Source organism: Rhodococcus sp. NCIMB 12038, from assembly GCF_002165735.1.
Taxonomy (GTDB): domain Bacteria; phylum Actinomycetota; class Actinomycetes; order Mycobacteriales; family Mycobacteriaceae; genus Rhodococcus_F.
In genome coordinates this window covers 1-57,671 of record NZ_NHML01000023.1, presented here as the reverse complement: position 1 = coordinate 57,671, position 57,671 = coordinate 1, and the positions used below count along the sequence as shown (strand labels likewise).

The window sequence follows — 57,671 nt, the reverse complement described above, 5'->3', positions numbered from 1 at the left end:
AGCATCGCCTCCAGTCGACTGTCGAACAGTTCGTCGTTGTAGAACGACGCGTCGGCGACGTCGCCTTCGAAGAAGAACGACTTGACGCCGCGCTCCGCCTCGGCAGAGCGGGCGAGCATCGTCTGCGGATTGGTCATCGCCCGGCACGTCCGCGTCGAGTGGAACGCGATCCCGTCGATCGCGTATTCGTCCAGCCGGCGGAGCAGGAGTTCCTGCAGGTTCTTCAATCCGTGGTTCAGTGGGCAGAGCAGGTAGTGCTGCGCCATGCCCAGGAGCGGGTTGTCGACGTCGATGAGCTGCGGCTCCTGCCAGAAGGATTCGTGGGTGTAGCGGCCGGCGACGACGGCGACGTCGTATTCCGCGAACTTCCGGGTGAGGAAGCCGAGCTTGTTCCAATTCATGATCCCGTCGAAGTACACGCGGTAGCGTTCGTCCGCGACCGCGCTGACCCCGTCGGTGACCCGCTGCTGAATTTCGGCCTTCACGCCGGCGAAATAGTCGACGAGCGCCTGATTGCCGGGCAGGAAGTTGATCGGCGCGATGCTCGCGACCCAGTCCCAGTAGGTCGCAGGCGTGGGTGCCTGCCTGCACAGCGCCATTCCCTCGAGGCGCAGCTCGGAGGCCTGTTTGATGTAGGACATGCTCTCGCTGAGCCCATCCCAGTCGAACGGTCTCCCGGTCTGGTGTTCGAGGAAGGTGATGAGTTCGCGCAGTTGCCCTTCGACGTACTTGCTCACCTCGGTCCACTCCTCGCCCCGCATGTACCCGGCGTCGGGTTTGTTGCCCCACAGCATGGGGATCGAGACGTTGAACAGCGGGAGTTTGCGATCGAACACCCGGTACGTCATCGCGTCCCATTGCTGACCGGTGCTGCATCCGGCGTAGCCGTTGACGAAGAAGTCCGGGGCAGGCAGTTTGCTCGCCAATTCCTGCTGGTCGACCATGCCGACCACGCCAGTCTCGCGGTCGGCCGCGGTTTGGTGCGTCAGCACGGCGCAGCCCAGATGTGTTCGCGCATAAGAGCAGAGCTCACCGATGTAGCCGTACTCGGCGCCGGCGGCCTGGGCGGGCCCTTCGAGGTGCTGGGCGGCCAGTCGAGCGGCGAACGCCTCGCCGTGGCACCACTCCAGGCCCGCGGCCTGGAACAGCGGGTTCAGTGCGGCGCCGTTGTACCAGACGACATGCTTCCCGCGTTCCTTGGCGGTGAAGATGTTCTCCCAATAGTCGGCCACCAACTTGCCGCCGACTCGCGTACTCGACAAGCGGCGGGTCTTTTCCTTGCTGATCTCTTCGATCGCCATGGCGAACTCCTCTGAGTGAAAGTCGAATTCAGGACGGGACGGGTGCGAGCTGACGGCGAATGCGCTCCACGAAGGTCTCGATCTTGGTGCGGAGTGTCTCGATGGGGTTGCCTTCGTGCTCGGTCTCGAGGAGTAGCAGAGGTATCCCGTGCGCGTCGAGTGCCTTGCGCAACTCCGGGTAGTAGAGCATGTGGGGTTCGCAGAACTTCGCCATCAGGACGACGACACCGTTCGCGCGGCTCTTCTCGAGTGAGTCGATCAAATAGGTGTCCCAGTCGACCCCGACGGTGACCCGTGTCGGGCAGGGGGCGTTGTCGTTACGGTCCAGGTACCACTCCGACAGCGCTTCCAGCGGATCGCCGTGCTCGGGGACGTCGGTCGAGATGTATCGAAAACCGGTGTACAGGTCGTCGTCGACGACGATCACTCCGGACTCCTCGATCACATCGAGGACCTCGGGGCGCGGGGCGTGGCAGAAGTGACCGGAGAGATGCAACCGCACCAGGTCGTCGGGTGCGTCGGCATTCGGGTCGAGCCGGACGAGAAGACCGTTCAGGGCGGCATTGTGTTCGTCGATGTCCATCACCATGCTCGACTTCACCAGTACCTGCATGTCGCTCGCGGTGATGCGCGCACGGCCGTTGCGCCGCAGGTCGTAAAGCTCCCGGAGTAGGCGTCGATTCGTGTTGAACAGCCGAATGCTCTCGGCGAGCGACTCGTCCGTGATCGTCGCCCCGACGACCCCCTCGATCTCGAGCTTGAGTTCGTGCACGCGCCCCGCGACCCGCGGCTTGGTCCACGGGTCGTCCATCGCGCTGGTGAACTGCGCGAAGTGCACCGGTTTCTCGGGCCGCGCCCAGCGGATCACGTCGACGGCGCCGAGGAGTTGCACGCAGTGATCGGCGGCGACGAAGCCGTCGAAGACGTCGAGTTCACCGACCGCGGCCTGATCGGCGACGCTACGCGTGTAGCCGCAGTAGAACTCGGCAAGCAGGTTACGACCCTCCGTGATCGGGGTGCGGCTTTCCTGGACGATCACCGGCAACGCACCGGCGGCGTGCACGATCTCGGAGGGAAAGTTCATCGGAAAAGAACCGATCACGCGGTTCCCGTTCTTCGTTTTCCATGCCTGCGCATATGCGACCGGGTCATCGGCCGCCGCTCGCAGCGACGACATGACGGTCGGATCCAGTTCGTTCACATCCAGCCCTTCGACTTGGTGGACGGATACACCCCAACGACTGACGAACTGCGTCGCGGCGACCTGACTTGAGATATTACGTTATTGGATAGATAGTATCCATAGTTGTCAAACATTGGTTGTGGGGAGAACCCACGTCGTCCGTTGTTCGGAGGCTCCTGATGAAACAAGTGCTCGATGGATTGCGGGTCGTCGAACTCGCCGGGATCGGCCCGTCACCCCACGCCGCGATGCAGCTCGCGGACCTCGGCGCCGAGGTCGTGCGAATCGAGCGTCCAGGGGGCGTGACGCAGCTGTTGCCCGTGGACAAGGATGCGGGACTGCGTAATCGGCGCTCGGTGAGTGCCGACCTGAAGGACCCCGCCGACCTGGCGAGGATCCTGAAGCTCGTCGACAAGGCCGACGTCCTCATCGAGGGCTACCGGCCGGGTGCGGCGGAGCGACTGGGCATCGGTCCCGACGTGTGCCGTCAACGGAACCCCCGGCTCGTGTACGCCAGGATCACCGGGTGGGGCCAGGACGGCCCGCTCGCGCCCTATGCCGGGCACGACATCAACTACCTTGCGCTGACCGGTGCGCTGAACGCCATCGGACGGGACGGCGAGAGGCCACTCGCACCGCTCAACCTGGTCGCCGACCTGGGGGGCGGATCGATGCCGGCGGTCACCGGCATTCTCGGTGCCCTGTACGCGAGGGAGCGGACCGGTCGCGGAGACGTTGTCGATATCGCGATGGTGGACGGGGTGAGTGCGCTCATGACGATGTTCTGGACGCTCACCGAGAACGGGGTCTGGTCCGATCGGCGGGGGACCAACGTCATCGACGGCGGGGCGCCCTTCTACGACACGTACGAGTGCGCCGACGGTCGGTACATCGCGGTCGGCGCCGTGGAGCCCGTCTTCTATGCGCAGCTGCTGACGGGACTCGAACTCGACCCCGCGGGTCTGCCGGACCAATACGACGAGTCGGCATGGTCGACGCTCCGGAAGACCTTCGCCGACGTCTTCGTCACGCGGAGCCGGGAGGAGTGGGTGCAGGCATTCGCCCATCTCGACGCGTGCGTGACGCCGGTGCTGGCCCTCGCCGAGGTGCCGGACCACCCGCACATCGCCGCGCGCAACACGGTCGTGACCGCGTTCGGACAGCGTCAGCCGGCGGCGGCGCCCCGCTTCGCCGAGACACCACCCGCAACCTATGCGCCGCCCCGCACACCCGGCGCCGACACCGAGGCCGTCTTCAAGGACTGGGGTGTCGATGACGATCGGTGACCGGGTCTCCAGGGGTGTTGTGGCAACGGGTCGACCTGATGCGCGACGATGACACTCATGTCTGACTCGAAGCCGTCCGACTCGAAACCGGAGTCCACCCCCGACAAGGAAGTGGCGTCGACCGGAAGCGCGCGGTCGGTCCTCGTCACCGTGCTTGGCGAACTCGTCGAACCGTACGGACAGCCGGTGCGGACGGCTGCCCTTCTCTATGTCCTCAAAGGACTCGGGTACGGGGAGCATGCCGCTCGGCAGGCGATCGCGCGCACAGGTTCCGCCGGTCTGATCGCCGCAGACCGGAACGGACGCGAAACGCAGTGGACGTTGACGGACAAGGCGCATCGGCTCTTCACCGAAGGTGAACTTCGTGTCTTCTCCACCGACGTGGACACCACGCAGTGGGACGGCAGGTGGCTCGTCGTGAACGTGCCGATTCCGGAGTCGCACCGCTCGACCCGCAAGAAGCTCTATGCCGCGCTGCGGTGGGCAGGATTCGGGAACCCGACACCCGGCGTCTGGGTCACTCCCCACGTCGATCGTGCCGCGGAAGCGGAACGAACCATCGAGTCTCTCGGATTGACCGCGAATACGGTCTCGTTCGTCGGGACGCTCGCCGTCCCCGGGATTCCCGAGAACGAACTCGTCCGCCGCTCATGGGATCTGGAGGCCGCCGAGAAGGAGTACGACGAACTGCTCGACCGATTCGATGCCCGCACCTTCGAACCGGGCGACGAGTTGCTGTTCGCGCACCTCCAGCTCGCGGACGCGCTGCGGCGCATGCCGTACATGGATCCCCGGCTCCCCGAGGTGCTGCTGCCGGACTGGCGCGGGCTGAAAGCCGCCCGGCGGCTGCGGGACCTCCGCGCCGAATGGACCCCCACCGCCCACGCGCACTGGCGTCGGATCGCCGGTCTCGACTGATCGGTCTGCCGGGGGAGTGTTGAGCGCGCACGGGGATGCGGCTATGGACTCTGCCGACCTGCAGCGATACGCTCGAGTATCGAAACGCATTCGTAGCGGAGTGTGGTATCGCAACGAGGAGGGTCTCCATGACCCGAGACAACGGAGCCGGCGGCGGGGATGAATTACGCCACCGGGGCGGTCGTAGCCGGGACAGCTCGCGCGACCTGGCCTTGCGAGAGGCAGCGCTAGACCTTCTCGCCGAGGTGGGTTACGACCGCCTGACCATGGACGCCGTGGCCGCACGTGCCCGTGCCGGCAAGACCACCATCTACCGGCGATGGCAGGACAAGGCAGAGCTGGTCGTCGATTCCCTGAACAGCCTGAAGGGCGCCCCCGACATCCCGGACACGGGATCGTTGCGACAGGATCTGCACGCCTTGGCGGAGGAAATCACCAGCGCGGAGGGCAAATTCGGTGCGCGCGTGACGGTCGGGATGGTCAGCGCCCTCGCCCGGGACGCCGAGTTGCGGCAGGTGATCCGGGAGAAATTCATGGCGCCGCGCATGACGGGGTTTCGGGAGGTCTTCGAGCGTGCCGTGGCCCGAGGGGAAATGTCCGACGGTCACGACCTGGACCTACTGGCCGGGCTGTTCCCCGCGCTCGCCCTCCAACAGCTCGTGATGTCCGGGGAGCTCCCCGATACCGAGTTCGCCCGCCAGATCATGGACGAGGCCGTCTATCCCCTGGCCACAGCACCAGCCGCCCGCATAGCCACGGGCGCCACCGCTGGAGGGAAGACATATGGGTAACGGCACGGAAACCAGGCCGATGATCGAGGCCGAGGGTCTGGTCAAGCATTACGGGCAGACCCGAGCCCTGGCCGGTATCGACTTCGCGGTGCCCGCCGGGACGATTCTCGGTCTGCTCGGCCCGAATGGCGCCGGCAAGTCGACAGCGGTGCGGATCCTGACCACGCTGGCTCTCCCCGACACAGGACGCGCCGCCGTCGCGGGAATCGACGTGGTCAAGCATCCCGGCGAGGTGCGGCGCTACTTCGGTCTCGCCGCCCAGGACGCGACGCTCGACCCTCTGCTCACCGGGCGCCAGAACCTGATGATCGTGGGGGAGCTGTCCGGCATGAGACGGGCCGTGTCGCGAACCCGTGCTGCGGAACTGCTCACCCAATTCGACTTGCTCGACGCCGCCGACCGGGTGTCGAAGGGATACTCCGGTGGAATGCGTCGCCGACTCGATCTCGCGGCATCGCTGATGACGCGGCCGCCGGTCCTGTTCCTCGACGAGCCGACGACCGGGCTGGATCCAACCGGACGCCAGATGGTGTGGGACGCGATTCGGGAACTTCTCCGTGACGGGGTGACGATTCTGCTGACCACGCAGTACCTCGAAGAAGCAGACGCCCTGGCCAACCGCATCGTCGTCGTCGACCACGGCACGGTGATCGCCGAAGGAACACCGCACGAGCTCAAGGAAGCGAGCCGCAGCGCGCACGTCGAGGTGACACTGGCGGCACCACACGCCGACGCGGAAGGTGCCATTGCTCCGCTGGTGGTCGGACGTGTCCACGCGAGCGACGACGGGCGGCGTCTCAGCGCGGGCGTGGATGCGACATCCGGGTTGGCCACCGCCCTCGTGAGGCAACTCGACGCAGCGGGAGTTCTGGTGGACAACATCGAAGTCCGCCGTCCCTCCCTCGATGACGTGTTCCTCGCCCTGACCGGCGGGCGCATTGCCGACGACGGTGTGGAACGTGACGACGGTGATTCCGGCGCGCCTCGCCGTGCCGACGACGGCCACGAGGTCCGGGAGGTGCGGTCATGACGAGCACAGACATCGCGGAATCCGGGGTCGGCTCCGAGCGGCTGCGCGGGTCCGGCGGCGTGCGCGGCCCGTTGTCCCAGACCTGGTCCATGACCCGGCGCAACTTGATCCACATCTCGCGTGCGCCAATGCAACTGTCGGATGTGACCATTCAGCCGTTGGTCTTCACGCTGCTCTTCGTGTACATCTTCGGCGGCGGCATCCCGATCCCCGGCGGCGGAAGTTACGTCGACTACGCCCTGGCCGGCGTCCTGGCTCTCAACCTTGTCAGTTCCACCATGGGCACCGCGGTCGGCCTGAGCACCGATCTGCACGAGGGCATGATGGAGCGCTTCCGCACCCTGCCCATGTGGCGTTCCGCCATTTTGGTGGGGCGGTCGTTGGCGGACCTGCTCACAGCACTGCTCTGCGCGCTCATCGTCGCGCTGACCGGCCTCGCGGTGGGGTGGCGTCCGGAGGCGAACCTGGCATCGGTGCTCGGGGGCTTTGCGCTGATGCTGTTCTTCGCCTACGCCGTCTCGTGGGTGTCCGCCTGCATGGGCCTGAACGCGCAGAGCCCCGAAACGGCCGCCTCCTTCGGCCTCATCCTGCTCCTACCCCTCACATTCGTGTCCAACGCCATAGTCCCCACCGAACACATGCCGGACTGGCTCCAGACGATCACCACCTGGAACCCGGTGAGCTCGGTCGTCGCCGGGACCCGGGTGCTCTGGGAAAACCCGAACCCGTCGGCGACAATTCAGGCGTGGCCGATGCAGCACCCGATCGAAGCCGCGCTGATCTGGTCGGTTCTGATCCTCGCCGTGGCAGCACCGGCGGCAACCTACTTCGTCAAGCGGAGGACGACGGAATAGGGACGCGGCAGCGTGCTCCAGCCCTACTCGGAGAAGTCCTGCCACACCCCGGCCGCCGTCATGAGCGAAGATCACGATGAGTGCCGCACGACTGCAGTGCTTTTCGGAGGGAGTCTGTCGTTCGGTCCTGCTGGGAGGTGGGGAAGGAGTTCGAACTCGCCGCCCTACCCGGAGGCGACGGATCCGCTCGTCATGGAACGCGCGATCGAGCCCAATTGACCCTGGAAGAAGGTGAGGGGCTTTTCGCCGTTGACTTCGGAGGCTTCCACTCGGGCTGTGACGATCCAATGGTCGCCGCCTTCGTGTACTTCTTCGATGCGGCATTCCAGGTGTCCGAGCACATCGTCGAGGATGGGTGCGCCGCAGTGCAATCCAGCTTGCCAGCCGACTCCGGCGAACTTGTCGGTACCTGATCGGGAGAAAGAGCGGCACAGTTGCTCTTGGGAGGCGCTCAGAACATTGACGGCGAAGTGGCCCTGTGTCGAGATCAGTGGCCACGTCGTGGACGTCTTCGCTGGGCAGATCAGGATAAGGGGCGGATCAAGTGACAGTGCGCTGAACGACTGGCACGTGAACCCGACGGGACCGGTGTCGGTGATCGAGGTGACGATCGTAACTCCGGTGATGAAATGTCCGAGAGTGTGTCGGAAGCTGTCCGGCGAGATCGCGCCGGAGGGGCGTGTTCCGTTTGTGTGCGCGGCCTCCGCCGAGGGGTTCGACCACTCGATGTGTGCACGCACGTGGGATGCCTCTTCGTCGACCCACCCCTTCGAAGCGGCGTACGAAATCATGGCGTCGAACGAGGTGAGGTCGGAAACGGATTTCCGCAACCACGCGATAGCGAGCCAGGCATAGTCGTCTCGGACGGTGCCGGCTCCGACGTTCCGAATCAGCGATCTCAGGCGCCCCGTGTCGCGTCCGGCTGTCGCAACCTTCACGGACAAGCTCTTGAAGTCGGTTGTTTCAGCAAGCGAAACGCGGGACCGGATCGGATCAACATGTACCTTCATCGATTCTCCTCAACTCTTCTCGACCGACCAGTCGGGTGATACATTGATTACCGTATCCACGCCGGGATCCAGGCGTCAATACTTGCCAAGGATCAACATCGCAGACAAGGCGTCGCGGCAGCCGGATGGCCGACGAAAGAGGTAATATGATCAACGATTTCACAGACGGTCAGGTGACTTTCGAAGTTCAGGGAAATGTCGCATTGATAACGCTGTGTAGGCCCCGCAAACGAAATGCCCTGAATTTCACCATGCGGCAGCAGCTCAGAGATGCCTTCGACGCTTATTCCGCCGATGGGGACCTGCGGTGCGCAGTTCTCGCGTCACAAGGTCCTGTGTTCTGCGCAGGGGGCGATCTGAAGGAAATGGCAGCGGGTGATCTGGGTGAGGTTCCGCCTGAATGGATGCAGCTCATGGGTAGTGGTCCGGAGCTCGACAAGCCAACTATTGCCGCTGTACGCGGACCGGCCCTCGCCGGAGGCTTCTATCTCGCGCAGAGCTGCGACCTGTGCGTCGCAGGTGAGAGCGCGGAGTTCGCTATCACGGAAGCCCGTCGCGGGCGCGGGGCACCCTGGGCGACGCCGCTCGTGTCGATGGTGCCTCGCCGGATCATGCTGGAGTTGCTGCTGACCGCGGAGCCGATCGATGCGCGTCGCGCGTACGAAGTGGGGATGGTCAACAATTTGGTTCCCGACGAAGATGTCCTGAAAACTGCAATGAACTTGGCGAATACCATTGCCGCAAACGCGCCATTGAGTGTCGCGGCCGGTAAGCGCATGGTGCGCCTCGCCGAGGACGTGGGGCCTCACGCATCCCGCGAGCCTGCGGAATGGTTGTTTCTCAAGGCGTACCAGAGTGAGGATGCGCTCGAAGGGCCCAGGGCGTTCGCTGAGAAGAGGATGCCGATCTGGAAGGGACGTTGAACAATCCTGTTCCGGCTCCGCTGATCATCCGATCCAGGCCATAGCATCCGGTCCGGAGAGTTCGATACTTCGAACTCCCCGGACCGGATGCTATGGCGCACTTGCTGGTCATCTGATCCTGCGTATGAATGCTCTTCGAGCCAGGCGTTGCGTCAGCTCGACGATGTCGAGCCGCGCAGGTTCGCGGGGGTGGGTGACTTCGCTTGGAGTCCACCGTGCAGGAGGTTCCAGAATTCCTCTGCGACTTCGCGCGGAGATTTCGAGCCCTCCGGCGAATGCCACTGGTAGGACCAGTTGCACATGCCGATCAGGCCGAGAGCGGCGAGATTCGGATCGGTATCACGAAACGTCCCGACGGCCTGGCACGATTCGATCAGAGCGACGATCCGGTGGCGAAATTTCGCACGCTTCTCTGCGATCAACGCCCGTTTCGGGCCCGAAAGCTCTCGGTAGTGCTCGAAAAACACTCGGGAGTGACCTCGATGGGTAGAGATCGCTGTGACCAGATCGACCATCGTTTCCTGTAGTTGTTCTTCGGCCGTCATACCGCTGACGGTATGTTCAGCCTGCAATTTCAACAGGTGGTCCACGAATTCCTCGTGGATGGAGAAGAGTATTTCTTCTTTGCTTCGGAAATAGTGATATATCGTTGGCTTGGCCATTTTGACTGACCGAGCTATTTCGTCCATGGAAGTACGCGAATAACCGATCTCATCAATCAGCAGGGCGGAACGCGCGACGATTTTTTGGCGCCGCAGGTCGGCTGCACTCACTTCCTGGTCGGCGTTCGCACCAACGCCGTGTTGGTGTGCTGCCATGACTATCTCCTTCCCAGCGTTCGGACCCACGTCAGCAGATTCTTTTACTTTTCGATTACTTCCAACGATTCCAGCTCGTCGAGCTGCCGGGCGGTGAGTCCGAGTTCGCGGCCCAGTATTGCACGGGTGTGTGCCCCCAGAAGCGGTCCGGGCTCGGTCGCCGGGAACTTGTGGCCGTTCATTTGCCACGGCAAGCCAAGGATGGGCTGTCGCCCGAGGTATGGATGGTCAACGGGTGCGAAAATCCCGTTCAACTCCGAGATCGGGTCGTCCAATATGTCCTCGAAGCTCCTCACTCGGCTCGCAGGTATCCCGTGCTTCACCAGAGTTTGTTCGGCTTCGTCCGCCTGCCGCGTAGAAGCCCACCGCTGGACCTCCATCTCGAATTCGGCACGGTCGGGGACTGTCTTCAAGCCGATCAATCGAGCGAGAATACTTCGTTCTTCATCCGTCCGAGCGGCAACGGCTATCCACTCCTCGGCGTTGGCTGTCTGCCACGTCCCGTGAGGCCAGTAGGTGCGGTGGCCGTCGGCGGGAACATGGCTGCGACCGGTCTTCTGGAAGTCGGCCATCTGGATTCGTTCGATTGATACGAGTGCTTCGGTCTGAGAGAGGTCGATCAGCGTTCCCCTGCCGGTTCGCCGCCGATCGAGTAGTGCTGCCATGAGCGCCGCCAGGGCGTGTCCGGCACCGTTCGGGTCGCCGAGCGCCGGGTTGAACAGCCCGACAAGATCTCCGGGTCCGTAGCCCACGACGGAGTCGAGACCCGACAATCCCGACATGACGGGTGCATAGCCACCGACGCCCTTCATCGGCCCATGCTGCCCCATCAGGGACATGGAGACCATGATGAGCCCGGGGTTGCGTGCGGAGAGTCGTTCATAGGTCAGGCCCCGCCTCGACAGCACGCCCGGGCGCATGTTCTCGACGACGATGTCTGCCTTGGCCGCCAATTCGACGATCAGTTCGGCGCCCTGGGGCGTCGTGAAGTCGATCGCGATGCTCTTCTTACCGTGGTTGACCTGGTTGAAGTATGGCGTGACCTCGAGGGGTGGTCCGGGGACCGGCTCGCCATCGCGGATGGCTGCGCCACGAACTCGCGTCGGATCTGCGCGGCGGCGGTTCTCCACCTTGAGGATTTCCGCCCCGAGATCTCGGAGGCCCGAAGTGACCATGGGCCCCGACCATGCCCAGGACAGGTCCAATACCTTCAGCCCGGCGAGGGGCGCTTGAGGCCCTGGCTCCAGGTCGAGGATTGGACCGTCGGCGATGTCGGTTGCCGGGGTGAAGCGCCAAGGCTTGCCTGCGATGGCATTTCCAGCACTGTCGTGCTCGAAGAACCCCCGAGAAGCGAACTGGTCGAGCACCATCGCATCGCCCGTATCGAGCACCGGTGCCATCGGGAACTTGTGCACGTTGCTCAGTGCGAACGCCTCGTCGCGAGTCATCCCCGACAGCCAGGCCTCGAGATGGACGTCCGCTTCGTCAGCGTGGAATCGCGCAACGATGCGCGGGTCGCGGAAGCGCTCGTGCTTACACCATTCCGGCCGGCCCATGGCATCGAGCAGACCTGCCCAATCCTGGTCCGTTCGGCACATAATCGATACCCAGCCGTCCGAACATTCGAACATGGCGGCGGGATACGAGCCGCCGGACATACTGGCTCGGGCCCCGTCTCGTTTCCAGGGGCGTTCGTAGGGCCAGAAATTGGAAGCGATCTGGCCCACGTAGTAAGTCAGGACGTCGGTCGGGTTGATCTGCCAGTGTTGTGGACCGAGGTCAGCGCATTCGGCGAGGAGTACTGCGAGCGCCGCAGCTGCGGCGGCCTCGGTTCCGGCGTGGAACGAGGGCAGGTCATAGGGAAGAGGCAACGGAGCTTTGTCCGCATGGCCGATTGCCCAGCTCATTGCTGCTCGTGCCGAGACGATCAACGACTCCCGCTCCCCGAGTCCGGCGGTGATTTCGATGACGGGGCAGCGTGAGGGGCGGCGGGAGATCGCGGTGTTCGCGAGCCGCTGTGCCGTTCGGTTTTGGACGTCGCTGCCGGCTGAATCCGTCAGGATGACATCGGCAGTCGCTACTGCTGCTTCGAACCGTGCTGGATCACCGGTCGGGATCTGCTGTTTTCCCGCGTGCAGTGAGCGGGCCAGCTCCGCTGCCGACCCACTGAGACAGTCGGCGGTGAGTTCGCACGCAGGACGAACGACCGTGGCACCGAGTTGACGGAGAACCAGACCCGCGTACGCAGCCGCCGGCGAGGACGAGATCTCGAGGACTTCCGTGCCGGACAACGGCAATGTGTCGAGGGCTGAGGGGGAGTTAATGGCCTGCTCCTTGAGAAAGGTCTTCTGTCGCGCTGTGCACCGACGATGCCGAGGCGTCGAGTGGAAGATCGTAGACGTGTGCGGTGTAGGTGCGTGCCTGTAGAAACGCGCGTAGGGCCAGATGACACTCGTGGCGCTGGTAGCGCTCGAACGCTTCGCGATCTCCGAACTCCAGGTACAGGAGATACCCGTCGCCGGGTTCAGCAGGTTTGACGTAGCTCGGACGGCCGAACCTGATCGTGCCCAACCACGCCATCTCCTCCGGCCAGCGGCCGAGGATACCTTCGAGTTCGGCGGCATCCTCGACGCTGAATGAGCCGGGAAAGTGAAAATAGGCCGTGCGCTGCAAATACATCAGGACGCCCTCCGGTGGTTACGCACCGCCACGGGATCGAGCGGAGGCCAACGAAGGATCCGGCGGAGTGTTCGGCCGTAAACCTGTTCGAGTGCCGCTGTATCGAGACCGGGGACCTCGGCGAGGTAGTGCGTCGCCTCCCAATAACTGTGGAGACCGTTGGTGCGCGTGAAGTCACTGCCCCACATCACCCTTTCCGGACCGTATGCATCGAGGATTCGCGCTATCGGATCCCATAGGTCCCGGAAGGGAAACTCGTCGAAGGAGAGTGACGGCGCCCCGGTCAGCTTCAGGCTTACGTTGGAGAACTTGGCCAGGTCGAGAACCGCGGGCAGTGTCTGCCAGGGTTCCTCGGGTGTGGCTCTGAGTAACGGTGGCGCCTGGCCGACGCCCAGGTGATCGATGACGAAGTTGATACCTGAGTACTTCTGGAACACGTCGACCAGCTGTGGGTCGACAGGATGTGCGAGCGAGAATGACACGGCTGCTCCGAGTTCCTCGCACAGTCGCAGTACCCAGTCGAACTCTCTCCGAGCGTGACGTTCCGGTTCACGCAGGCCGAGGAGCCGGACGCCGAGCATGCCCCGAGCAACATCATCGCGAAGTTGTTGTTCCATCGTCGTGGACAGGTGGTCGATCCACCCCATGACGCCGAACTTACGGGGAAATCGCTGTGCAGCGTCAAGCTCGAAGCCGTTGATATCGCCGTACACGCCGACCGGTGTGAGCACGCCTGCATCCACTCCCGCTTCTGCCATGGCGATCAACACGGTTTCGGGCCCCGCCGACTGACCTGCGTGAATCAAGAACTGTGCCTGGTTCCGGTGGTTCTTCCGGTACCCAGGGATCCACGGTCTGGACGGATGGTCCGTGAGCCAGCAGTGTATTTGCGCGTCGAGAATCTCCATAGTCCACTCCTCTCGTATTGACGCTACGTGGTCGGGTCGGTGGTGGTTCAGTGCAGCAGGGCTCGGGGGATTGCGACCTTCTGCGAGCCGAGGTATTCACCGAGCCCCTTGGCCTGAGCATCCACACGTGTGCACGAAGCGACGCCCTCCTCCAGCCAGCCGTGCACCATGAAGTTGAGGGCATTCAGGTTGGGAAGTGCATGCCGGACTACACGAAGCTCTCGCGCATCGGGGACGAGATCCTTGAATCGCTCCACGGTCAGGAACGAGGCGAGCCAGTCGAACGATTCTTCGGAACGCGCCCAAACGCCGACGTTCGCCAGCCCGGCCTTGTCGCCGGACCGGGTGCCGAGGAGTTCGTCGAGACGCGCAAATTCGGATGCTTCGGAGGACCAATCGCGAACCGAAAAGCTGCGCGCGCCCTCCGTTGCGAACGCAGGTCCGGAAGCGAAACTGTGCCAGGGGATCTCGATGGGATCTTGTCCGTCGATCGACACACTTGCCGTCACGGAACCCTTGGGGATCAGCGACGGCCACTGAACGCCGATCAGGCGCTCACGCGCCGGTGGAGTGAAGGTGTAGAAACCGGGAATGCTGGATGTACCGAGCTGGGTGATGCTGTCGGAGAAGTTGGCTCGGGACACGCGCTTTCGGTCCCGGTCCTTGGCTGAGATGACGACGAGCGCGGTCGACTCGTCATAGCTACCACCCTCGGTCGTGGTGGGGCCGATTCTGGTCCAGCGGAAGCCGTCGAAGGACTCCGGATCACCGACTTCGCTCGCTACTTGGCGACGCAGCCACGCTTCTTTGGCTTCGATTCGGCCGCCGGTGAGCCCGACGGTGACCTGATTGCGGTATCCGCCTTCGAATGCAAGGGAGAGTTTGAGCTGGTCCGTCGGGGCGAGCCCGCGGGTCGCATCCACGCGAACGCGGTTCGGTCCTTCGTTCGTGAGCGTAACCGTCGAGAGATCAGCGATCACATCAGGATTGTGATAGAGGGGGCTGCCGACCTCGTACAGGAGTTGAGCGGTGACGGTGCCGACATCGACGACTCCGCCCGAGTTGGCCGACTTCGTGATCGTGCAGCTTCCGTCGCCGTTGATTTCGGCGATCGGCATCCCGGGAAGGCCGAGATCGTCGAATTCGTCGAAGTTCGAATAATTGCCACCCGTTGCCTGGCAACCGCATTCGATGATGTGACCGGCGACGAGAGATCCGGCGAGCTGGTCGAGGTCGTCGACCTTCCAGCCGAAGTGCCATGCGGACGCGCCGATCACGAGTGCAGCGTCGGTGACGCGCGGACAGATGACGATGTCGGCCCCACGTTCGAGAGCCTCGACGATCGGCCATGCGCCGAGATAGGCGTTCGCGGTGAGGATCGGCCGCGAGTCGACGTCGAGTTCTTCGCCGGTGTCGATGTGTTGGAATCGGGCGCCGTGCTCGCGGAGATTGTCGAGATGATGCAGCTGGTCATCCCCGGTGATGGAGGCGATCCGCAGATCCACGCCCAGCTGAGCACACACTACGCGAAGCTTGGCCGCGCACGCTTCTGGTTCGAGGCCGCCGGCGTTCGTGATCAGTTTGATCTTTCGCTCGGCAATCGAGCTGAGGTTCGACTTGACCTGGTCAATGAAGCCCTCTGCATACCCCACCCCACCCCGCAGCTGGTTCTTGCGAAGGACCAGCATGGTCAATTCGGCGAGATAGTCGCCGGTGAGCACCTGGCAGTCGCTGTCGATGAGCTCGGCCATCGCCGAGTCCCGGTCGCCGTAATACGCGGAGAACTGCCCGATGCGTAGGGGAGAGGTCAGGTCAGGATTCATGGTGAACTCCTCGTAGTCTACGTCACAGCCGACCGGTCGGTCGAGTAGGGTTACGTCTAATTGACCACACAAGATCGCTTACCGCAAGATCGGCGGCAAAGTAAATGCCAGAATTGGCGCCACTATTGCCGAACGATCGTCGACGTTCTAAGCTGAGACCGCTCGATGAGGCCTGTGTCACATGACACCCAAGGCGTGGCGATCGCTACTCGGCAGATACCCCCTTCGTCGACGCGCACACTTCTTCGAATTTCCGAATGCAGCTGAAACTCCGGTTTCGGCTATCGAGCCCTACAGTGAGGACGCACTCGACATGGACCCTTTCCCACACCAGGAGCAGAACAAGGAGCTGCGCGCAGCGGTGCGCGACCTGTGCAGCAAGTTCGACCTCGACTACTGGGATAGGCACGACAAGGAGCACGAATTCCCGACCGAGTTCTTCGAAGCCTTCGCGGCGGCGGGGTACCTGGGAACCACCATTCCCGAGGAGTACGGCGGCGGCGGCGGCGCGATGTCCGACCTCATCGCCGTCCTCGAAGAAGTAGGAGCGTCGGGTGGAGCGCTCAATGCCTGCAGTACTGTGCACACTCCTTTGCTGACCGTCCCCACGCTCCTCCAGTACGGCACGGAGGAACAGCGCAAGGAGTTCCTCCCGAAGATCGCTTCGGGTGAACTGTTCATCACCTTCGGGGTGACGGAGCCCGATGCTGGCACGGACACCACCCAGATCAAGACGCGAGCGGCCGAGACCAGCGGCGGGTACGTCGTCAACGGGGCCAAGGTATGGAACACCGGCGCCCTCCGAGGCGAGAAAATCTTCCTGCTCGCGCGCACGTCCACGCCGGCCGACGGTCAGCGGCGAGGCGAGGGCCTCACGCTGTTCCTGACCGACCTCAAAGCTCCGACCATCGACATCAGACCGATCCCGAAGATCGGCCGCAACGCGCTCATCTCATGTGAAGTGTTCTTCCACGATCACTTCGTTCCGGCCGAGGACGTCGTCGGCGAGGTCGGGATGGGTTTCTATCATCTCCTCGACAGCCTCAACGGCGAACGACTCTACCTGGCGGGCGAAGCCCTCGGACTCGCCCGCTGGGCCCTGTCCTCTGCATCGCGGTACGCCCAGGAGCGGGTGGTCTTCGGTCGCCCGATCGGCAAGAACCAGGCCGTGCAGCATCCCTTGGCGCAGAGCTACCTCGACGTGCTTGCCGCCAGCGAGGTGGTGTACCGAGCGGTTCGCGAGTATGAGGAGAAAGGCGCGTCCGAAATCGGACTGCTCGCCAACGCGGCCAAGCTTCTGGCGACAGAAGCTTCCTTCAAGGCTCACGATGCGGCGATGCAGGTATTCGGCGGGTATTCGTTCGCCAGGGAATATCACATCGGACGGCACTGGATCGAATCGCGATTGCAGCGAATCGCTCCGGTGAACAACCAGATGATCTTGAACTATGTCGCTGAAAGAGCTCTCGGGCTTGAACGAAGCTACTGAACCCGACCCACCCTCGAAAGAACGGAAAGCAGCAATGGCGTATTTCGGTCCCCCCATGAAGTTCGGTGTCTTCCTCGGACCCTGGCACAAGATCGGTATGAACCCGACCCTCGCACTCGAGCGGGATCTCCAGCTGATCGATCTGCTCGACGAACTCGGCTTCGACGAAGCATGGATCGGTGAACACCATTCCGGCGGTGTCGAAATCACTGCCTCGCCCGAATTGATGATCGCGGCGGCCGCGCAACGCACGCGGCAGATCAAGCTCGGCACAGGTGTGTCTTCCTTGCCCTACCACCAGCCGTTCATGCTGGCCGATCGCATTCTGCAGCTCGATCACATGACACGGGGTCGAATGATGTTCGGTGTCGGCCCCGGTCAGCTCCTGAAAGATGCACAGATGATGGGCATCGAGACCACGCGCCAGCGCGCGATGATGGAAGAATCCCTTCAACTGATCTTGCGCCTCTTCAAGGGCGAGACCGTTACTCACAAGTCCGACTGGTTCGAGCTCAATGAAGCCTCCCTCCAGATGAAGCCCTACTCGGACTTCGATGTCTGTGTCACGGGCGCAGTGTCGCCTTCGGGGCCGAAACTCGCCGGACGGTTGGGTACCGGGCTTCTTTCCCTCGCGGCAACCGATCCTGTGGGCATCGAGCGGCTCGGCCAGCACTGGGACATTGTCCAAGCCGAGTCCCGGGAGCACGGAACCGTCGTCGATCGATCGTCTTGGCGCCTGGTGGGGCCGATGCACATCGCGGAGAGCCTCGAGCAGGCAAAGGAGGACGTCAAGTATGGACTCCTGTGGATCACTCAGTATCTGCACCATATTTCGCCCCACTCGACGGGAACATACGACGACGTCGACAAGCTGGTCGATGACATGAACGAATCGGGACGCGGGGTCATCGGCACCCCCGAAATGGCCATCGCCCAGCTCGAGCGGCTCGACGCGAAGTCCGGCGGATTCGGCACATACCTGATTCAGGGCTTCAACTCGGCTCGCTGGCCGGCAACACGTCGCAGCTACGAACTGTTCGCGGAGGAGGTCATTCCGCACTTCAACGGCCAGCTCGACGTGGTGAAGGCCGGCTACGAAGAAGTTGTCAGCAGTGGCACCGAATGGGCTGACGCAACCCGCAAGGCACAAGCAGAGGCAACCGCTGCGTACCAGGCCGAGCGCAGTCTGAAGGTGAACTGAGGTAGGGCAAGTGAGTCCTGGCGGAGGAGAGGAGCGAAAAGATGGTCGAAGTCGTTGACGATAGCCAACTCGCGGCAGGCGGTGTCGAGCGTGCTGCAGCTGCCGTGAGATCGCTGATAGTCGCACGACGCCTCCTGCCGGGAGAACAGCTCCGCCAGGATGAGCTGGCTCGACGTCTGGGGTTGAGCAGGAGCACGTTGCGCGAGGCCCTGCAGGCACTCAGCGTCGAGCGAATGGTCACCTATACGCGCAACCGCGGTTACACCGTCGCCCGTTTCGGGGCAGAAGAGATGCAACAGCTCTACCAGTTGCGTGACTTCTCCGAAAAGCTTCTGCTGGAATCGATATCAGCGCCGAGCGAAGAAGAATTCGCGACCTTGGTCGAACTGAACGAGCGGATTCGTGCCGCGGCCGAGGACCCACGTGAGGTCGTCCGTCTCAACGACGAATTTCACCTCAAGATCTTCGACTACTCCCCGCTAAGGATTCTGGCCGAAGAAACCAGACGATGGTGGACGATGTCCGCAGCATACCGCGCCCTGTCCGTCACGACGTTGCAGGACCGGAGCCTGATCGCTGCCGACCATGACGGCATGCTCGAGGCTCTGCGGATCGGCGACAGCGACCTTCTCGTGCAGCGTGCCTACAAACACAGGCATGCATCGCTGGACCGCATCATCCCGACGATTATCTGATCCAGAACTAACTGTCAGCCGACAGCGCACCGTAGGCACACGTCGGGCCTACGGTGTGACGGCGGCACCCGATATCGACCGACGGGTCGGTCGGCCCCACCAATGAGGCGGTACCCTCGTGGACATTCTGATACAAACCCTATTCAATGGCACCGTTGCAAGTGCTGTTTACTTTCTGATCGCAGCCGGAATAACGTTCGTGTTCGGGCTCACGAAGCTCATCAACTTCGCTCACGGGCAGTTTCTTGTTCTGGCGGTATTTGCCGCCTACGAGCTCACCGGATTCGGTGCACCGTTCATCGTGGCGGTCATCGGCAGTGTCCTGTTCGCGGCGGCGCTGGGGTACTTGTCGGAACGATTCTTGTTCCGATTCACGTTGGCCAATCCCTACAATGGCCTTATTGTCGGTCTCGGACTGCTGTTGCTTCTCGAGGCGCTCACACTGAAGATATGGGGCGGCTTCCCGATCGGTATCCCCGCACCCGTAGAGGGCGGGGCTGCTCTGGGCGCTGCGTTCTTCTCCTGGAACCGGGTCATCGTACTGGCGGTTTCGCTGGTGGCTGCAGTCACATTGTTCCGCCTTCTGAAGGGTTCGCGCCTCGGGCAGCAGTTGCGCGCAGCACATGAAAACCCTATTGCAGCAGCACATGTGGGTATCAATGTCGGCCGAATGGTCACCGCGGCCTTCATCATCGGATCCGGACTCGCGGGACTCGGGGGAGCGTTTCTCGGCACACTGCAACCCATGAGCGCCTTCGATGGGCACGGGCTCATCATCAAGGGCTTCGCCGTAGCACTCTTGGGTGGCCTCGGTAACCTCTCCGGCGCCATGAAGGCGAGTCTTCTCTACGGCATCGGTGAAACCTTTGTCGCCGCCTACCTGCGCCCGGACTTCGTACCGATCTTCACCTACGGTGTGGTCATCGTGGTCCTGTTGGTCCGACCCAACGGACTGTTCGAAAAAGGAAGGGGAGAACCAACCTTCAGCCGGAACGCGATTGGACGACTGAGACGTCCGAGGGCCCTGACCAGACCTGAGAAGTACATCGCGATCGGCACGGCACTGTTGCTTCCGCCTGTCATTTTCGAGCTGGCACCGTCGACACACATTCAAGCGCTACTCGTTCTCGCCGCGCTCTATGCCGTACAGGTCTACGCACTGTCCTACATCTACCAGACGACCGGAATTCTCTCGATCGCTCAGGCCGGTCTCATGGCGGTCGGGGCCTACACAGGAGGGCTTCTCGCCATCCACTTCGAGGTGGGGTTCTGGCCCACGCTACTCGTCGCAATACCCGTCACCGCGCTCGCCGGCGGTCTCCTCGGTGTAGTCGTTGCCAGATGTACCGGTCACTACCTTCTGCTTGTCACGCTCGCTTTCAGTGCGCTGATCACTCAGATCATTCTGACCGCCACGACTGTGACCAACGGAGACAACGGCATCATCCTGGAGCAGGAGCTCCCTGTCTTCGGCCCCCTGGACTTCAGCACCATTCGGGGGCAGTTCTACGTTGTGGCCATAGTGGCCGGTGTGGCAGCCGCCGGACTGGCCGGATTGCAGAAGACGAAGCTCGGCTATCAGCTGGCGGCCATTCGCGAGAACGAGATGCTCGCGCAATCATTGGGGCTGCGCGTCGGGCTGGCGAAAATGACGATCTTTGCGATCAGCGGTGCGATCTCCGGTATCGGCGGTGTGCTCTATCTGTACTCACAACAAGTCATCGTGCCGGCGTCGTTCGAGACGGCACTGAGCATCGAGATCGTGATCATGCTCGTCCTCGGTGGTCGGGGAATGATCGGCCCAGCGCTTGGTGCCTTGGTGTTCATCGTCGTGCCGGAGCTGGCCGGACTCAGCGCGATCGACCGCCAGATCGTCTTCGGGGTCGGGCTGATAGCCATCATTCTGCTGATCCCTGACGGACTGGTGCCGACCCTTCGGAATCTGTATCTGCGCCTGCGAGACGGTGCTCCCAGGTCGGCCGCCGAGAAGTACGCGCCAATCCCGCCCGAGGCCGAGGAAACGAAGCTTCTGACAGAGAGCGTCCTATGAATACACAATCGCCCTTAGCGGCGGCCCGCGGGCTCACAATGGATTTCGGCACGGTCAAGGCGTGCAACGGCATCGATATCGATATCGATGGGTCGGAGATCGTCGGTATCGTCGGCCCCAACGGGTCCGGCAAGAGCACCCTGCTCAAGATGTTGGCCGGCCAGTTACGTCCCACCAGCGGAGACGTCCATTTCTGTGGTCAGAACGTCACGAAGTGGAAGACGGACCGCCGCGCCCGTGCAGGACTCATCATGGCTTCGCAGAACCAGATGGTTTTCGGCGGAGTGTCGGTCCGCGATGCGTTGAGCATCGGCGCCGCGTGCCATGCAGCACCTCCCCCCGGCACACAGCGCCGAGTCGAGTTGGCGGATCTGATCGAAATGCTCCACCTTTCGGATGTCCTCGACGAGACGGTCGACGAATTGCCCCTGGGCTATCTGAGGCGAGTGGGTATCGCACTCGCGGTGTCCGCGCAGCCACAGCTTCTGCTGCTCGACGAACCGGCTGCGGGCCTGAACGATGAAGAAACCGAGGCGCTGCGTCAACTCATCCTGCAACTGCGCGACGGCGGACTGTCGGTCGGCATCGTCGACCACGACATGAACCTGATGGTCACCTTGTGCGATCGCGTCGTGGTTCTCGACCTGGGTCGAATTCTTGCTCAGGGCGATCCGATCACCGTTATGAACGATCAATCCGTCGTCGACGCGTATCTGGGTAGTCCACTGGCACTGACAGCAGAGGAAGTGTGATGGCTGCATCACTAGAGTCCGGTGGCCTGGAACTTGTCGATGTCACCGCCGGATACGGCGACGCAATGGCGCTCAAGGGCGCCAGCCTGTCCGTCGGCCACCGGCAGATCACCGCCATCCTCGGCGCCAACGGTGCGGGAAAGAGCACCGTGCTTCGGACGATCACCGGCCAGGTCAAACTGCGCAAGGGCCAGCTGCGGTTCGACGGGGAAGATCTGGCCGGATTACGCCCGGATCAGACCCTCGCCCGGGGCATCGCCCACGTCCTCGAGGGGCGGCAGGTGTTCTCGACCATGACAGTCCTCGAGAACCTCGAACTGGGGGCAACTGCGCGAGGCCGCTCCACCAGGCAGGAGTCGATCGACATGCTCTTCGATCGCTTTCCCATTCTCGCGGAGAAGGCCGCTCAACCGGCCGGTCAGCTGTCCGGAGGCCAGCAACAAATGGTGGCGATATCAAGGGCTTTCATGTCTCGCCCGCGACTGTTGTTACTCGACGAACCCTCATTGGGATTGGCGCCCGTCATGTTACCGGTTGTCGTCGACCTTATCCGGTGGGCCCAATCGGTGCTCGGCGCATCGATTCTGTTGGTGGAGCAGTACACGTCGATGGCACTCGAGGTCGCGTCGACGGGATATGTGCTCAAGAACGGCCACATCGTTCTCACCGGCACCAGCGAGGAACTCCAGGAAGGGGATGCACTGCAGAACGCGTATCTCAGTCATGCCTCTACTGACGGAACGACCGATCAAACTGAGATCACTACTGCAATGGAGGCATCGTGAGGAAGACCAAAACTGCCCTGGCCGTAGCGGCAGCCGGAATGCTGCTTGCAGCGTGTGGCGGCACCGGCGGTGGCTCCGACGACGGTGATGTCATCAAACTGGGCGTGCTGGTGTCGCAAACCGGGCCTTTCGCCGCTGCCGGTGAAGCGCACCTCGGCAGCATCAAAGTCGGTGTGGACAAGGTCAACCGTGCCGGCGGAGTCACGGTCGACGGGCATCACTACACCTTCGAAGTGGTAAGTCAGGACGCTGCGACCGATCCGGCCAAGGCGAGCGCGGGAGTCCAGACCCTTCTGCGTGACGAAGGTGCGAAGTTCATCGTCGGTACCGGCGAAACCATCACAATCCAGGCCATCGAACCACTCATTCGCAACAAAGACGTTCTATGGATCGGCGGATCGACCTATCTGTCGGGCAAACTCGAACAGGTCGGGGCCGGTGACGGCTACGAGAACGTGTTCGCGACGAATCCGAGTGCAGCCTCGTCCTATCCGGCATACATCGAGGGACTTCTCCGGTACATGCCGGAGACGAAGACCGCCGCAGTCCTGTGGCCGGCGGGCGCCAGCTACGACGGATTCGCAGACCTGATCGAGAAAGCCTTCACAGATCGCGGCGTCGAAGTGGTGGACGTACTTCGGTACGATCTCGGTGCGCAAGACTTCTCCACCCTCCTCACACGGCTCAAGGCCAGCTCGCCCGACGTGCTCTTCACCGGAACCACTACCGCCGGCGTATCCGCAATTGCGTCCCAGTCCGTCGATCTGGGATCGCCGTTCAAAGCAATCGTCTCGCACGGAACGTCCTCGGGTATCGGTATGACCGCGAACAACGGTGGCCCGCTTCCGTTTGCCTACATCTACTCGATGAATCGGGGAATCGACCCCAACGTCGGCTCGCCGGAGGTGGACGCATTCTTCGATGACTACGAGAGAGTCAACGGACGGGTCGCCGCTCCCGACGCTCAGCAGTACGCCTCGGAATTCTCATCCTCGATCGAGATTCTCGCTGCCGCGATGGATAAGGCCGGTACGGTCGACGACATCGACGCCATCTCGAAAGCCATGACCGAGGTGCAGGTCGATGCCCCGACCGGCAAGGTGGGATACGGACCGAAGCACGTGCTGGAAGCGCCGCTTGCGGTCTGCGCCATCATCAGCGGAGCCGGCTCCTGCGAAACGGTGGACACAGCGGATGCAGGATCTGGAGAGTAAAGCTTCGCTTGCCCCCAGAGGCGAGCGTCGTCTCCACTCGTGTGCCCGGACGGTCGATTCGTAATCGCCGTCCGGGCACACCGGGTGCAGCAGGGGTCCTCGGCTACCACGCTCACCTCTGTCAACGAAATTTTGATACGCCCGCGATAGACGCGGGCCGCAGTGAGTAGAAGGAACGGAGAGTCAGATGGTAATGATCGTCACCGGCGCTGCACAGGGAATCGGACAGGCGGTAGCATTGCTCGCCGCAGAATCTGGACACGATCTGCTTCTGGTGGACCGCGATGCGGCAGGCCTCGATGCAACAGCGGACCGGGTGCAGGAGTTCGGAAAGGCGCCGGGGATACTCCCTGTCGACCTGTCGAGCCCAGACTCCGGTGAGCGGATCGTGCAGCACGCCGTTTCCGAATTCGAGGGTATCGACGCAGTCGTCAGCAACGCCGGAATCGTATCCGGGGCACCTCTCGCGGAGTTGGACATCGCTTCATTCGACAAGACCTTCGCGGTCAACACCCGCGCAACGTGGTTGCTGGCGAAGGCTGCTCATCCCTGGCTGAAGAAGAACAAGGGCGTGGTTCTGGCGACTGCGTCGATCTCTGCTCAGCATCCGACGCCCCCCACCGGTGCATATGCAGCCAGCAAGGCGGCACTGGTGATGTTGGTTCGCCAGATGGCACTCGAGTGGGGCCGCGACGGCATCCGCTGTAACTGCGTGTCTCCCGGCCCGACGCTCAGCGGGATGACGAGCAACGTGTTCGGGGACATCTCCGATGCGGAGCAGGCCGAGAACCGTAAGAGGCGCGAGGAACACATTCCGCTCGGGCGAATCGGGGAGTCGATCGATGTGGCGCGAGCGCTGCTGTTTCTGGCGAGCCCGGCCGCGAGTCATATCACCGGTATCGATCTGGTGGTCGACGGTGGCCTGACCACCGCGCTCATGCCCGCCGCGGGCGGCGGGCGCGGTCACTCGTGACCGGGTGCAGTGGATCGTCGACAGCCACGGTTCGCCCGAACAAATGGCAGGAGATCCGACTGGTCTCCTACCCTGTCGGCGAACCGCATGACGGGAACTTCGCGCTGGTGGAGGTGGAGGCCCCGGATCTGGAGGTGGGGGAGTACCTGGTGTCGAACGAGTGGATCTCGCTCGATCCGGCGCAGCGACTGCGGATGAACCCGAACTCCGCAGGCTACCTTCCACCTTTCCGATTGGGGGAGGTGCCGGCGAGCTGGGCCGTGGGTCGCGTGGTTTCCTCCCGAAATCCGAGCGTCGCGGTTGGTGCGTGTGTTCTTCACAACAGCGGGTGGAGTGAGTGCGCAGTGCTGAATGGTTGTGAGAGCCGACCCCCGCGGCTGATCGATCGGCATCCTGCACTGCGGTCCGTCGACTTTCTGGGCCCTCTGGGTTGGCCCGGCCTGACGGCCTATGCCGGCCTATTCGACGTCGGCCGAGCACAACCGGGGGAGACGGTGTTCGTCTCCGCGGCGGCGGGCGCGGTCGGAGGTATGGTTGTGCAGTTGGCGAAGGCACGAGGACTCCGCGTTGTCGCCAGTGTCGGTACCCGTGAGAAGGCGGATCTGGTCGGGCGGGAGTACGGCGCTGACGCAGTGGTGTGTTACCGAGACGGCGATATCCGCGAGTTGTTGCCTCGAGTGGCGGGGAACGGCATTGACATCTACTTCGACAACGTCGGCGGTGACCACCTCGAGGCCGCCTTGGCATCGATGCGGCCGTATGGGCGGATCGTTCTGTGCGGGTCGATTGCTTCATACAACGATTCCGAGGCCGGGCGCGCACCGGCGAACCTCTTCCTGGCCACCGCCAAAGGACTGATCCTGCACGGGTTTCTCGCGCGCATGTACGAGCACCGATGGGACGAATTCTCGGACCACATGAGGACTCTGGTCGAGCGCGGGCAAATGAAGGCTCCGATGACGGTCGTCGAGGGACTCGAAGCGATCCCACAGGGGTTCAGAAAGCTGTTTTCGGGTGGAAATGTCGGAAAGATGGTTGTTCGAATCGGTCAGTGAGCCGTGTGAGCTGTGCAAGTCAGAGGCTCGCATCCGGGTCGTGGGGCAGTGACCGAGCAGCGCTCGTCCCCCACAACGTCGGGCACCACGGCGTCGACTGGGGATGATGGAGGGGCGCGGACCGGAGTCGCCGCGCTGGTGTTGCTGGCGGCATGTACCGCGCTCGCGCAGGGGTTGGCTCGCTATTCGTTCGGTCCGTTGCTGCTGCCGATGCGTGAGGACGTGATTCGCTCCTACGCAATCGGTGGACTGCTCGCGACCGTGCACATGGCCGGTTATCTCGTCGGCGCCGTCGCCGGCGTACGCGCATCGGCACGCGTTGCACCGTTGTGGCTCATCCGAACCGGAATGGCCGGAAGTGTAGCGGGTTTGGCGGTGCTGAGCTTCAGTACGGGGAGCGCCATGGTCGGTGCCGGACTGTTCCTCACCGGTATGGGTGGGGCCCTCGTGTGGCTGGCCGCTCCCGCGGTTGCCGTCCAGGTGTATCCGTGTGATCCAGGGCGAGCGATAGCGATCATCGCGAGCAGCATGGGTATCGGCATCACCCTCGGCAGCGTCGTACCCGCCCTTGTACCGGCGGTCGGCGGATGGCGCGCAGTATGGGGAATCGAGGCTGTGAGTGTGCTCGTCGTGCTCTGCGTTTCGCTTCTCCTGCTGGGTTCGAGGCCGCAGGTTTCTGCCCGGGCTGAAGAATCAGGGGGGTGGCGACCTGACCGACGCTGGATATGGACCGTAGTCGCCTTCGCCGCCTTCAGTTTCGGGATCGGGACAGGCATGACATTCTTCGTCGCCGCACTGAGAGATGGTGCCGGGTGGACGGTGCGGCGTGCCGGTGCGACCTACTCGATGATCGGCGTTGCGATGATCGCGGGCGGCGTGATCGCCGAGCGACTGTCGCGGTCACTCGGGCGGATGCCGGTGCTGGTCGCCCAGTTCGTCCTCGCAGCGGCATCGATGTTCATGGTGGCGACCGGTATGGGCCCCGTCGTCAGTGTCGCGGCCGTCATCATCGGAACAACCATGTCCGGGACCGCAGCGGTGGTATCGGCCGATCTTCACGATCGGTACTCGCCACAGCAGATGGCCGCGGCTTTCGGTCTAATGCTCATACCGTTGGGTATAGGACAGATGCTCGGACCGACCGCGGGAGGGTGGGCTGTCGACCTGGCCGGGGATCCCTTCACCGCGTTCATGCTCTGTGGCGCAGTCATGGGCGCGGGTCTGCTTCCGCTGGTGATTCACGGATGCCGGCGGACGCGTCGGGCTCAAACTCCCTTGATTACCGGCCGGTAGAGCCTACAGGGAATAGGGTCCCGCGGATTGCGATCTGTGCAGCTCAGAGCTGATTTTTCGGGGTTGACCTAGGCGTCGATATGTATCGCTGTTGACGGCGCGATGCCGTGTGATTAGAGTTACACCCGACCGGTCGGTCGAGGACGAGTGGGAGGCACGCCGGAGGTCGCATGCATTTGGTGGGGCCTACGGAAAGCCCAAAAGCATGATCCGATCTGCTCCGCGGAACCTGGCTGGAACTTGATGAACTCAATATTGGTCGAATCGACACTTGCCCTGCGCGTCCGGAGATGGACTACGCAGGCGTAGCAACGAGAAGGAAGATCGTAGGAACGTTCTCCGTTACTCGATCTCGAATAATTCTTCGACGTCACAGTCGTGCACGTCGTTACAAGGACTACCACGTCGGAAACCGGGTGTATGCCCCGGTCGGAATACAGGAGGAAACATGTCCGAAGCCAATCGCACCACTGAACCGCAACTCGAGGACGAGCTGGGCCGGATGTTCGCGGGCGACGTGTCGGTGACTTCGAACCCGTATCCGTTGTATGAGCGCCTGAGGGCTCAGGGGCCCGTGTACTGGTACAACGGCACCCTTCCGTGCGTGACCACTCATGCCGGGTCCGTGCAGGTCTTCCGTGATGCGGAGTCCTTCCACGCGTTCCGCGGCCGTGAACGTTTCGACTACGACAACCTGACACCCGAGCTGCAGGACTGCGTCGATGAAATCGTGGCCTTCGAGCATCTGCAGATGAGCGAGATGAACGGTGAAAGCCACCGCCGGGTGCGTGCCGCAGCGCAGCGTGCCTTCCCCCGCAAGCGCATGATGGAGGTTGCCGAGTACGTCCAGCAGGCGACCGATGCACTGTTCGACCGCTATCTCGAAGACGGACGAATGGACTTCATGGAGCTGGCACTCCGACTCCCGGTCCTGGCGATCGTCGAACTGATGGGCACACCGCGCGAAGACGTCGATCTGTTGAAGAGCTGGGGCGACGACATCGCGGCCACCAAGGCCTTCTACGGCGGCGGATTCGCACCCGAGACGATCATCCGATCACGAGATGCGTTGATCAGCCTGAAGCAGTACGTCAACGACTTGGTCGAAACGAAGCGGGGCGGCGTCAACACGCAGATGTTCACGGCGTTGCTCGACGCGACCGAAAAGGACCGGCTGACTCCCGAGGAGCTCGCAGCGACCATTGCGCTGTTCCTCTACGCAGCACACGAAACCACCTCCAACATGCTCGGGCTCGGCCTGTACCACCTGCTCAGCCACCGCGATCGTTGGGAAAAGCTGAAGAATAACCCGACGCTGGTCTCGTCGACCATCGAGGAGACCCTGCGGTTCACTCCGCCGGTGCAGTTGATGTCCCGTATGGCCGTGGCCGACAAAGAAGTCGGTGGACACCTCATTCCGGCCGGCACGAAGACCATGATCATGATCGGCTCGGCAAACCGAGATTCCCAAGCGTTCGCGGACCCCAACGTCTTCGACCTCGAGCGCAATCCGACCGACCACCTCGGTTTCGGGCACGGCGTTCACGTTTGCATCGGCAACATCTTGGCCCGAGTCGAAGGCAAGGTGGTGTTCGACACGCTCCTCAAGCGATTCGACGACGTGGCGCTCACTGTCGATCCGGACTCCCTCGAGTGGAACGCCCACTCTGTGTTTGCCGGCATCTTGAGTCTTCCCATCGAGATCACCAACGACCGATCGGCTCTCAAGGTAAAAGAGGCGAGCGCATGACTCGCGGGCAACCACTAGAGAAGGGATCGGCATCGTGAGCGTCGTTATCATCGGTGCAGGTCACGCCGGCGTCGAGGTCGCTTCGGCACTGCGCATCCTGGGTGACGAATCCGACATCGTGCTTGTGGATGCCGGCTCGCATCTTCCGTACGAGCGTCCTCCCCTGTCGAAGGCGTACCTGAAGGGCGAAGCGGGACTCGGCTCGCATCCCCTCCGGTCGCCGAGCTTCTACGAAGAAAAGAACATCGAATGCAGATTCGGATCGACAGCACGCCGTGTCGATCGGAACACCAAGCGGGTAATGCTCGATGACGGAGAAGTCATCGAGTACGACAAGCTGGTCCTGGCCACCGGTGGTCGGCCGCGAGCCCTCCCCATCAAGGGCGCGGAACTTGCAGGCGTGCACCATCTGGTCACATCCGATGACGCAGCCTCACTGCGTTCCGGTCTCCGGTCAGCTAGCGACGTCGTCATCGTCGGCGGCGGATACATCGGACTCGAAGTCGCTGCAGCGGCCCGTTCGATGGGGAAGAACGTCACAGTCGTCGAGGTGCAGGAGCGTCTACTCAGCCGCGTCGCCTCCGGTCCCCTTGCACAAGCAGTGCTGGCAACCCATTGTGCGAATGGCGTCGAATTCCGTTTGCACCGCGCTGTCGTGGAAATTCTCGGAAACGACCGGGCCGAAGGCATTGTTCTCGACGACGGTTCGCAGATAGCGGCGGAGCTGGTTGTCGTCGGAATCGGATCGGTGCCGGAGACCGATCTGGCATCCCTCTCCGGGGTGGCGTGCGGTAACGGCATCATAGTGGACAGCAATTGCCGCTCTTCGGATCCGGACATCTTTGCGATCGGTGACGTCGCGTGCAGGCAGGCAGGAGAGGGCACTCAGAGCCTTCGGCTCGAGAGCGTTCAGAATGCTGTTTTCCAGGCCCGGACCGTGGCCGGAGTAATTGCCGGTGCGCCGCCGCGCTCCGCAGAGGTTCCGTGGTTCTGGTCCGATCAGTACGACATGCACATCAAGATCGCTGGACTGGCAGAGCCAGACGACGACCTTGTGATCCGTCCGTATCCCGACAATCAGGTTGCGGTCTCGGTGTTGCATCTTCGTGACGGACGCCTGACCTGCATCGAAACATTGAACGCCACCAAAGATTTCATCCAAGGAAAGAAACTCATCTCTTCCAGGGTTCACATCGATCCCGTGCTGAGTGAAGACAGCCGAGCGAAGCTCACGGCCTGTCAACTCGAGAAGGAGGCTATTGCATGACGGAGCAGATCGCAGTCACGGTTGTGGACAAGGACGGCACGGCGCACGCCCTCTCGTGGCGTGAGGGTCAATCCCTCATGGAGGTCATCCGGGACAACGGATTACCGATCTCCGCGGAATGTGGGGGTGCGTGCGCGTGCGCGACCTGTCATGTCCATCTGGATAGTCGCTCGTTCTCCCAGCTTCCAGAGCGGGACGAGTACGAGGCGGAGCTGCTGGAGGAAGAATCCACCTATGACGTGGGGACGTCGAGGCTCGCATGCCAGATTCCCTTCTCGCCCGACCTCACAGCCCTTCAAGCACAGATTGCCACCGGGGACGACTTCTTCTGACGGGTAACGCCACCGCCGACCCTCTCCGATCTTCGGCAGCTGTCGTCCATTTCCTTCGATCACCCGAATTAGATGCCCTGTCCGCCAACGCAAAGGACGAACCATGAGTACAGTCGAATCCTCGACCGACGCGATCACGTACGACCGAATTTACATCGGCGGCGAGTGGGTCGAGCCCTCGAGTAACGAAGTCCTCGACGCGATCTCCCCGATCACCGAGGAGATTATCGGCCGCGTACCGGCTGGTCAGCCTGCCGACATCGACAGGGCAGTTACTGCCGCGCGCCGCGCCTTTGACGACGGTCCCTGGCCGCGCATGAGCGGTGTGGAACGTGCAGACGCGATCATGCGCCTGCACGCCGAGCTGTCGAAGCGCGCCGACGACGTTAACCGGACGTTCACGGCGGAGATCGGCGGCCCTGCAGGCCTCGCTGGTGCATTCATCGACATGGCACTGGCCAGCCTCGAGTCGGTGGCGACGATTGCTCGCGAGTTCCCCTTCGAGGAGGATCGGGACGTCGACGGCAGCAGCGGTCGTCTCGTGCGTGAACCTATCGGGGTCGTTGCCTCCATCGTCCCGTGGAACGGACCCGTGACGAGCTCGTGCCTCAAGCTGGGCCCGGCGTTGGCCGCAGGATGCACGGTGGTGCTCAAGCCGTCTCCGGAAGGTGCTCTGGGACAGATGATCCTGGCCGACGCGGTGGATGCGGCCGATTTCCCGGAGGGTGTCGTCAGCATTGTTGCCGCGGGACGGGAAACGGGGGAGTACCTGGTGACGCATCCGGGAATTGACAAGGTCGCCTTCACCGGTAGCACGGCCGCCGGGAAGCGGATCATGTCTCTGTGCGGGGAACGTGTCCGGAACGTGACGCTGGAGCTGGGTGGCAAGTCGGCTGCCGTCATCGCGGACGATATCGACTTCGACAAGGTAATTCCATATCTTGTTCCGGGAGGTATGGCAAACTCCGGTCAGGTCTGCGCCGCACTGACGCGAGTGCTCGTTCCGCGGGAGAGGCAGGACGAACTCATTGATGCGATCACGGCATTCCTGGGCGGGTGGAAGGTCGGCGATCCGACGGAACCTGATACGGCAATGGGTCCGTTGGTGGCCGAGCGGCAGAGGGACCGTGTGGAGGAGTACATCCAGATCGGTATCGACGAGGGTGCCCGCCTCGTCTACGGTGGCCGTCGCCCGGAGGGCCTGGACCGGGGTTGGTACGTCGAGCCGACGGTATTCGCCGACGTGGACAACAAGATGCGGATCGCGCAGGAAGAAATCTTCGGTCCCGTGATTTCGGTGATTCCGTTCGATTGCGTCGACCATGCTGTGGACCTCGCGAACGATTCGCCCTACGGGTTGTCGGGTGCGGTCTTCGCGCGCGACACCGAACTCGCCGAGAACATCGCTCGTCGTATCCGGACCGGACAGGTCAGTATCAACACGTTCAATATCTGTCTTACAGAGCCTTTCGGCGGCTACAAGCAATCCGGACTCGGTCGCGAAGGCGGGCCGGAGGGAGTGACGGCGTACTTGGAGACGAAGCTTCTCCAAGGGCTCTGACGCTGCACCTGATCACCGCCGCTAACGCGGCACTTCATGAACCACATCGCTGAAGGGAAATGAACATGACGGGACGGCTCGAAGGCAAGGTCGCCTTCATCACCGGAGCTGCACGTGGACAGGGGCGTTCGCACGCCCTGACTCTTGCGCAGGAAGGTGCGGACATCATTGCGGTCGATCTGCTGGAGAATGTGGATTCCGTACCCTACGCCTTGTCCAGCCAGGAAGACATGGACGAAACCGTACGTCTGGTGGAATCGGCAGGGCGCAAGATCTACTCGGCGAAGGCTGACGTGCGTGACGCAAACGCACTCAACGCAGCGGTGAACGAGGGTGTCTCCCAGTTCGGTCGCCTCGACATCGTGCTCGCCAATGCGGGGATCGCAAGCGTCGCACCGATCGAGGACCTCAGTGTCGAAAAGTGGCGCGACATGATCGACATCAATCTCACAGGGGTGTTCAATACGGTGAAGGCCGCGCTCCCACACTTGACTGCCCACGGCCAGGGCGGCTCCATTGTGATCACCAGTTCGACCGCCGGGATCAAGGGACTCCAGAACCTTACGCACTACGATGCCGCCAAGCACGGCGTCGTCGGATTCATGAAGGGACTGGCAAACGAGCTCGCTCCACGGAGCATCAGGGTCAATACAGTTCATCCGACGTCGGTCGATAATGACATGGCCAACAATGAGACGTTTTATGGCCTGATGGTTCCTGGTAAAGCGCCGGCGGAGGTGACCCGTGAGGAAGCGCTGCCGGTCTACCAGAGCATCAACGCGCTTCCGGTTCCACTGATCGATGCCCGAGATGTGAGCAACGCTATCTTGTTCCTGGTCAGCGAGGATGCTCGGTATATCACCGGGATTCAGCTCCCCGTGGATGCCGGCGCGACCACGAAGTAGGGTGACAGGTGTCGCCACAACACATCTCGCTTCCTCGGTAGAGGGTCGGCGGCGGGTGCTCCGGCGGGTATCGCCCGCCGCGGCATTCGCCGTCAGTCCCCGCCGAGGCAAATCTCAGCGTATTGGACGCCGCCAGAGGATTCTGGCGGCGTCCTCTGCCGTCCCGCTGCCCCGATCTGTGACGGGGTTGACGAGGAGAAACGGTCGTCGATAGACTGTCATCCGACTGGTCGGTCGAGTCCCCGCCGCTCTATCGGCTTGGCGAAATCGATCCGCACTTCAACCGGCTCGTCCTCGATGCTCATCGACATCTGTAGACAACGTCGTTCCCAAGGAGATGCTGCAATGACGACTACCTTGCGCGTTGCCCCATCCGTCGGCTCCTACGACGTCGATTCGGCAAAGCAAGCAGTAGAGGCGATGGCGGGCGGTGGATTGATCGTGATCGCCGACGGCACTCGCGCCGTGTTGGCGTGTTGTGCCGCCACAGCGACAACCGCCACGTTGGATGTGATGATTCGGCACACGTCGGGATTCGTTCAGGTGGCACTTCCTGAGGAGACCTGCGATACCCTGCTTATCCCGCAGGCGACGCCTTCCCGTCGCCGACACGATACGAGCTCCTTCGGTCAATGCGTGGCCGTCGATGCTGCCAGCGCTGTCACCACGGGAATCTCCGCAGCCGACCGGGCGACGACCGCGCGCGTACTGGCGGATCCCAGCAGTACGCATCTCGATCTGGTCCGTCCGGGGCACGTTGTCCCGGTGTGTATCGCACCCAAGCGTCACCGGATCGGAAGTACGGTCGCCAGTTTGGCATTGGATCTGTCTGTGGACGCGAATTCCCGTCCGGGTGCCGTCTTCGCGGACATCGTGTCGACATCAAATCCGTTGAACATGGCGGACTACCGAGAGGCACGCGGCTACGCCGTCGACAACGGATTTCCCTTCGTGGCCGTCCGCGACCGCACCTACCGGTAAGTGCGTCATGGTGTTCCGTTGCGCTGACAACTGGTGTGCAGGCAACTGACCGACCACGTAGAACCACCCCAGTCTCCCCGAAGGAGTAGCAAGATGCCGGAAGCAGTCATCGTCGCGATTGCGCGGTCCCCGATCGGACGTGCCACCAAAGGATCCCTCGCAACCATGCGCCCGGACGATCTCACCGCACAGGTCGTCCAGGCTGCACTCGATCAGATCCCGGCGCTCGACCCGACACGGATCGACGACCTACTGCTCGGGTGCGGACTCCCCGGCGGGGAGCAAGGATTCAACATGGCTCGCAACGTCGCGATCCAGCTCGGCTATGACGGGGTCCCCGGCGCTACCGTCACACGCTATTGCGCCTCGTCCCTGCAGACAACCCGAATGGCATTCCACGCCATCAAGGCAGGGGAGGGCAGTGTCTTCATCTCCGCCGGCGTCGAGACGGTGTCCCGATTCGGCAAGGGGTCGTCCGACTCCTTGCCCGACACACACAACCCCCTCTATGCAGACGCCGAGGCACGAACCGCGACGCTCGCACAAGGTGGACATGCGTGGTCCGACCCGCGAAGAGACGGTCTGTTGCCCGATGCATACATCGCTATGGGTCAGACCGCGGAGAACGTTGCACAGCTCACCGGCATCTCCCGAGAGGAACAGGACCGATGGGCCGTGCGCTCCCAGAACCGCGCGGAGAAAGCTATAGCCGAAGGGTTCTTCGAACGGGAGATCACCCCAGTCGTCCTGCCCGACGGCACCACAGTTACGCAAGACGACGGTCCCCGCGCAGGGACAACGTACGCGAATATCAGCCGGCTGAAGCCTGTCTTCCGCCCCGATGGGACTGTCACGGCCGGCAACGCGTGTCCGTTGAACGACGGAGCAGCGGCGCTCGTCATCATGTCGGACACCAGAGCCAGAGAGCTCCGGATACCTCCGCTCGCGCGTATCGTCGCGACTGGTGTCTCGGGACTCTCACCGGAAATCATGGGGCTGGGACCAGTCGACGCGACCAAAAAGGCTCTCGCGATCGCGGGCATGACGATCGACGATATCGGGTTGTTCGAGATCAACGAAGCGTTTGCTGCCCAGGTGCTCGCGTCCGCTCGTGAACTGGAAATCGACGAAGACACGTTGAACGTGTCAGGAGGCGCGATCGCTCTCGGTCATCCGTTCGGCATGACTGGCGCCCGGATCACCGCCACACTCTTGAACAATCTGAGCGCGCATGGCAAGCAGTTCGGGCTCGAAACCATGTGCGTCGGCGGGGGACAGGGAATGGCGATGATCCTCGAGCGCCTCTCGTAACGAATTGTGCGGGCCACCGACGCAGTCGGGGACAAGTTCCTCGCAGTCCCACCAGGCAATTTATCAAGCTGGGTATGTGCACTCGAAGGATCAAGTGCGCCAACAGTTTTTCACTCTTTGCGCATCAGGCGGACAACTGTAAGCCCAAGTCAGCGTCCCCAGCAATGCTCGGCACGTCCCCGAAAGATCATGATCTCCCGGTCCGCCCGATGACGTCGATACCTGGAAGGTGCCTGGACACTGGGACGGTGATCGGGTGCGCCACGAGGCGCTGTGTAACCGAGCGTGGGTGAAAGACGTGCTGTCGTGCTGTCACAGCAGCATGGCCAAGCTGAGGCAGCCAACGACGGTGAGGGCGGGTAGCGGCCGAGTTTGATCAGTTCCGCTTCGAGGCGACCGGTGTGGTGCGCGTCGGCAAGCCGGGAAACCCATTGGCGACGGTGGCGAACAGCACCCAGTGCCCACCCTGGCAGGCCCGGACGGCGGCGGCCTGACGGGTACGCACCGTGTCGTTCGCTCGGCCGAGCGGTCCGAACCGGTGTGCAGCTATTTCGAATCCATGGAAGCCGTTGTGAACGAACAGGTCCCCGCGACGTCCCGCACGGGCCGGAAGTCAAACGTGCCTGTCGTGCGTTTGCTCGACGAGCCACGCCGCGATCTGCGCTCGGGACGTGAACCCGAGTTTGGTCAGGATGTGTTCCACATGACCTTGTGCGGTCCGCGGTGAGATCACCAGGCGGTCGGCGATGGATTGATTGGTCAAGCCTTCGGCGATGAGCTCGGCGACTTGGTTTTCCCTCTTGGTCAGTTGCGACGCCGCGGCCGTTTTAGGTGTGGAGGCGCCTGGCTGTTGCTCGTGTAGGGCGTAGGCGATGGCAGCGTCGAAGTCAAGTATCTCCCCCTTGCGGTGGCTCTCGTCGAATGCCTTGCCCCCGAGCATCTCGAGGCTCATCTGTGCGTACTTCGTTTGGTAGGCGGAGAGATCGAAATGCACCACAGGCATGGTGCCAACTGACCGAGCTAGCCCGTCCGCGGCGCCCATCAGGACGGCCGCCCGGTGTGCGTCTCGTTGTTCACACGAGATCCATGCGAGCGTCTCGATGCACGATGCGGCAAGACGCGGGCCGTGCACTTCCCGCGTCAATTTCAGCGATTGTTCGACGAATTGTACTGAGCGGTCCGTATCGCCGTTCTGCCATAAGGAGATTCCCAAGGCCCACAGTGAATGCGATCGGTACACCTTCTCGCCGCATAATGTGGTGATCGCAAGAACCCTCTCGTGGCACTCGATGGCCTGTTCCGTCAGTCCGCTCAGTCCATAGGCCAACCCCAACGAATGCAGGGCGCCGATTTCATATGTACGCACCGCGTCTTGGCTGAACTCGGTCGAAGCGGCTTCGAGGTTGCTGCACGCGTCGCCGGAATCACCTCTGTAGAGGGCCAGCATGCCGTCTGCGTAGTCGATGATCGCGCGCATCATCGGGTCGCAGGTTTGGGCGGCGAGGGCGCGGCCCTCCGCCACGAGTGCGGCCCCGGCCTGCAAGTCGCCCTGAACGCTGGCCAGTACACTCGCATAGGAAAGCGCCTTCACGTGTTCTCGGGTCGGGGGCCCGCTGTGATGGGCGAGCAATTGGTCGAGCCAGCGCCGTCCCTCGCTGTACCGGCCCTGTGAGGCCCAGAAGTGGTACAGTGCGGCGGCGGTGCGGAGGCCGGCGGCGGGATTGTCGTCGACGCTGAATTCGAGGGCCTCCCGGAGGTTCGGTTGTTCCCGCTTCAGGCGGGCGATCCAGTCCAACTGGTCGGCGCTGATCCATTCGGCCTCCGCCTGGAGCGCCATTGCCTCGTACCAATCCCGGTGACGGCGACGCAGAGTCACGGTCTCGCCGGTCTGCTCGAGTTTCTCGTGGCCGTATTGCCGGAGGGTCTCGAGCATCCGGAAGCGCACGACCGACCCGGATTCCTCCCGGATCAGGATGGACTTGTCGGCCAGGGACGTCAGGGTGTCGAGCAGTTCGTCCGGGCCCAGTCCGTCGCCGCAGACCTGTTCGGCGGCATCGAGTTCGAAGCTGCCGGCGAACACCGACAGCCTTCCCCACACCAGTTGCTCACCGGCGGTGCACAGTTCGAAGCTCCAGTCCACGGACAACCGTAGGGTCTGTTGGCGCGTCGGCGCGCCACGGGTGCCGTGGGTCAGGAGTGTGTAGCGGTCGGTGAGCCGCTGCAGGATCTGCTCGGGTGACATCGCCCGCAGCCGGGCGGCGGCCAGTTCGATCGGCAGCGGTAGCCCGTCGAGGCGGTGGCAGATCCCGGCCACTGCCGCCGCGTTGTCCTCGGTGAGTGTGAATCCGGGAACCGCGGCGGCGGCGCGGTCGGCGAACAGGGTCACCGCGTCGTATCTGGGCAGTCTCCGCAGGGACGGTTTCCGGTCGGGATCGGGCACGGTCAGCGGCGGGACCCGCAGCACCGCTTCCCCGCCGATGCCGAGGGGTTCGCGGCTGGTGGCCAGGATCTGCAACCGCGGGCAGGCCCGGAGGAGGTGGCCGGCGAGGTCGGCGACCGCGTCCACCAGGTGCTCGCAGTTGTCGAGGACCAGCAGCAGTTCCCGGGAGGCGAGGAACTCGATCAGCACGTCGCGCAGCGGCCTGACCGACTGGTCCCGCACCCCCACCGCCGCGGCCACCGCATCGACCAGTGAGGACCCGTCGCGGAGTTCGCCGAGTTCGACCAGCCGGACGCCGTCGTCGTAGTCGCGTTGCACCGCTGCGGCGACGCGCATCGCCAGCCGGGTCTTGCCGACGCCGCCGATTCCGGTCAGCGTCACCAGCCGCGACCCGGCGAGCAGGTTCTTGGCTTCGGTGAGTTCGTGCCGGCGGCCGACGAAACTGGTCAGTTCCAACAGGAGTTTTCCCGTCGTGCCGTGGGGGGAGGCGCTTGTCGATCTGTTGGCACGCAGCGCGTGTCCGCGGCCGTTGCCCTGCATGTCGGGTTCTGCGCGCAGGGCCATGTCGTCGACGGGGAGGTCGTGGTTGCGTTGCAGCTGTCGCAGTTCCTCGCCGAGGTCGGCGGCGGTCGCCGGACGTTGACCGGGTTCGCGGGACATTGCCCGGGCGATCGTGTCGGACACGTCGTCGGGGATTCCGTGCTCGCGCAGGTCGGGGACGGGTTGGGTGGTGATCCGCAGGAACTGCGCGACCACCTGCTCGCCGCTGCGGCGTTCGAATGCGGCGTGGCCGGTCAGCGCACTGAACAGGGTGGCGCCGAGGCCGTAGACGTCGGCGGCCGGGCTGGGTGGGTCGCCGGCGAGGACCTCCGGTGCGGTGTAGGCCGGGGATCCGGTGACGACGCCGGTGGCGGTTTCGAAGCCGCCGGTGATGTGGGCGATGCCGAAGTCGGTCAACTCCGGTTCGCTGTAGTCGGTGAGCAGGATGTTGGCGGGTTTGACGTCGCGGTGCAGGATGCCGAGCCGGTGTGCGGTCTCGACGGCGCCGGCGATCTTCACCCCCAGTCGCAGTGCTTGGTCCAGTTCGAGGGGGCCGTCCCGGCGGACTCGGGTCTCCAGCGATCCGTGCGGGTGATAGGGCATCACGATGTAGGGAACGCCGCTGTCGGTGGCCCCGACCTGCAGGACGCCGACGATGTTCGGGTGCCCGGTGAGCCGGCCCATTGCCCGCTGCTCCCGGAAGAACCGGGCCTTGTTCTCGTCGTCGAGGTCGACGGTGAGGACCTTCACCGCCACCGTGCGATCCAGGTCGGCCTGGGTGCAGCGGTAGACGACGCCGAAGCCGCCGCGTCCGATCTCCTGGGCGTCGTCGAAGCCGGAGCCTGCCAGCTCCGCGGCCGGGGACGGCAGGTATCGCTGTGTGTCGAGCGGGTCACCTTCACCCATCGGACGGTCAACTCACCCCGTCGGCTCCGGGTTCTCACGCGCTGGTTCCGACGGCACGACCAGCGCAGATGCACTCCTGACGTCACCTTTCGATCGCGTGCTCTCAAGGATATCGCCGCAAGCGGTCATGTCGGGTAGTCCTCGGGACACGAAGTTGGCAACCCCGACACGAATCATCATCGGCAGTGAACCGACCCACTGCGAATATTGGTGGCGGTGTCGCAGCGTGGCGAGAAGTGCGACACCGCACACGAGCAGGATCAACGCCCACAGTTCGGGTGTGGCAGCTACCGCAGCCGCGACAGGTTCGAGGGGATCAGGGAGGCCGGTCGCTCGCTCGACGATCCACCCACAGGCGAGAACGCCGACGCCGCACGCGAGCATCCGGACATGGACCTCTCGACGGGACAGCGCCCAGACGGGCACGGCAAGCAACGCCAACGCGGCCAGTTGCGCGAGCTCGAGGCCGAGATTGAAACCGATTGTCGGAAGCAATATCTGAGTTCCGCTCAGGTCCAGATCGTTCAAGGTGCCGGCAAATCCGAAACCGTGGACGAGCCCGAAGCCCAGAGTGATCAGCACTTCCAGTCGCGGCGCGACCAATGGCCGCATCACGTGGATTGCCGCGGCGACGATCGTGACGGCGATGCCGGTCTCGACCAGCCGGCCAGGCAACGCCACCCATCCCAGTGTTGCCAGGAGCAGACTGAGCGAGTGCCCCACTGTGAACGCGACCGTCAGTGCCGCGATCCTACGGGCGGCGGCGACCGGGCGGAGTCGACGGACACACACGGTGAGTACGACCAGAGTAAGAAAGAACAGATGGTCGGTTCCTTCGCGGAAATGGTCGAAGCCGACCGTGATCATCGATCCCAGTGACACCGGGTCCGTTCCGTCAGACACGCTGACTGCGAGCTCGGGCTGGTAGTGGGTGATCAGTCCTAACAGTTCCATCCTGCCGTCCGAGTTCTCCTCGGCGACATACACCTTGTGTGAGTAGATCCGGTCGGTGACGATGCTGTAGTCGATGTCGAACGAGTCGGCAGACTCGCCGGCGGCCGGTAGCGCCGTGACAACCGTGTGCAGGTTCGCGACCCCGTCGACATCGACGACATCCAGCGCTCCGATCGTGGTGCCGAATGCAGTTCCGTCGGGGGCGTCGACCGTGACGCCGTCTGCGATCATCTGCCGGAAGTCGTCGGTCCGGGTGGCGACGGCGGTCTGGGGATCGTCGGTGAGTTCGGTGCCCACGGCGAGTTCGAGCCGATCCAGCGGGACGTCGATGTTCAGTAGCACCTGGTTGTCGGTGACAGCGACCGTCACCAATGACGCGCTGGGCTCGTGCGCCTGTGCGGCGCCGGGGAGCATGAGGAGCGCGACCGCCGCCAGCCACAGCGCGGCGATCGCGCGTGGCCACATCGATGTTCTCATCTACGTCGGTGCTGTCGACTACGCCGCGGTGCCGGTGCCGTAGTCGATCTCCTTGTCGCGGTACACCGTGTGGTAGTGCGCATCAGCGGTGCTCTGACTCTTGGCGTTGAGGTACTCGAGCCAGAACGACGGGCCGTCGATGCGGAGGTAGGACCCCACCGCTGCCGGATCGGTGGAACCGGACCATCCGATCACGGTCTGATCGAGCTGGGAGAGGTACTTCGCCATCAGCGGATCCGAGACAGCGGGGTCGGTGTCCTCGACCCACAGTCCGATGATGGTACGCACGGTTTCCTGCTGCTCAGATGTTAGTTCGGTGTACGGGATGCCTTCGGCGGCCGGGTATCCGGTGTCGGCGCCCGGCCCCATCACGAGGTCGTCGAAGATGCCGGGCAGCTTCGCTGCGGCCAGTTGTTCCTCCGACAGCGATCCGAGCAGCCCGAACACCGCGTCGGCCTCCTCGACCATCGGCGAATACTCGACGCCGTCGAGAGTGAACGTCGTGGGCTCCACTCCGGTGAACATCGGAGATGCGCTCACCACACCGCCGCCGACGGTCACGTGGACGACCATGTGGTGGCCGCCGAACTGCAGCGTCCACGGCGAATCCGCCGACGGATCACCGTAGATCGCAAGGTAATAGTTGTCCGAACCGAAACTCACTCCTCCTCCACCCCCGCCGCCTCCGCTGGTGGTGGCAGAGTTGTCGCCGAGCCAATCGTCGGCGGTCATGATTTCGCGGACCTGGTCCATGCCCTGATCCGACAGCACGCTGTCGACAACAGCGAGCGCCGCCTGCCGCTGCGCGTCGTCGAGGTCGCCGAGCATCACGCCCTGCCGGCCCTGGAAGGCTCCCGACGGAAAGTTCGACCAGCTGCCCTCCTTGCCACTGAGGTCCTCGTAGTCGAAGACAGCGCCTTCACGTTGGGTGTTGTCGAGCGAGTCGAGGAACGCATTCGCTGCGGTCACCGCGGTATCTACGAGGGCGGCACCTGCGGGAGAGCCCGCAGCCGAGGACGTCGCAGAGGCTACGGTCGACGAGATGGACGCCGACGAACTCGAAGCACCCGTCTCGCCACCGGAACACCCTGTCAACAGCAGCGACACAGCCGCGGCGGAAGCGGAGAACATGATCAGTTTCTTCACACCGGAAAAGCTAACCGTGCTACCTGGCGAATTCCTGGGAACCGGCTGCGTAACGCCTCCCCATTGCCCTTGTCCTCACCAGGAGGACGACGTCGTCTAGTCGAACGTCACGACCGCTCGGCCCTCGACGGTTGCATCCTCGAGTGCCCGCAGACCCGACTCGACGTCGTCGAAAGTGAAGTGAGTGGCCGCCATCTCGATGCGATCGTCTCGCGCGAGGGAAACGATCTCGTTCAGATCGGGCAGATTGAATCCGCGTGTATTGATGAATCCGGCGTTCATGGCGATCTTTTCCCAGCCGATCGGGATTTCGCCGCCGCCGATTCCCGCCACTATCAGTCGGCCTCCCTGGCTGAGAGCGGCCATACCGGTGGACAGGGTAGGGGTGGTACCGACGAAATCGAACACGGCGTCGGCTCCGCCGGAGGTGGAGTCGCGAATTTTCTCGGCGCACTCCCCATCGGAGATGTACACCTCGTGCGCGCCGAGCCGTGTGGCCTCGTTCAAGCGCGTCTGGGAAGTATCGAGGGCGATGATGCGGGTACCACTCAGTGTGGCCAGGTATTGAACAGCGTAGGCGCCGAGTCCTCCGACGCCCGTGACAACGGCGGTGCTGCCGGGGACGAGAATGGGAAGCATGCTTTTGACCGCGTGGTACGAAGTTGCCGCGGCGTCGGCGAGGGGAGCGGCCCGGACGGGGTCGAGGCTTCCCAATGCGATCGCATGCTTTGCTTCGATCAGGATGTATTCGGCAAGTCCGCCGTCGTAGCCGACTCCGTATCCGGCAAGTCCGATGTGCCTGCACTGTTCGTGGAGTCCGCGCGCGCATTTGTCGCAATGACCACACCAGTACATCGAGGAGATGAGGACACCGTCGCCCTCGGCGAAACCCTCGACATTGGCGCCGAGTTCGGCGATTCGGCCGGCGTTCTCGTGCCCGATCGTGAAGGGAGGGTCGGGCCAGAAGCCTGCCGGGCTCTGCAAAATGCTGATGTCGGTGTGGCACAGCCCGGCGCCGGCCATCTTGACCAGAATTTGTCCGGGTCCCGGACGGGGGATCGGAATCTCATTGAACTGCGCGGGCTTTCCCCACTCGACGATTTGATAGGCACGCATCGTGGGTGGCATCACTGAAGTCCTTTCACGCGCAACCGCGCATGGTCTCTAGGGTGTTCACAATTGTATGGCGGATCGGCACTGCCGATGGTCGGATAGCACCACGATCCCGAAACGCCGAGGCAGGCCGCCTCCATCGAGGCCGGCCTGCCCGGGCGCATTTCATGGCTATGACAAACTCGCGACTTCCTCACCGTAAGGCTGGCGCAGTGAAGACTCCGGGATCCAGGTGAAGCGTTCGACCTCGAAGATTTCGAAGTGGCTGCAGAAGCCGATGTCGTCCTCGGCTGCCTCGTCCCAGGCCGCCGACTGTGCGACGTTCTGCTTCGACTCTTCGGAGTCGAACATCATCACGACGATGGCGTCCGGCTTGGGGGCTCCGCCGATGACCGGCCATCCCTCCTGGGCGTCCTTGTTCATGAAGGACTCGTACCAGACGAGTCCGGGTATCTTCTTGCCGATTTGTGCGTGCACGTCCTTGTAGTGAGTGCGAAATTCCTCGGATGTGGTACCTGCCCACCGATACACCTCGAAGGCAAGGCAGGGGCCGTCATTCGACATCAATTTTCCCTTTCTTTCGTTGTGCGACAGCAATTTCTGAGATTCGTCGTAGGAGACGGGTGTGAGCGTCGTTCGCCACCGGACTATTTGTGGGGGACAGGGGCAGCGGCGGACGCTGTGGTGAGGAGATCAGACGACTCCTGACGGTGGGAGTGCCGCGAGTTGCGGATGAGGTCAGCCGCCTTCTCGCCGATCATGATCGACGGTGCGTTCGTGTTGCCGCTGGTAATTTGGGGCATGATCGAGGCATCGGCGATTCGAAGGCCTTCGATCCCGTGCACGCGCAGCTCGGGGTCGACGACACCGGTCTGAGGAGTGCCGATCCGGCACGTTCCCGCGGCGTGGTACATGTGTTGTGTTTCCGCACGAACCCAGTGCTCCATCAGGTCCGGACCGACGGACGGGGCCGGGTTCACCCGCTCGGTGAGGATCTCGGCAAGACCCGGCTGGTGGGTGAGTTCGGTGACGAAGTCGAGCGCTCGGAGAACGGCCTGCACCTCGGGTGCTCGGCTCAGGAGGTTACTGGTGATCCGGGGCGGTGCGGCGGGGGCCGCGGAGCGCAGACGGACGGCCCCTCGGGATGACGGCCCGTTGTAGGACAGGCCGATCGACATGCCCGGGGTCGACGGCGACCGGAAGCCGTGGTCCCAGAACCAGCCGGGGACGAAGATGATCTGAAAATCCGGGCTCGCGAGCGATGGGTCGGATCGCCACATGATTGCGGCTTCGCCCGCGTTGGAGGTGAGGACTCCCGATCGCGATGTGGCCCACTCGTCCAGGGCGCTGGGCTCCCCGGCCAGGGCGAGTGTGTTGGGCTGGTCGGTGGCGTAGTGGGTGAGCGTGAACGGGTGATCCTGGAGGTTCTGGCCGACCTGCGGCAAATCGAGCACGACGTCGACACCGACCTCGCGGAGGTGCTCGGCGGGACCGAGGCCGGAGAGCATCAGCAGCTGCGGGGTGTTGTACGCCCCTGCACTCAGGACAACTTCACGGCCGGCGCGGGCTGTGACGACCTCTCCGGCCCGTTCGTACTCGACGCCGACGGCTCGGCCGTTCTCGATGACGATACGGTGCGCGGTGGCGCCCGTGATCAGGTGAAAGTTGGTGCGGGGCAGAGCGGGACGGAGGAAGGCGTCGGCGGACGAGCATCGCTGGCCGTTCCGGGCAGTGACCTGGAGCAAACCGGCCCCGGCCTGCTGGGCACCGTTGAAGTCCGGGTTCGGGTCGATGCCGAGATCGATCGCAGCATTGACGAACGCGTCGGCGTATCCACTGAGCCATCGTTGTGAGGTCACGTGCAGTGGGCCGTCCGTGCCGTGATATCGGTCTCGGATATCCGCGTTCGCCTCGGACTTCTTGAAGTACGGCAGGACCTCCTCGTAGGACCATCCCGTGGCTCCGTGGTCGGTGGCCCACTGGTCGAAGTCCTCGTGTGTTCCCCGCATGTAGAACATCGCGTTGAGTGAGGAACTGCCGCCGACCACCTTCCCACGCGGCAGGTAGACACGACGTCCGTAGAGGCCTGGTTCTGCCTCGGAGTTGTAGTTCCAGTCCTTCTCTCCCTGAAACAGGCCCGCGAAGAGAAGCGGAGTGCGGATCAGGTCGTCGTCATCGCTGCCGCCGGCTTCGAGAAGCAGGACACTGTGCCCGTCGTCGCTCAGGCGGGCGGCGACGGCGCACCCGGCCGACCCGGCTCCGACGACGATGTAGTCGTATTCGTTCATTATGGTTGCCAGTCCTCAACTTCGGTCGAGATGGACAGTGACGAATGGAGATGTTCCATCGTCCGTCAGGGGACGTTGTAGATCGTCTTGGAGTGTTGGTAGGCGGCGAGTCCCTCCGGGCCCTGTTCGCGGCCGAGACCACTCGCTTTGATTCCGCCGAAGGGGGAGCCGATGTCGTGGCTGTAGGAGTTGATGCCGATACCGCCCGACTGGATGTGCCGTGCCAGACCGATCGCGCGTTCGGTGTCGCTGCTCCACACCGATCCCCCGAGACCGAATTCACTGTCATTCGCGATGGCGACGGCTTCCTGCTCGGTGTCGTACGGGATGACCGCGAGGACGGGGCCGAAGATTTCCTCACGTGCGATCGTGTCGTTGTTGCTCACGTCGGCAAAGACGGTGGGCTCGTAAAAGAATCCGTAGTCCAGACCTGCGGGCCGATTGCCTCCGGTCGTTACCCGCCCACCCGCGGCGCGACCCTTCGTGACGTAGCCCTCCACCCGTGCCCGCTGGCGCTCGGAAACCAGCGGACCGATCTGCGTCCGGGGATCCAGGGCGTCACCGATGCGCAGTGATCGGACGATGTCGGTGATTGTGTCGACGACCTCCGTGTATCGTGTGCGCGGCGCCAGGATCCGGGTGCAGAGATAGCAGGTCTGTCCGTTGTTCTGCAATGTGGCGTCGACGAATTCGGAGGCGTGCTGTGCCAGGTCGGCGTCGTCGAGAACGATGGCGGCGGACTTCCCGCCGAGTTCCAGTGTCACCGGCCGGAGGAGTCGGCCGCAGGTCTCGGCGATGCTCCTGCCGGCCTCGGTGGACCCGGTGAATCCGACTTTGTCGACGCCCGGATGCGCAACGAGGTAGGCGCCGACCTCACGCCCGGCGGGCACGATGTTGAGCACTCCGGGTGGAAGTCCGGCCTCGTGGGCTGCTTCGGCCATCACGAATGCGTCGAGAACCGTTTCGGGGGACGGTTTGATCACCAGTGTGCAACCGGCAGCCAGTGCGGGCGCAATCTTCACGAAGGCAAGGGCTTGCGGGAAGTTCCACGGGACGATGGCCGCGACCACACCGACCGGTTCGTGCCGCACACGGGTGGCGCGGCCGAAGACACCCTCCCGGCGTTCCTCGATTCCCTGCTCCCTGATGAGATCCGCGTAGTAGCGCAGTGCGACCGCAGGGAACGCTCCCTCGACGGCCTCGGCCATCGTGATGGGCATGCCGTTCTGGCCGCTGACGAGCCGGGCGATCTCGGGTCCTCGCCGGTCCAGCGCGTCAGCGAATCGCTCCATCGCCTGGGCACGGGTGTCGACGTCCCAGCTACTCCACCCCTGGGGATCGTCGAAGGCGGCACGGGCAGCCGCGACGGCGTTGTCGACATCGCGCTCGGTGCCTTCGGGGGCCCGACCGAGCGCCGCTTCGGTCGACGGTGACACCGGGCTGAAGACGCGATCAGTGGCAGGGGGTATCCACTCGCCTCCGATGTACAACTGATCGCGGACGGTCGTTGCCTGTGTGGCAGTCATAGTGATTCCTGTTCTGAGATGGCATTTGTCATGCGGTCGCGACGTTCTTCAGCCCTGGGTGTGTGGTGTGCGGAGCGACAGGCCGTCGTGGTCAGGTCGGAGCAGCAGTTGGCACGAGAGGCGAGACGTCGGCTGAACCCCGTCGAGGAACTCGAGCATCGAGGACTCTTCGTCCGCAGGAGCGTCGAAACTGTCGTACCACTGGTCGTCCACAAAGACGTGACACGTGGCGCAGGAGCAGCCGCCACCGCACTCGGCAACGATGCCGTCGACATTCTGGAGCATCGCGACTTCCATGACGCTCATGCCGGGCTCTACGGCTACGGCTTGTTCGGCTCCGTCGGCCGATCGGTAGGTTACCTTGATCATCATATTCCTCGGAGGTCAGGCGGGAACGAGTTCTCGCAGTGGGATGTTGGGGTCGGGAAGCAGGTCGACCAGTGGTGTCGCGCCGGACGAGAGCCACTTCTTGCCGGCCATGAAGTCCCCTGCAGAGTTCATGGCCTCTACCGCGACGAGGCGCTTCCCGTGATCGAAGTGGTAGACGGCGAACTGCCCCGATTCCGGGTCGCCGCGCACGACGTGATCTTCCGCGCCGGCGAGAAGGCCGGCTATCTTGATCTTCAGATCGTATTGATCGGACCAGAACCACGGGACTTCGTTCTGGGGCAGGGGCGCGCCCACGATCGAAGCCGCGGCCAGCTTCGCCTGCTCGCCGGCGTTGGGGATGCTCTCGAGTCGGAAGCGTCCCGCATATCCTGTCACTTCTCGGCGCGTGAGATCGCCGACCGCGTAGACCCAGGGGATGCTGGTGCGCGAACTGTCGTCGACGAGAACACCGCCGTCGCAGTCAGCGCCGAGGGCGCGAGCAAGTTCGTCGCGGGGTTCAGCTCCCACGCCGATGACGACAGCGTCGCACGGGATCTCGGTGCCGTCATCGAGGCGGACGGACCGAACATGATCGCCGTCGCCCCCGAGCACACTCTGCACCGATGCGTTCAGGACCACCTCGACTCCCTGCTTCAGGTGATACGACGTGAGCGTTCGTGACAGAGCGGGACTGGCGATCCGTTGGAGCAAGCGCGCTTCACGCTCGATGACGGTGACATCGCACCCGCGCATTCGGGCGGCTGCCGCCACCTCGAGTCCGACGAAGCCGCCCCCGACGATGACGATTCGTGCCTGATCGTTCAGGACGTGCCGGAAGGCAGCTGCCTCCCGGTAGGTACGAAGAGTCCAGCATCCGGTGCGCGGGAGGTGATGGGGGAGCGCTCGGGCGCGCGCACCGGTCGCGAGAACGAGCCTGTCGAAGGACACGGGATCGGCGTTGTCGAGGACCGCCCGCCGTGTGGCGGCATCGATCGCCGTGACGCGGCTCCCGAGCATCAGGCGAATGTTCTGATCCTCGAAATACTGGGGTGCCCTGAGGAGTTCCGGACCGGCGTCCTCGCGGAGATATGATTTCGATACGGGAGGCCGGTGGTACGGGTGCTCGTCTTCGTCGCCCACGATCGTGATGCTTCCGCGAAACATATACTGACGCAGCGCAGCTGCCACAGCGGTACCGGCGTGTCCGGCTCCGACGATCAGGACGTGCTCTGGCGAGTCGTTGTCAGCCATCGTCACGCCTTCTTGAATCGAATCGGCAGAGTCTTGGGTCCGGAGAGGAAGTTCGCTTGGACGTAGTCGACTGGCCCTGCGAGTTCGAACGACTCGAGCTTCGGTAGCAATTCTTCGAAGAGAATTCGCATTTCGAGCTTCGCGACGTGCTGGCCGATGCACTGATGAGGCCCGTAGCCAAATGCGATGTGCTTGTTCGGTCGACGGGTGATGTCGAAGTCCCACGGATTCTCGAAAACGTCCTCGTCCCGGTTCGCGGAGGGATACATCATCATGACGCTCTGACCGGCTTCGAGGTGCCGACCCCGAAACTCGAAGTCCTCGGCAACGATCCGGTGAAAGTGCTTGACCGGTGATGCCCAGCGAAGTGCTTCGTCCACGACGCCGGGAATGAGATCCGGGTTGTCACGAGCGGCTCGGAACTGGTCCGGTCGGCGGGCCAGTTCCTGCATTGCCGTCGCGGTTGTCGACGAAGTAGTGTCATGACCGGCCGTTGCGATGGCGATGTAGTAGCCGTTGACGAATGAGGCCGGGAGGTATTCGCCGTCGACTTTCGCATTGGCGATGATCGACGCAAGATCGTCCGTGGGCGCGGTCCGGCGGGCTTCGGCCAGTTTGTCGAAGTAGGCATGGAACTCGACGATCGCCGCGCGCCATGCGCGAGCAGCAGCCTCCGGAGAAGGTGGGACGTCCCGTCGCTGCTGGTCGGGATCGGAGTTGCCGAACATGTCCTGGGTGAGCTTCAGCATGGTCAGTTCGTCCTCTTCCGGAACGCCGAAGAGGCTCATGATGACGTGCAGCGGATAGTAGAGGGCTATGTCGTTGACGAAGTCGCATTCACCGTCGAAGGAGAGAAGCTTGTCCACCGACGCGCGGGCAATTTCTCGGATCGAGTCCTCGCGGGTACGGACGTTGGCCGGCATGAACCAGCCGCTCGTGACGGATTTGATCTTTGTGTGCTCGGGCGCGTCCATGTTGGAGAGGGTGTCGAGGCCACGCTTGCCTCCGTTCATCTGTTTCAAGAATTCCGTGTCGACGGTGGAGTTGATGTAGGGCTCTCCGAGGCCGCTACGGAAGACGGCCGGCGTCTTCTCGATCTCGACGATGTCGGCGTGCTTGGTTGCGAGCCAAATCGGCTGGTAGCCCTCGACTTCTGCTCGCGCAAACGGCATGTTGTTGCGGAGCCAGGTGAGCGCGGGATGCACGATGTTGTCCTCGTCCCGATAGGACGAGGGAAGGATGACGGACTTTGCGATGTCGTCGGGAATGACGGCGTGATCCTGGTCGGCAAGGGTGGACATCAGGTTCTCCTCAGGTGGCGTGGGTTCCGGGGCGGGTGCTGTAGGGGAGGGTCAGTCGAATACGCTCGCGTCCGCGTCACCCTGGGTCCACACGATCCGCAGATTCATGCGGCTGAGGAGCCAGCCCTCGTCCGTGCGCTGGAACTCCCATCGGTAGGGACCTCCGATATCGTAGTGGTGCAGCGGATTCAGAGGATCCGGAACGCCGGCGAACCACAGGTAGGCGGTTCCGCGCGCAGTGTCGCCGTCGACCTCGAACTGCATGTTGGTCATCGAGTGCTGCTTGTCGAGATACGGAGCCTCGGCAGCTTCACAGACTTCGCGGATCTCTTCGCGGCCATGGTGCTGACCGAAGGGTCCGAAGTCGAAGTCTGCATTCTCGGTGAAGCAACGGCTCCACCCTTCCCAGTCGTTTTCGTCGGCTGTACGGCAGTACCTGTTCATCAGGGAGGACAGTGCCTCCTTGTCTTCGAGAACACGGATGCGCTGTGTCAACTGCTCGACGAGGTCGTCTGTGATTACGGTGTGATCGGTCATGATTCCCTTTTGGTTCGCATCATCGGCTGCTGGATCTGCCCAACTTCGACTCCGGTAGGCGCGTGGCCCGTGAGCCCGAGGAGGTGCTGCCGTGTGGTTGGCGTCACATGTTGGTGCTATTCAGGTTGCCGCGAATCGAGCGGTTCCGGTAGGAGGCAAATCGGCATCGAGAGATGCCACTGCAGTTATCGCCGCTGGTAGGGCGCCGGAGAGGGGAATGACGCTCCAGGCATCGCCGCGATTCCGGCTGAAACACACGTCGGCCGCACCTGCACAGGCAGATGCGGCCGATGAGTCTGTTCGCCAGGGCCCGGACGCCGGGCCTTCTGTGGCGGAAGTGGGCCTTGATGACGTTGTGAGCCCTGATGACGTTGTGGGCCCTGATAAGGATGAGTCAGGCGTGCGCCTCGGTGGGCAGTCGCACAGCGGCGTTGTGAGCGACGATGCGGCCGAACACCGCCCCTTTGCCGAGGGAGGTGCCGGTGATGTAGGCGGCACCGTGGAAGCCTCCGGTGACCTCCCCGATGGCGTACAGACCGTCGATGACGTCACCATCGACGTCGACTACTTCACCGTTGGCGTTGATGGTGATTCCGCAGTAGGTCGTGGTCATCAGGGACTTGGCCGGGTAGGCGTAGAAGGGCGCCCGGTTCAGCGGCACCAACCTGCCGACGCGGTTGCACAGGCCTGTGCGTCCGAAATCATCGGACCTCTCTCCGGCGACGGCGGCGTTGTAGCGGGCCACGGTTTCGACCAATTCGTCGCAGTCGATGCCGGCGACTTCGGCAAGTTCGGGGAGGGAGTCGGCCTTGTAGACGTGACCGATGTTCTCGAGCATGTCGATGTCGTTGAGAGGGACGCCGGGGAGAGATCGCTCTCGGACTGTGGCATCGAAGATCTCGAAGCCGAGCCCTTCGGGTTGGCGTAGCGCTTCCCTGCCCAACACCTTGTACGACTGGGACTCGTCGACGAAGCGCCTGCCGTGTTTGTTCACGATGATGGCGCCCAGATAGTAGGCGGTGAGCAGTTCGTGAAACTCCTCGCCGGTGTCAGGGTGCGAGCCGTAGGTGCCGGACACGAATGACATGTCAGCCATGCCGGCACCCAGCTTCCAGGCCATCTTCAGCCCGTCTCCGGTGTTGCCCTTACCTCCGTAGGGGATCGCGCCGAGCTGATCGGGTGCGAAGATCTGCATCAGGTCGGTGCCGCGGCTGAAACCGCCGGTCGCCAACACCACCCCCGCGCGGCCGGTGAAGACCTGCTCACCGTGGGGGGAATCGACCACGACGCCGGTGACCGTGCCCGAGGCCTCCCGAACAAGTCGCCTGGCCCGGTGCGCGAGCCGGGTCACGCCGCCCAGCGAGGTAAAGGCCTGCTGCAAAGTGCGCAGTACCTCCTTGATATCTGTGTTGTGGCTGCGTGGCGCGGATTGGCCGGATGAGATCTCCAGGGCCCTGAACTGCACTCCGTGGTTCCTGAGCCACCTGTATGTGTCGTTCTGACCGCTGAGGTAGGCATCGAGCAAGGCGCGGTCGTTCAGATGCTGACCGGATTCGAGCAGGTCTTGAAGGAAGAGTTCCGCAGAATCGTCGACCCCCTTCAAGAATTGCTCGTCCGTGCCGGTGAAGGCGAAGAATCCACCGCTCATCGCTGAGGAACCGCCGAGTTCGTCGGTCTTTTCGAGCAGCACTACCCGGAGACCAGCCTCGGCTGCCGCGGTCGCGGCCGTCTGCCCCGCAATGCCGGAGCCCACGACGACGAGGTCGAAGACATTCTGATCCATTGACATTTCTTTTCCACTCACTTTCTCGATGACATACGGGACGAGGGTTCCCTGGCCTCGGTGTCGCTTCAGGTTGCCTTTTCAGGTTCGCGGGGGCCACGATGGTTCTCGGACAGTGAGAAGTTGCTCGGCGGTGCGGATTTGCCCGACGGACGACGTTCGAAGGAGGCTCGTGATGCCCGCCAGCGGAGAGACGATGATCGAACGTGTCGTCCGGGTACTTGCAGCGTTCGGTGGGGACGGTCCGCTCACTGCGTCGGAGATCGCCCGCCGTTCCGACCTCCCGGTGCCCACAGCCCATCGGATCGTCACCGACCTCGTTTCCGTCGGTCTTCTCGAGCGTGATGAACATCGTCGCTTTCGGGTTGGTGTTCGACTGTGGGAACTTGCGGCTCGCTCGGCGAGCGCTCTCACCCTCCGCGAGATCGCCCTGCCCTACCTCGAGGATCTTCACGCCGTGGTGAAGGAGCACATCCAACTGTCGATCCTGGAAGGCAATGACGTGCTCACGGTGGAGAAACTCACGTCGCGGCAAAGCAAGTCGACCAATGTCGCTCGTCCGGGGATCCGGCTCCCGGTACTCGCCTGTGCCTCGGGCCTCGTGCTCGTGGCCTTCGCGGATCCGGAAACCAGGGGGAAGATCCTCGAGACGGCGAGTGTCACGAGGTTCACCGAGGCAACCATCGTGGACCGCGCGGAACTCCGCGATGTGGTCGCGGACGTCCGGCAGTCCGGCTTCGCTGTCGCACGGGGGTGGATCCACCCGGCGACAACCGGGATCGCGGTGCCGATCCTCGGCTTCGACGGAAACGCGGTCGCGGCGCTGTCCATGACGAACTCCATCGACAAGTCGGAAGAAATGGCTCTGCCGGCACTCCGGACGACCTCTCGGGCGATTTCTCGCGCCGTGCGGATGGGTAATCCAGGGGCGGACCCCGGCTTGAGCCTGCTCAAGCATCGGATTCGGCGCGCGACCGAGAACAGCTGATCGGGCGTCGCGTGTGTGTTCGGTGAGTCGCAGCCGATCAGTAGGGGAGCTCTCGGATGAACCGCCACTGCATTCCGAAGGCCTCGTCGGGGTCGATGGTGACGGTGTCGGCGCTCGTGTGGTGCGGGGTCAGGCCGACCGAAGTCAGATGGGTGGACACGGTGTCGAGGTTCGCTACTTGGAGGCTGATCCCGAGGTAGTAGTCGCCGCCGCGAACCCTGTGCGCGAGCGTGCTGTCGGAGTGGGGGACCGCGAATTCCACCACGGCATCCCCCAGCTGTACGAACGTGCTTGTGGCACCGAGTTCGCGGTTGTCCTGCTCGCGGAGGATGCGTCCTCCGGCCGCGTCGACGTAGAGTCGCAGTGCACGTGGAAGATTGGCGGTGGCGATCGTGTGATGACTGCTCCGGATGATGCCGAGGGGATCGGCCGGGTCGAGGGCGGGCCGTGTCCATCCCTGCCGGAGCCGGGGGTCCGCCTTCTGTGCGTAGAAGTGCCGATGGCGTTGTCCGAGTTCTTCGAACTCGTGGCGCATGCCGGCCTGTTCGGGGAAGGTGAATCCGACCAGGATGTCGCGGGCGATCGACGAGACCGGTGGGTTCGACGAAGTGATCTCCCGGCCCTGTTGATCGTGTGCTGGAAACCCGAACTGCGCGAGGCGCGCGAACAGTGTGGTGGCGTCGTCGGTGTACCAGCCGATACCGATCATGCCGTCTGGTGCGTCCGTGTACCGCGACTGTCCCTCGAGTGCGCCTCGTGCGTGGAGTTCCGGGCACAGGACCACGAAATGAAAGTCCTTGATGAACATGAAGAATGAGTAGTTGATCGGGTAGTCGGGTTCGAGGAGGCTGACATCCAGGGTGTCTTCCCACCGGAGATCGGGCAGTTCGAAGACGCGCCTGAACCAGTCGCGTGCGGCGTCGAGATCGTGAACCGCGAGCGTGGGGTGATACAAGGCATCCACTGACGGTGTGGCGCGAGCGTCGTTTCGGGCCTGTTCTGTCACGAAGGTCATGTCGACTTCTCCTGTCGTTCGGGTGCTCGTCCGACCAGCGACGGGCCGAGTGGTGACTGGCAAATCCGTTGTGAGGTTTCGAAGTCCGTTGTGATCGCCGGACTGTGGTGACGATGTTCGTCATGTCTACCCGCGCTGCAAGGGGACCGATATCGATCTTCTCGGTCATCGAGAAGTGATCGGGCCGATCCGCGAACCCCGGGCCCGCGAATTACGTCAGGAGCACGCCGCCCTCGATGCGATCCATGAATTTCCTCGTCACGTCTCGTGCGCATTTGACGAACTCGTGAACCTCCGGACGCACTTCATCGCGGCGGGTAGCCACAGCCGCGACGGACAGCGGTGCGCCGCGCAGTTCGATCCCCGTCATCGGGTCCGACGCGATGTAGTGCGCCGCCCCTCTCGAAATGGGCATGACGCCACCCGTGGTCAGCAACGTGAATCGCAACTCTGCCATGGTGGTTACTGGACGACTGAAGGTCTGAGGGCAGCCGTCGCGTTGTTGCTTCAATAGCCAGAAGTCACTCCAGAAGTCGGGGACACCGAGCATTTCGACCATCGGCAGGTCCAGAATGTCGTCGACGTCGACACTCTCGAAACGGGCAATCGGGTTATCCGACCGGCAACAGAGGATGACGGGTTCGCCGAACAGCGGTTCGACACAGAGTTGATCACCACGATAGGGCGGCCGGATGAGGGCGACGTCGACCTCGCCCTGCTCGAGGGACCGGAATTGATTGCCGAAGTTCAATTCACGGATGATCACGTCGACGCTCTGCACCCGCTCGGCATAGGCATGAAAGATCGCCTCCGTGAGTTTGGATGCGGCTACGGCGCCGGCGATGAGACCTACCGTGACCGGCTGAGTCGGGCGCGCAGCGCGTTTGACCAACTCCGGCACGCGTTCCATCCGGCCCACAATGTCCTGAACGTGCGCGAGAAGTTCTTCTCCTGCCGGCGTCAGACGCACACCCTTGTGGGATCGAACGAGCACCTGCTCGCCGAGTTCGCGCTCCAACCTCCGCAGCGAACGGGAGACGGATGGCTGAGCGACCATCAGTTTGCGGGCGCCGGCGTGAATACTTTCTTCTTCGGCCACGGCAAGGAATACCTTGAGTAGCTCGACATCGAGCACACTGCCCTCCAGCCGCATCGTTGCGTGGTCAGAACTCGCGCAGACGGTGCCGCCGCCGCCGACCGGGAACCGGCATCGGTAGTGCCGTCTGCATTGGTGCGTAATGAGAGTCTAATCCGACCCGAAGTCGGAGGAACCCCACGAGAGCCACGCCGGGCCCGTCGAAGCTTTACAAGCCGCGGCCGTTCGAATGCACGTTCGCAAACCGATCGGTCTGCTTTTCGTCCGGCTATCGATTGAAACCGAACACCTGGTCCGGTCCATTCTCCGTGAATGCCCACCGCACGCCCATGGTGTGGTCCGGCAGCGTCGTCAGCGTGTCTTTCGAGCGTTCGAACGCGACTGCGTGGGTCGCGAAGTGCCGCGCAACCTGATCGATATCCACCACTTGGAAGGTCATACCGACGTAGCTGTCCGAGTTGGTGACGGCACCGGTGAACTGATCTGTGACGGAGCCTGCGCGTGGGCACGCGAACTCGAGAACGGACCCCGCGAACTCCACGTAAGTGCTGTCTGCGTTCCATTCCCGGTTGATGCCCGAGCCGACGGTCTTACCCGGGAACACCTCAGTGAAGAGCCTGGTCGCGCGATCGTGATCCGGCGTGAGAATGGTGTGGTGGAGGCAGCGCACCACGCCGAGGGGGTCGTCGGCCCGCGGGGACGGAAGTGTCCAGTCAGCCGCAAGACGCGGGTCTCCGGCACGCGAATAGAACTCACGGTGTTGCCGGCCCATCTCCAGGAACTCGTAGGTCAGGCCCGTGTCCTCGGGCAGAGTCCACAGGATGTAGCAGTCCTCGGCGAGGTTCGAGACCGGCAGGTCTCCGTCCTCGACGAGGTCTCCGCCCTGATCGCGCACCCGGATGCCGTTCGCCACCAGATGCCGCGCGACTGCACGCGCGTCCTCCGCGTACCAGGCGATATCCGTGAGCCCCTCTCCCGGCGGATAGAAGCTTTGTTTGCCGTCCGGAAGTCCGAGTAGTTTCGGAGAGAGCACGTCGACTACGACCTCGCCGAGGTGAACGAAGATCGAGTACTCCTTGGGATAGTCCCCTTTGAGTTTGGAGAAGTCGTACTTTTCCACCCACCGCACGCCCCGCCGCCCGAACACTCGTTGGAACCATTCCGCGGCTTCCTCGAGGTCATCGACCACGAGTGTCGGGTGAAACATCATCGGAACTTGTGAGGGCATGGGGCTGTCCTGTCTCTTCGGCGGATCCGCTCGCGAGAGGTTCGGAGAAGCGAACCTGTGTGCCCTCAGGTTTTCAACCACGCGTTCGGTTGACAAGCAAACTTCTCGTTGTGCGAGAAGCCGCCTGGGCAGGCGTTGGACGCCACATCAGCTCAAGCCGGCACCCGGTTCACACGAGGTCGAGGAGCGGCAGTACCTGTTCGGTGACCATCTCCACGTTGCCGCGTTCCGCGAGCGGGATCAGCGTCACACCGTCGGCCACTGAGGCCGCACGAATATCGGAGATCAGGCCCGCGAGTCCGCGAGGTGTGCCGACATAGCGCACGGTCGTCGAGTGGTCCGGGTGCGTACACGAGTTCTGCCGAGAGAATTCGGCGCGCGCAGTGCGAGCGTCGGCGGCGATCAGGAACTCGACATCGAGCAGGACGACGAGGCCGTCCGGCTCGCGGCCGGCTTGCGCCTCGCGTAGACGCAGACGTTCCGTGGCGGCTCGAGCCTGTCGTAGGTCGGCTGCCTGGATGCGGACTGTCGCTGGTGCACCAGGGAGTTCGCCGGTGTCGGCGGTCGGGTCGGTCCGGCCGGGAAGCGTACTGCAGGGTATACAGATTCCCGCTGTCGAGTCGCCGGCGGATCCGCGCAGTTCCAGGGCGACCAGGGGCGTGCGAGACGCGGAGGAAATCATGACCTGTTCTCGCGGTGTGACAGTGCGGCAATCCTGTTGATCGTCGAACGGTGGTAGACGAGTGGTGCGACGTCGTCTGCTGCCTGCATTTCCATTATCTCCATCACGACGATGCTGTGATCTCCAGTTGGTATCTCCTGGCGAATCTCGCAATCGAGCCAGAGTGCGGAACCGTGCAGAAGGAGCGAATCGTATTCCGTACGTGTGGTTTCAAGACCGGCGAACCTGTCCCGAGTCCGAGACGCGAGTTGTGCGCAGACGTGGTCCTGACCCTCGCCGAGTATCGAAATACCCAGGCGCTGGGCGGTCCGAAGGCGTGGCCACGTCTGCGAACTGTTCTGGATCGAGAACAGGACCAGCGGCGGATCGTAGGAGACACCGACCGAGAACGATGTAGCGACCAATCCTACGGATTCGTCGTCGACCGCGGCGCACAGCGCCGCGATCCCCGACGGGAAAGACCCCAGAGTCGAGCGAAGCTCGGCGTGGCCGACGGTGACGGGTTCGAGTGACGGTGCAGGCGAGTGAACGCGAGTGAGACTCATAGGGTTTTGCTCCGGTTCGACAATTGCTGCTGTGGGGACCTCGGCCGTTCTCCGCTTCGTGTGACACACACCATACCACCAAACGTACGGTTGACAAGGGGGTGGTGCGAGCTGCTCGACGATGGGGTTCTGTGGTCGCTCAGGCTCCGAGGTCGGCGGGATTCATTCGCCGGAACGATTCCTCCACGGCGGGATTCGCAGCGATCATTTCGTCTGCGAATTGTTCGCCGGTGACTCGGTACTGCGTCAGTGTGTCGGAGTCGGCTCGGAGTTGGTCGGCGCGGGCGGCCCATCCTTCGGGGGTGCTCTCCGCTGCTTCGACCCGGGGGAGTCCGGCGAGGACGAGTC

51 protein-coding genes and 1 pseudogene (1 of these 52 running past the window's edge) are annotated in these 57,671 nt (G+C 63.2%); 25 read left to right on the top strand and 27 right to left on the bottom strand.

Annotated elements, in window-relative coordinates:
• Window positions 1-1,301: the 5' portion of a 2-hydroxyacyl-CoA dehydratase subunit D gene (locus tag CA951_RS29965; protein WP_087560307.1), read on the bottom strand. The gene continues 40 nt to the left of window position 1, outside the view; 1,301 of the gene's 1,341 nt are visible here — the first part of the coding sequence; its start codon is at window positions 1,299-1,301; the stop codon falls past the left edge of the window.
• 28 nt (window positions 1,302-1,329) lie between these two features.
• Complete coding sequence (locus CA951_RS29960) at window positions 1,330-2,502, bottom strand: 2-hydroxyacyl-CoA dehydratase subunit D (RefSeq protein ID WP_087560306.1); 1,173 nt, start codon at window positions 2,500-2,502, stop codon at window positions 1,330-1,332.
• 161 nt (window positions 2,503-2,663) lie between these two features.
• Here CA951_RS29960 and CA951_RS29955 point away from each other — a divergent pair, with 161 nt between their 5' ends.
• The 5 genes from CA951_RS29955 to CA951_RS29935 all read left to right on the top strand — a co-directional run bounded on the left by CA951_RS29955 (window position 2,664) and on the right by CA951_RS29935 (window position 7,363).
• Complete coding sequence (locus CA951_RS29955) at window positions 2,664-3,770, top strand: CaiB/BaiF CoA-transferase family protein (protein ID WP_087560305.1); 1,107 nt, start codon at window positions 2,664-2,666, stop codon at window positions 3,768-3,770.
• Between the two features lie 48 nt (window positions 3,771-3,818).
• Window positions 3,819-4,688 carry a PaaX family transcriptional regulator C-terminal domain-containing protein gene (locus tag CA951_RS29950; protein ID WP_087560304.1) on the top strand — a complete coding sequence of 290 codons (870 nt, stop codon included), beginning with the start codon at window positions 3,819-3,821 and terminating at the stop codon, window positions 4,686-4,688.
• A gap of 128 nt (window positions 4,689-4,816) precedes the next feature.
• Window positions 4,817-5,479, top strand: a complete 663-nt coding sequence (locus CA951_RS29945) for a TetR/AcrR family transcriptional regulator (RefSeq protein ID WP_179220360.1) — start codon at window positions 4,817-4,819, stop codon at window positions 5,477-5,479.
• The gene (locus CA951_RS29940; RefSeq protein ID WP_256974147.1) at window positions 5,472-6,509 is read left to right on the top strand and encodes an ATP-binding cassette domain-containing protein; all 1,038 of its coding nucleotides are present in this window, start codon (window positions 5,472-5,474) and stop codon (window positions 6,507-6,509) included. The genes CA951_RS29945 and CA951_RS29940 overlap by 8 nt, the downstream gene beginning before the upstream one ends.
• A complete protein-coding gene (locus CA951_RS29935; protein ID WP_218780531.1) occupies window positions 6,506-7,363 on the top strand; it encodes an ABC transporter permease in 858 nt (285 codons plus the stop codon). The genes CA951_RS29940 and CA951_RS29935 overlap by 4 nt, the downstream gene beginning before the upstream one ends.
• A 164-nt stretch (window positions 7,364-7,527) precedes the next feature.
• Here the strand turns inward: CA951_RS29935 and CA951_RS45230 are convergent, their stop codons facing one another.
• Window positions 7,528-8,154: a flavin reductase family protein gene (locus tag CA951_RS45230; protein ID WP_218780535.1), complete on the bottom strand. Its 627-nt coding sequence runs from the start codon at window positions 8,152-8,154 to the stop codon at window positions 7,528-7,530.
• A 365-nt stretch (window positions 8,155-8,519) separates the two neighbouring features.
• Here CA951_RS45230 and CA951_RS29925 point away from each other — a divergent pair, with 365 nt between their 5' ends.
• Window positions 8,520-9,296 (top strand): enoyl-CoA hydratase/isomerase family protein, encoded by a 777-nt coding sequence (locus CA951_RS29925; RefSeq protein WP_087560300.1) that lies wholly within the window; start codon window positions 8,520-8,522, stop codon window positions 9,294-9,296.
• Between the two features lie 152 nt (window positions 9,297-9,448).
• Here CA951_RS29925 and CA951_RS29920 read toward each other — a convergent pair whose 3' ends face one another.
• From CA951_RS29920 to CA951_RS29905, 5 genes are all read right to left on the bottom strand, one after another.
• A complete protein-coding gene (locus CA951_RS29920) occupies window positions 9,449-10,114 on the bottom strand; it encodes a TetR/AcrR family transcriptional regulator (RefSeq protein ID WP_087560299.1) in 666 nt (221 codons plus the stop codon).
• Window positions 10,115-10,158: 44 nt separating this feature from the next.
• Entirely contained in the window at window positions 10,159-12,045 is a 1,887-nt protein-coding gene (locus tag CA951_RS29915; RefSeq protein ID WP_256974146.1) for a CoA transferase, read from the bottom strand.
• Between the two features lie 388 nt (window positions 12,046-12,433).
• Window positions 12,434-12,793 (bottom strand): hypothetical protein, encoded by a 360-nt coding sequence (locus CA951_RS43850; protein ID WP_218780529.1) that lies wholly within the window; start codon window positions 12,791-12,793, stop codon window positions 12,434-12,436.
• Window positions 12,793-13,701 carry an amidohydrolase gene (locus tag CA951_RS29910; RefSeq protein WP_087560297.1) on the bottom strand — a complete coding sequence of 303 codons (909 nt, stop codon included), beginning with the start codon at window positions 13,699-13,701 and terminating at the stop codon, window positions 12,793-12,795. The genes CA951_RS43850 and CA951_RS29910 overlap by 1 nt, the downstream gene beginning before the upstream one ends.
• A 47-nt stretch (window positions 13,702-13,748) precedes the next feature.
• Window positions 13,749-15,524 (bottom strand): acyclic terpene utilization AtuA family protein, encoded by a 1,776-nt coding sequence (locus tag CA951_RS29905; protein ID WP_087560296.1) that lies wholly within the window; start codon window positions 15,522-15,524, stop codon window positions 13,749-13,751.
• 313 nt (window positions 15,525-15,837) lie between these two features.
• Between CA951_RS29905 and CA951_RS29900 the strand changes: the two genes are divergently transcribed.
• From CA951_RS29900 to CA951_RS29820, 17 genes are all read left to right on the top strand, one after another.
• Window positions 15,838-17,013, top strand: coding sequence for an acyl-CoA dehydrogenase family protein (locus CA951_RS29900; RefSeq protein ID WP_087560295.1), 1,176 nt, complete (start codon window positions 15,838-15,840; stop codon window positions 17,011-17,013).
• Window positions 16,973-18,214 carry an LLM class flavin-dependent oxidoreductase gene (locus CA951_RS29895; RefSeq protein ID WP_256974145.1) on the top strand — a complete coding sequence of 414 codons (1,242 nt, stop codon included), beginning with the start codon at window positions 16,973-16,975 and terminating at the stop codon, window positions 18,212-18,214. The genes CA951_RS29900 and CA951_RS29895 overlap by 41 nt, the downstream gene beginning before the upstream one ends.
• Before the next feature lie 41 nt (window positions 18,215-18,255).
• Entirely contained in the window at window positions 18,256-18,909 is a 654-nt protein-coding gene (locus CA951_RS29890; protein ID WP_087560294.1) for a GntR family transcriptional regulator, read from the top strand.
• A gap of 118 nt (window positions 18,910-19,027) precedes the next feature.
• Window positions 19,028-20,959: an ABC transporter permease gene (locus tag CA951_RS29885; RefSeq protein WP_087560293.1), complete on the top strand. Its 1,932-nt coding sequence runs from the start codon at window positions 19,028-19,030 to the stop codon at window positions 20,957-20,959.
• Window positions 20,956-21,711 carry an ABC transporter ATP-binding protein gene (locus tag CA951_RS29880; protein WP_087560292.1) on the top strand — a complete coding sequence of 252 codons (756 nt, stop codon included), beginning with the start codon at window positions 20,956-20,958 and terminating at the stop codon, window positions 21,709-21,711. The genes CA951_RS29885 and CA951_RS29880 overlap by 4 nt, the downstream gene beginning before the upstream one ends.
• The gene (locus CA951_RS29875; RefSeq protein ID WP_087560291.1) at window positions 21,711-22,496 is read left to right on the top strand and encodes an ABC transporter ATP-binding protein; all 786 of its coding nucleotides are present in this window, start codon (window positions 21,711-21,713) and stop codon (window positions 22,494-22,496) included. The genes CA951_RS29880 and CA951_RS29875 overlap by 1 nt, the downstream gene beginning before the upstream one ends.
• The gene (locus CA951_RS29870; RefSeq protein ID WP_143543111.1) at window positions 22,493-23,710 is read left to right on the top strand and encodes an ABC transporter substrate-binding protein; all 1,218 of its coding nucleotides are present in this window, start codon (window positions 22,493-22,495) and stop codon (window positions 23,708-23,710) included. The genes CA951_RS29875 and CA951_RS29870 overlap by 4 nt, the downstream gene beginning before the upstream one ends.
• Before the next feature lie 187 nt (window positions 23,711-23,897).
• Window positions 23,898-24,683, top strand: coding sequence for an SDR family NAD(P)-dependent oxidoreductase (locus CA951_RS29865; protein WP_087560289.1), 786 nt, complete (start codon window positions 23,898-23,900; stop codon window positions 24,681-24,683).
• Window positions 24,680-25,738, top strand: a complete 1,059-nt coding sequence (locus CA951_RS29860; protein WP_087560288.1) for an NADP-dependent oxidoreductase — start codon at window positions 24,680-24,682, stop codon at window positions 25,736-25,738. Before CA951_RS29865 ends, CA951_RS29860 begins: the two co-directional genes overlap by 4 nt.
• A 48-nt stretch (window positions 25,739-25,786) precedes the next feature.
• Window positions 25,787-27,031 carry an MFS transporter gene (locus CA951_RS29855; RefSeq protein WP_179220358.1) on the top strand — a complete coding sequence of 415 codons (1,245 nt, stop codon included), beginning with the start codon at window positions 25,787-25,789 and terminating at the stop codon, window positions 27,029-27,031.
• A 448-nt stretch (window positions 27,032-27,479) separates the two neighbouring features.
• Window positions 27,480-28,781 carry a cytochrome P450 gene (locus CA951_RS29850; RefSeq protein ID WP_087560286.1) on the top strand — a complete coding sequence of 434 codons (1,302 nt, stop codon included), beginning with the start codon at window positions 27,480-27,482 and terminating at the stop codon, window positions 28,779-28,781.
• A gap of 34 nt (window positions 28,782-28,815) precedes the next feature.
• Window positions 28,816-30,048 (top strand): NAD(P)/FAD-dependent oxidoreductase, encoded by a 1,233-nt coding sequence (locus CA951_RS29845; RefSeq protein ID WP_087560285.1) that lies wholly within the window; start codon window positions 28,816-28,818, stop codon window positions 30,046-30,048.
• Complete coding sequence (locus CA951_RS29840) at window positions 30,045-30,380, top strand: 2Fe-2S iron-sulfur cluster-binding protein (RefSeq protein WP_087560284.1); 336 nt, start codon at window positions 30,045-30,047, stop codon at window positions 30,378-30,380. The genes CA951_RS29845 and CA951_RS29840 overlap by 4 nt, the downstream gene beginning before the upstream one ends.
• 103 nt (window positions 30,381-30,483) lie before the next feature.
• Window positions 30,484-31,941 carry an aldehyde dehydrogenase gene (locus CA951_RS29835; protein WP_087560283.1) on the top strand — a complete coding sequence of 486 codons (1,458 nt, stop codon included), beginning with the start codon at window positions 30,484-30,486 and terminating at the stop codon, window positions 31,939-31,941.
• Window positions 31,942-32,006: 65 nt separating this feature from the next.
• The gene (locus CA951_RS29830) at window positions 32,007-32,846 is read left to right on the top strand and encodes a mycofactocin-coupled SDR family oxidoreductase (RefSeq protein WP_087560387.1); all 840 of its coding nucleotides are present in this window, start codon (window positions 32,007-32,009) and stop codon (window positions 32,844-32,846) included.
• 345 nt (window positions 32,847-33,191) lie between these two features.
• Entirely contained in the window at window positions 33,192-33,827 is a 636-nt protein-coding gene (locus CA951_RS29825) for a 3,4-dihydroxy-2-butanone-4-phosphate synthase (RefSeq protein ID WP_179220357.1), read from the top strand.
• Between the two features lie 93 nt (window positions 33,828-33,920).
• Window positions 33,921-35,138, top strand: a complete 1,218-nt coding sequence (locus CA951_RS29820) for an acetyl-CoA C-acetyltransferase (RefSeq protein WP_087560281.1) — start codon at window positions 33,921-33,923, stop codon at window positions 35,136-35,138.
• 376 nt (window positions 35,139-35,514) lie between these two features.
• Here CA951_RS29820 and CA951_RS44550 read toward each other — a convergent pair whose 3' ends face one another.
• The 4 genes from CA951_RS44550 to CA951_RS29800 form a co-directional block, all read right to left on the bottom strand.
• Window positions 35,515-35,643, bottom strand: a complete 129-nt coding sequence (locus tag CA951_RS44550; RefSeq protein ID WP_373414539.1) for a hypothetical protein — start codon at window positions 35,641-35,643, stop codon at window positions 35,515-35,517.
• A 108-nt stretch (window positions 35,644-35,751) separates the two neighbouring features.
• The gene (locus tag CA951_RS29810; protein ID WP_087560280.1) at window positions 35,752-39,024 is read right to left on the bottom strand and encodes a protein kinase; all 3,273 of its coding nucleotides are present in this window, start codon (window positions 39,022-39,024) and stop codon (window positions 35,752-35,754) included.
• Between the two features lie 12 nt (window positions 39,025-39,036).
• On the bottom strand, window positions 39,037-40,443 hold the full coding sequence (locus CA951_RS29805; protein ID WP_179220356.1) for a HupE/UreJ family protein: 1,407 nt from the start codon (window positions 40,441-40,443) through the stop codon (window positions 39,037-39,039).
• A 30-nt stretch (window positions 40,444-40,473) separates the two neighbouring features.
• A complete protein-coding gene (locus tag CA951_RS29800; RefSeq protein ID WP_179220355.1) occupies window positions 40,474-41,424 on the bottom strand; it encodes a DUF3500 domain-containing protein in 951 nt (316 codons plus the stop codon).
• A 73-nt stretch (window positions 41,425-41,497) separates the two neighbouring features.
• Here CA951_RS29800 and CA951_RS43565 point away from each other — a divergent pair, with 73 nt between their 5' ends.
• Entirely contained in the window at window positions 41,498-41,701 is a 204-nt protein-coding gene (locus CA951_RS43565; protein ID WP_179220354.1) for a hypothetical protein, read from the top strand.
• Here CA951_RS43565 and CA951_RS29795 read toward each other — a convergent pair.
• From CA951_RS29795 to CA951_RS29755, 9 genes are all read right to left on the bottom strand, one after another.
• Window positions 41,698-42,717 (bottom strand): alcohol dehydrogenase catalytic domain-containing protein, encoded by a 1,020-nt coding sequence (locus tag CA951_RS29795; RefSeq protein WP_179220353.1) that lies wholly within the window; start codon window positions 42,715-42,717, stop codon window positions 41,698-41,700. The genes CA951_RS43565 and CA951_RS29795 overlap by 4 nt on opposite strands.
• 168 nt (window positions 42,718-42,885) lie before the next feature.
• Window positions 42,886-43,278: an EthD domain-containing protein gene (locus CA951_RS29790; RefSeq protein WP_087560276.1), complete on the bottom strand. Its 393-nt coding sequence runs from the start codon at window positions 43,276-43,278 to the stop codon at window positions 42,886-42,888.
• A gap of 83 nt (window positions 43,279-43,361) precedes the next feature.
• On the bottom strand, window positions 43,362-45,002 hold the full coding sequence (locus CA951_RS29785; RefSeq protein ID WP_087560275.1) for a GMC family oxidoreductase: 1,641 nt from the start codon (window positions 45,000-45,002) through the stop codon (window positions 43,362-43,364).
• A 65-nt stretch (window positions 45,003-45,067) separates the two neighbouring features.
• Window positions 45,068-46,528: an aldehyde dehydrogenase gene (locus CA951_RS29780; protein ID WP_087560274.1), complete on the bottom strand. Its 1,461-nt coding sequence runs from the start codon at window positions 46,526-46,528 to the stop codon at window positions 45,068-45,070.
• A gap of 48 nt (window positions 46,529-46,576) precedes the next feature.
• On the bottom strand, window positions 46,577-46,897 hold the full coding sequence (locus CA951_RS29775; protein ID WP_087560386.1) for a 2Fe-2S iron-sulfur cluster-binding protein: 321 nt from the start codon (window positions 46,895-46,897) through the stop codon (window positions 46,577-46,579).
• A gap of 15 nt (window positions 46,898-46,912) precedes the next feature.
• Window positions 46,913-48,148 (bottom strand): NAD(P)/FAD-dependent oxidoreductase, encoded by a 1,236-nt coding sequence (locus CA951_RS29770; protein ID WP_087560273.1) that lies wholly within the window; start codon window positions 48,146-48,148, stop codon window positions 46,913-46,915.
• A 2-nt stretch (window positions 48,149-48,150) separates the two neighbouring features.
• On the bottom strand, window positions 48,151-49,449 hold the full coding sequence (locus CA951_RS29765) for a cytochrome P450 (RefSeq protein WP_087560272.1): 1,299 nt from the start codon (window positions 49,447-49,449) through the stop codon (window positions 48,151-48,153).
• A gap of 51 nt (window positions 49,450-49,500) precedes the next feature.
• Complete coding sequence (locus CA951_RS29760) at window positions 49,501-49,986, bottom strand: nuclear transport factor 2 family protein (RefSeq protein ID WP_087560271.1); 486 nt, start codon at window positions 49,984-49,986, stop codon at window positions 49,501-49,503.
• Window positions 49,987-50,380: 394 nt separating this feature from the next.
• A complete protein-coding gene (locus tag CA951_RS29755) occupies window positions 50,381-51,769 on the bottom strand; it encodes a flavocytochrome c (protein WP_087560270.1) in 1,389 nt (462 codons plus the stop codon).
• 175 nt (window positions 51,770-51,944) lie between these two features.
• Here CA951_RS29755 and CA951_RS29750 point away from each other — a divergent pair, with 175 nt between their 5' ends.
• Window positions 51,945-52,757 (top strand): IclR family transcriptional regulator, encoded by an 813-nt coding sequence (locus CA951_RS29750; RefSeq protein WP_256974144.1) that lies wholly within the window; start codon window positions 51,945-51,947, stop codon window positions 52,755-52,757.
• Window positions 52,758-52,794: 37 nt separating this feature from the next.
• Here the strand turns inward: CA951_RS29750 and CA951_RS29745 are convergent, their stop codons facing one another.
• From CA951_RS29745 to CA951_RS43560, 6 genes and pseudogenes are all read right to left on the bottom strand, one after another.
• Complete coding sequence (locus CA951_RS29745; protein WP_087560269.1) at window positions 52,795-53,772, bottom strand: VOC family protein; 978 nt, start codon at window positions 53,770-53,772, stop codon at window positions 52,795-52,797.
• Between the two features lie 211 nt (window positions 53,773-53,983).
• Window positions 53,984-54,907, bottom strand: a complete 924-nt coding sequence (locus CA951_RS29740; protein WP_179220352.1) for a LysR family transcriptional regulator — start codon at window positions 54,905-54,907, stop codon at window positions 53,984-53,986.
• 229 nt (window positions 54,908-55,136) lie between these two features.
• A complete protein-coding gene (locus CA951_RS29735; RefSeq protein ID WP_087560267.1) occupies window positions 55,137-56,096 on the bottom strand; it encodes a VOC family protein in 960 nt (319 codons plus the stop codon).
• Window positions 56,097-56,265: 169 nt separating this feature from the next.
• The gene (locus CA951_RS29730) at window positions 56,266-56,778 is read right to left on the bottom strand and encodes a hypothetical protein (protein ID WP_087560266.1); all 513 of its coding nucleotides are present in this window, start codon (window positions 56,776-56,778) and stop codon (window positions 56,266-56,268) included.
• A complete protein-coding gene (locus CA951_RS29725; protein WP_087560265.1) occupies window positions 56,775-57,323 on the bottom strand; it encodes a flavin reductase family protein in 549 nt (182 codons plus the stop codon). The genes CA951_RS29730 and CA951_RS29725 overlap by 4 nt, the downstream gene beginning before the upstream one ends.
• Window positions 57,324-57,462: 139 nt before the next feature.
• Window positions 57,463-57,671 (bottom strand): annotated as a pseudogene (locus CA951_RS43560) (hypothetical protein); the annotation flags it as partial.

What these genes read in the sequence shown, in the direction of transcription:
- CA951_RS29895 (WP_256974145.1), top strand. Translation starts at nt 16,973, where the DNA reads ATGTCGCTGAAAGAGCTCTCGGGCTTGAACGAAGCTACTGAACCCGAC.
- CA951_RS29810 (WP_087560280.1), bottom strand. Translation starts at nt 39,024, where the DNA reads ATGGGTGAAGGTGACCCGCTCGACACACAGCGATACCTGCCGTCCCCG.
- CA951_RS29790 (WP_087560276.1), bottom strand. Translation starts at nt 43,278, where the DNA reads ATGTCGAATGACGGCCCCTGCCTTGCCTTCGAGGTGTATCGGTGGGCA.
- CA951_RS29820 (WP_087560281.1), top strand. Translation starts at nt 33,921, where the DNA reads ATGCCGGAAGCAGTCATCGTCGCGATTGCGCGGTCCCCGATCGGACGT.
- CA951_RS43850 (WP_218780529.1), bottom strand. Translation starts at nt 12,793, where the DNA reads ATGTATTTGCAGCGCACGGCCTATTTTCACTTTCCCGGCTCATTCAGC.
- CA951_RS43565 (WP_179220354.1), top strand. Translation starts at nt 41,498, where the DNA reads ATGGACGCCGACGAACTCGAAGCACCCGTCTCGCCACCGGAACACCCT.
- CA951_RS29850 (WP_087560286.1), top strand. Translation starts at nt 27,480, where the DNA reads ATGTCCGAAGCCAATCGCACCACTGAACCGCAACTCGAGGACGAGCTG.
- CA951_RS45230 (WP_218780535.1), bottom strand. Translation starts at nt 8,154, where the DNA reads ATGATTTCGTACGCCGCTTCGAAGGGGTGGGTCGACGAAGAGGCATCC.
- CA951_RS29955 (WP_087560305.1), top strand. Translation starts at nt 2,664, where the DNA reads ATGAAACAAGTGCTCGATGGATTGCGGGTCGTCGAACTCGCCGGGATC.
- CA951_RS29900 (WP_087560295.1), top strand. Translation starts at nt 15,838, where the DNA reads ATGGACCCTTTCCCACACCAGGAGCAGAACAAGGAGCTGCGCGCAGCG.
- CA951_RS29780 (WP_087560274.1), bottom strand. Translation starts at nt 46,528, where the DNA reads ATGACTGCCACACAGGCAACGACCGTCCGCGATCAGTTGTACATCGGA.
- CA951_RS29825 (WP_179220357.1), top strand. Translation starts at nt 33,192, where the DNA reads ATGACGACTACCTTGCGCGTTGCCCCATCCGTCGGCTCCTACGACGTC.
- CA951_RS29830 (WP_087560387.1), top strand. Translation starts at nt 32,007, where the DNA reads ATGACGGGACGGCTCGAAGGCAAGGTCGCCTTCATCACCGGAGCTGCA.
- CA951_RS29805 (WP_179220356.1), bottom strand. Translation starts at nt 40,443, where the DNA reads ATGTGGCCACGCGCGATCGCCGCGCTGTGGCTGGCGGCGGTCGCGCTC.
- CA951_RS29905 (WP_087560296.1), bottom strand. Translation starts at nt 15,524, where the DNA reads ATGAATCCTGACCTGACCTCTCCCCTACGCATCGGGCAGTTCTCCGCG.
- CA951_RS29770 (WP_087560273.1), bottom strand. Translation starts at nt 48,148, where the DNA reads ATGGCTGACAACGACTCGCCAGAGCACGTCCTGATCGTCGGAGCCGGA.
- CA951_RS29730 (WP_087560266.1), bottom strand. Translation starts at nt 56,778, where the DNA reads ATGATTTCCTCCGCGTCTCGCACGCCCCTGGTCGCCCTGGAACTGCGC.
- CA951_RS29890 (WP_087560294.1), top strand. Translation starts at nt 18,256, where the DNA reads ATGGTCGAAGTCGTTGACGATAGCCAACTCGCGGCAGGCGGTGTCGAG.
- CA951_RS29765 (WP_087560272.1), bottom strand. Translation starts at nt 49,449, where the DNA reads ATGTCCACCCTTGCCGACCAGGATCACGCCGTCATTCCCGACGACATC.
- CA951_RS29735 (WP_087560267.1), bottom strand. Translation starts at nt 56,096, where the DNA reads ATGCCCTCACAAGTTCCGATGATGTTTCACCCGACACTCGTGGTCGAT.
- CA951_RS29935 (WP_218780531.1), top strand. Translation starts at nt 6,506, where the DNA reads ATGACGAGCACAGACATCGCGGAATCCGGGGTCGGCTCCGAGCGGCTG.
- CA951_RS29865 (WP_087560289.1), top strand. Translation starts at nt 23,898, where the DNA reads ATGGTAATGATCGTCACCGGCGCTGCACAGGGAATCGGACAGGCGGTA.
- CA951_RS29840 (WP_087560284.1), top strand. Translation starts at nt 30,045, where the DNA reads ATGACGGAGCAGATCGCAGTCACGGTTGTGGACAAGGACGGCACGGCG.
- CA951_RS29775 (WP_087560386.1), bottom strand. Translation starts at nt 46,897, where the DNA reads ATGATCAAGGTAACCTACCGATCGGCCGACGGAGCCGAACAAGCCGTA.
- CA951_RS29795 (WP_179220353.1), bottom strand. Translation starts at nt 42,717, where the DNA reads ATGCGTGCCTATCAAATCGTCGAGTGGGGAAAGCCCGCGCAGTTCAAT.
- CA951_RS29910 (WP_087560297.1), bottom strand. Translation starts at nt 13,701, where the DNA reads ATGGAGATTCTCGACGCGCAAATACACTGCTGGCTCACGGACCATCCG.
- CA951_RS29755 (WP_087560270.1), bottom strand. Translation starts at nt 51,769, where the DNA reads ATGGATCAGAATGTCTTCGACCTCGTCGTCGTGGGCTCCGGCATTGCG.
- CA951_RS29875 (WP_087560291.1), top strand. Translation starts at nt 21,711, where the DNA reads ATGGCTGCATCACTAGAGTCCGGTGGCCTGGAACTTGTCGATGTCACC.
- CA951_RS29880 (WP_087560292.1), top strand. Translation starts at nt 20,956, where the DNA reads ATGAATACACAATCGCCCTTAGCGGCGGCCCGCGGGCTCACAATGGAT.
- CA951_RS29785 (WP_087560275.1), bottom strand. Translation starts at nt 45,002, where the DNA reads ATGAACGAATACGACTACATCGTCGTCGGAGCCGGGTCGGCCGGGTGC.
- CA951_RS29945 (WP_179220360.1), top strand. Translation starts at nt 4,817, where the DNA reads ATGACCCGAGACAACGGAGCCGGCGGCGGGGATGAATTACGCCACCGG.
- CA951_RS29925 (WP_087560300.1), top strand. Translation starts at nt 8,520, where the DNA reads ATGATCAACGATTTCACAGACGGTCAGGTGACTTTCGAAGTTCAGGGA.
- CA951_RS29920 (WP_087560299.1), bottom strand. Translation starts at nt 10,114, where the DNA reads ATGGCAGCACACCAACACGGCGTTGGTGCGAACGCCGACCAGGAAGTG.
- CA951_RS29750 (WP_256974144.1), top strand. Translation starts at nt 51,945, where the DNA reads ATGCCCGCCAGCGGAGAGACGATGATCGAACGTGTCGTCCGGGTACTT.
- CA951_RS29725 (WP_087560265.1), bottom strand. Translation starts at nt 57,323, where the DNA reads ATGAGTCTCACTCGCGTTCACTCGCCTGCACCGTCACTCGAACCCGTC.
- CA951_RS29745 (WP_087560269.1), bottom strand. Translation starts at nt 53,772, where the DNA reads ATGACCTTCGTGACAGAACAGGCCCGAAACGACGCTCGCGCCACACCG.
- CA951_RS29940 (WP_256974147.1), top strand. Translation starts at nt 5,472, where the DNA reads ATGGGTAACGGCACGGAAACCAGGCCGATGATCGAGGCCGAGGGTCTG.
- CA951_RS29950 (WP_087560304.1), top strand. Translation starts at nt 3,819, where the DNA reads ATGACACTCATGTCTGACTCGAAGCCGTCCGACTCGAAACCGGAGTCC.
- CA951_RS29760 (WP_087560271.1), bottom strand. Translation starts at nt 49,986, where the DNA reads ATGACCGATCACACCGTAATCACAGACGACCTCGTCGAGCAGTTGACA.
- CA951_RS29835 (WP_087560283.1), top strand. Translation starts at nt 30,484, where the DNA reads ATGAGTACAGTCGAATCCTCGACCGACGCGATCACGTACGACCGAATT.